Source organism: Phormidesmis sp. 146-12 (assembly GCF_052939495.1).
The window spans coordinates 57,672-107,700 of the sequence record NZ_JBJPHS010000012.1 but is presented as its reverse complement, the minus strand read 5'-3'; the positions used below and the strand labels follow the sequence as shown (position 1 = coordinate 107,700).

Genomic DNA, 50,029 nt, shown 5'->3' with positions numbered 1-50,029 from the left:
AAAGGCTTGCCGGCTCTGCCCCCTGCCATTTTTTAGTCCATCGAACTCACGTTAAAGGTACGTCAGTTCGACAACTTTTTTCGCTTCGATGTTCTGCGCTTCTGCCCCCAATCTCACCGAATTCACGTTAAAGCAAAGCTAGGTGCGATTGCGGTAGATGCGGCGGCGGGTGAGAAAGTCTGGAAGGTCAATTTTGTCTGGATTTGACGGCTCAGTTTTGAAGGTTCGCCCCGCTTCCATCGTTTGAAGGGCGGCAAAGAGGTCTGCGACTTCCGGTGGGAGGTTGGGAATCTGATCCAACACGTCTTTGAGCCGCGTCACCTTTTCTTGAGCATTGTAAAAGCGATCTTTCCAGTGCTGTACGGCGGCCTCATACTCGCTGGCCTGCTGGGCCTGACTGAGAATTTGCTCTTGCATTTCGGCAGATTGTCGCTCTAGCTCGGCAATGCGCGTTTGACTGAGTTCTCGATCGGCTTCCAATTCCTGACAAGCTTGCTGAAGGAGGACTTGATTGGCCATCTGTTTGGCGATCTGCGCTTCGAGTTCTTCGACTCTGGGTGGCAGGCTGACTTCTGAGACGGGGGGAGAGTCCATCCCTTGCGCGTAACTCGAAGCAATTGTTTCTGGGGCAAAATCTCCTTCTAGTCGCGCTTCTAGCTCGTTGATTGCAGTGTGACGATCGCTCAACTCTCGATAGAGCCGCATGATTTGTTTTTGTGCGTCACCCAACTGCGCTTCTAGACTGGCGATCTGCGATCGAGCCGCTTCTAACTCTGAACCAGATTGCTGCTCTAGAGAGGACTGTAACGCTTCGATCTGACGCTGCTGGATCTCGGAGCGATCGGACAGGGCCCGTAGCTGCTCTAACTCGCACTGTTGGCTCTGTAGAGACGCTTCTGCGGCTTCTAATAAGGCTTGATAGTGACGTTCTCGCTCTCTAGAGGCGTGGATTTCTTGCTCTAATGAGGCTTGTTTTTTGGCAAATAGCAGCTTGAGCTGGTGGATAGCCTGCTGCTGGACGTTGGCGATTTCTTCGGTCGAGGCGAGTTGATGCTCTAAAAACTGCTGGTCAGTAATCTGCGATCGCAGTTCATTAAGATTAGCGATCGACTGATCCAGCGCTTGCTCTAGATTTTGAATCCGTTCCGTCTGGTTACGAAGTCGCTGTTGTAGCTGGTCTAGCGCTGCCGCCGTTGAAGTGTCCACTGTAAAACTAACGGAGTCCTGATCCGCCCATTCAGAACCATGAGAAGAGTTCGGCTCGACCACCTGGAACCTCCCAAAAATCGCTCCCAAAATTCAGCTACCCGCGCAGCCAAAAAGGGTCTTGAGCGATCATAAATATTGCGATATAGCTTACACGGATTGGCCGTTTCCTGCCTCCGTAACCGATTAAGTTTTGCGATGGGCTGCGGCAATCTCTAAACTTTTGGCTCCTGTGGCAAGATAGCGGCTTCTAGGGGAGGCGCTTCGACTCGGTTGAGTGACCAGCGATATTCGATCGGTAGCTTGAGGCGATCGCACTCAGACTCTAGCTGTTTCTGTTGAGAAAGCGCCTTGCGAAGCGTAATGATCAACTGCTGAACCTGTTCGCGCTGTTTCCCTTTGTAGCCGACTGCAAACATCGTCTGACGCTCTAAGAGTTGCAGCAGTAATTCGTAGTGAATGTGCGAAGGAAGAGGAATTGGCTCCATGTAACGCTAACCTACTGCGGGTAAATAAGATTGAGCAGAAAAAACCAGACAGATGTAGAATCCTGGATTTTAGACGCATGAATGTACTCAAGTTCAAATGTCTAAAGTTCATTCGTCTAAAGTCTAGCCCCAACGAGTTGCGCGAGGGCTTGACCAGGATCAGGCTGCTTGATTAACGATTCGCCAATCAGGACAGCTTTAGCACCTGCTTGTGACACCAGGCTCAGATCGTCGGAGGTGTGGAGTCCCGATTCGCTCACGACCAGAATATTCCGATCGAGAAGCTGGCTTCGTCGCTCAGACAGCAAATGAGTCGTGGTGTGCAGGTCAACCGAGAAATCTTTGAGATTCCGATTGTTGATGCCCACCATCGTCACGCCCTCTAGCGACAGAACGCGATCAAGTTCTTCTAGAGTATGCACCTCGATCAGAGCAGTCATGCCCAATGTTTTGACAATCTTCAGGAAATACTGCAAATCTTTGTCAGAGAGGATCGCAGCAATCAGCAAAACGGCATCTGCGCCCTGCGATCGGGCCCAATACATTTGATAGGGATAAATGATGAAGTCTTTACACAATAGCGGTAGATCCACTGCTTGGCGAATGGCTGCCAGGTTTTCAAAGCTCCCCTGAAAGAACTTCTGATCCGTCAGCACCGACAGGCAAGTTGCGCCCCCCGTTTCGTAAGACTGAGCGATCGTCACTGGGTCAAAATCTTCGCGAATCACCCCCTTACTTGGAGAGGCCTTTTTTACCTCTGCAATCACAGCCGGGGTCGTTTTGCCGTTTTGCAGCGCTGCCAAAAAGTCACGAGGAGCCGGAGTCGTCAGCACTTTTTTCTGCAATTCAATCAAAGGCACCCGATCGCGCTTTTGGTCAACTTCGACTTCTTTGTGCCAGACGATTTCCTCCAAAATATGACGCGGTTCAGAGCCGGGAATCGTAGACAGATAGCGTAATTCCTGCACAGACACCCCAGGATTGGGCGAACGACGGCGAATCTCCATTGGGCTAGTCACAAATAGCAAAACTTGACATGGCGCGACTGCAAGAGGGGCGGGCCTCCAGCAGAATCTCATTAGTAGCGTAACGCAATTCGGGGAAGGGATGAAGGAGGGAGTAGGGATGGGGGAGGAGGGAGGAGGGAAGAGGGAAGAGGGAGGAGGGAGGAAAAAGGGAGGAGATGTGAGGTGTGAGATTGAGAAAACACAGGTCAGGCTTTCAAATCAGGTGCGACTCAAATCAGTACAACTTACTTTTCATCCCTCCTCCCTCTTCCCTCATCCCTCATCCCTCAATGCGTTGCCGCCCGTTTGTAGGCTTCGTCTAAAATCTCGGACAGCGTGGGATGGGTGTGGACGAGGAAGGCCAGCGAGTGGACAGATTGACGGTTGGCGATCGCGTTGGCGGCTTCTTGAATCAAATCTGCGGCGTGGAGTCCGATAATGTGGGCCCCCAAAACTTCGCCCGTGTCGGAGCGGTAGATTAGTTTGGCGATGCCTTCAGATTCTCCTTCCGCGATCGCTTTGGCGTTGCCTTTAAAGTAAGTTCGGACAGCAGATACTTCAAACCCTTCAGTCTTGCCCAATTCTTTGGCCGCAGGTTCGGTCATGCCCACAAAGCTGATTTCGGGATGGGTAAAGGCGGCTGCGGGAATGCTGCGATAGTCGATTTCGCGGGGACGAGCGCAAATGTTCTCAATGGCCACGACTCCTTGAGCGGCCGCCGTATGAGCCAGCATCATTTTGCCCGTCGAGTCACCGATCGCCCACAGATGAGGCACCGACTCACCATCTGACAGGACTTCCATACGATCGTTGACGGGAATGTAACCCCGGCGATCGAGTTCGACGCTGACGGTTTCGAGTCCCATGTCTTTGGCGACCGGAATCCGACCTGTGGCGATCAAGCAGGCATCGACTTCTAAAACTTCGACAATCTCTTTGGTCTTAGCGTCTGCAAGCTCAATCACGACGGGCGATCCCGGTGTCACCTTCATCGCTAACATGCCGACTTTAGTTTCAATGTCGCGAGGCGTGATCAGAATGCGTTGGGCCAGCTTGGCAATGTCGGGGTCAAACCCTGGCATCAGTTGATCCAGCGCTTCGATCATCGTCACTTCACAACCTAGAGCCGTGTAAACATCTGCAAATTCTAGACCGATGTAGCCGCTGCCGACGATCGCGATCCAGGGGGGCAGGCTTTCTAGCTTGATCGCATCGTCACTGGTGAAGACGGTCTTACCATCAATCTGCGCTCCCGGCGGCACAAACGGGATAGAGCCGGGTGCCAGAATAATGTCTTTCGCCCGAATAATTTTCTCGCCCGCGTCGGTCGTGACGGAGACTTTTTGCGACCCGGCGACCCGTCCCCAGCCCTGAATTACGTCTACACCGATGCGCTTTAAGCTACCAATTAAGCCTTCTCGCTGCTTGGTGACAATCCCGCTGGCATGATCGGCGATCGCTTGACGATCAAACGCCACATCTCCAACTTGAATACCCAATGACTTCAAATGGTGTGCATCACGCAACTCACGAACTCGCCCAGCGGCCGCCAACAAAGCTTTGGAGGGAATGCAGCCTCGATTAACACAGGTGCCGCCCATATCTGCTGCTTCGATGATGGCAGTCTTTAGCCCACAATCGACCGCGTGAAGAGCCGCACCATGCCCCCCAACGCCTGCGCCAATAATGACCAAATCATAATCAAATTCGCTCGTCACGTCGTCCTCCCGGTGCAGTTTCTCTTCTTTATTCTCATCTGTGTAGGGCGCATCAGACAACTGTTCTCTGGTGAGTGAGGCCTATGATACGATTTCGGCGGGTTGAATATTCGATCGGGAATGGGCATCTTAGTGAGGGTAGAAATCTGTGAAAACTGGATCAACCCGCTTTACGCCGATGGTTAAGTGTCGCTCTCTGAGTGATTTTTTGAGAGGTTGCCGACCCGATTTTCTGACGGGCACTCGGTTTCAAGCCACAGCCGTTCGGCGTTTTGATCCTTGAATTTGGAGTCAAGCACTATGGATTCGCATCAGCAAGAACTGCGACGTGCCGCAACAGAAGCCTTTTTTGAGTCGCTCGACAAGCTCCAAGAAACGTTAGGTGTTGATGGGCAACCTGTGCCAGTTTCTCCCCAAGAAGCGGCTCCCAACCAAGAAGACAGCGAACCTGAAATGAGTCTGGCGAGTCTAGAGCAGGCTGTAGCAGATATTGAGCAATTTATGCAGGCGAGAGAAGAAAAATAGCTTTCGCCCCCTGAATCCGATGAATCCTTTACTTCGGTTGCTGACCTTGAAGGCTTTCTAAACGTCTCCTTAAGCCAGATTTGTCGAATCTTCAGAGGCGCTCTGTCTTTTTGCTTCATACAACAGTAGGGCGGCGGCGATCGCCACATTTAACGACTCCACCCCTGGACTTAAGGGAATCGTCACCTGACAATCTGCCAGCGCTCTCAAGTCTTCAGACAGTCCCGCCCCTTCATTACCCAACAAAATCAGGCTGGGCCGACAAAAATCCACTTGCCAATAAGTCTGCGTTGCGGTCGGAACGGTGGCCACAATCTGCATTCCTGCCGCCTTGCAGTTGAGAATTTCTGTCCTCAAATCCGCACTCACCGCCATCGGCAATCGAAACCACTGACCTGCGGACGATCGCAACACCTTCGGATTATCCAGATCTACGCTGTCGTGACTCAGCCACAGTCCATCTGCCCCTGCCGCCGCCGCCGTGCGAATCATCGTCCCCAAATTGCCCGGATCTTGGATGGTTTGCAGCATCAGTCCGAGTTGAGGGAGATGAATCGAATTGGTATGAATCCGTTCAATAGTGGCAACGATGCCGTCTGGTTCGACGGTGGTGACGATCGCTTTGAGGACTTCAGGGGCGACAAGGAGCGATCGTTGAGCCGTTTCAATGGCTTTCTGCCCCAGATTAGGGTGCTGACTCAACCAGGTTTCTGTGTAGCAAACGGTGACAAAGGGCACTTGAGCGAGACAGGCTTCTTCGATTAAATGCGTTCCTTCGATCAAAAAAAGCTGCTGCTCTCGACGGTCTTTGGCGCGATGCAATTTGCGTAGCTGCTTGACAAGCGGATTTTGCAGGCTGGTTAACATTGCAAGGCAGTACTGAACTTTAGGAGTCGCAGAATGATTAAACTTTCGTTACAAACACACGATCGCTCGTAAGCAAATTCACGGCGTAACCAAAGGCTCTTCACAAACAAAAGACCCCGCTCAAAACTTTTTAGTCTAGTGCAGAGTCTTTTTGTCAAAGATGCGGAACCCGGGACTTGAACCCGGAAGTCCTTGCGAACACTAGAACCTGAATCTAGCGCGTCTACCAATTCCGCCAGTCCCGCATGAACTGTTTTAGCGTCACGATCTCCTATACTGCTGCATGAGTTCATAGTTTGTCAAGCGTGACCTTAAAAGAATTTTGTTGATACCAGAAGCGACTCACACGGTTGTTTTTAGCGACTGTCAGATGAAAGGCTGGACATCTACGAAGTTTCCGGTAGAATCGAAACCAAATTTGACGTTGTAAAAATATTAACCCAGGAGGACAAACCCATTACTTCCGCTCTCAACCTGTCTAATTCTTATTCTTCCCCCGAAGAAAGTAACTCGGTACTTCAAATCTGGGGCAAAACGCCTCTAAGTGGTCATGTCAACATCAGTGGGGCTAAAAATGCGGCTCTGGTGGTGATTGCAGGAGCGTTGCTGTGTTCTCAAGACTGCCGGATTCGCAATGTTCCGCTGCTGGCGGATGTGACTCGCATGGGTGAGCTTCTATCAGCGCTGGGCGTGAAATTTCGGCAGCACGGAGATGTTCTGGATATTGACGCAACCCAGATCAGTCATTCAAAAGCGCCTTATGAGTTGGTGAGTCAGCTTCGGGCCAGCTTTTTTGTGATTGGGCCGCTGTTGGCGAGATTGGGGGTGGCGCGGGTGCCGTTACCGGGGGGCTGCTCGATCGGGGCCCGTCCCGTTGATCTTCATGTGCGTGGCTTGCAGGCAATGGGCGCAAATGTACAAATCGAGCATGGAATCGTTCACGCCCATGTGACAGGAACCAGCAAGCGGCTAAAAGGGGCCAAAATTTATCTCGACTATCCCAGTGTGGGCGCGACGGAAACCTTGATGATGGCGGCGACGCTGGCAGACGGTGAGACGACGATCGAGAACGCCGCTCAAGAACCAGAAGTTGCAGATCTGGCCAATTTTTGTCGAGCGATGGGAGCCAAAATCCGAGGAGCCGGGACGAATACGATCGTCATTTCTGGCGTACCCCATCTGCACACAACTGACTACAGCATCATTCCCGATCGCATTGAAGCGGCGACGTTTTTGATGGCGGGGGCGATCACGCGATCAGAAATCACCCTGTCTCCTATCATTCCTGACCACATCACGGCGATCCTGGCCAAAATGCAGGAAATCGGCATCAGAACCGTGATGGACAGTCCGAATCGGATGCGAATTTTGCCCAAACAGCGTTATCGATCGACCGACATCGAAACCCTGCCTTACCCTGGTTTTCCCACAGATGTGCAGGCTCCGTTTGTGTCTCTATTGACCCTGGCGGAGGGTGACAGTGTGATTAGCGAAACGGTGTTTGAAAATCGCCTGGGACACGTCCCCGAATTAAACCGAATGGGGGCAGACATTCGCGTCAAAGGCAATCACGCCATTATTCGCGGCGTTTCGATGCTGTCGGGTGCGCCTGTAGTGGGGACTGACTTGAGAGCCTCTGCGGCCCTAGTGGTGGCAGCTTTGGCAGCCGAAGGCAAGACCACGCTTCAGGGATTACAGCACCTCGATCGCGGCTACGAACACCTGGAACTCAAACTTCAAAAGCTCGGAGCCAAACTTCAGCGCGTCCAGGAAGACACCATCACGGAGCCGATGCTAACCCCTGTCGATTCTCCCGTTTCGTCAACCTAACTCCAGCGATGACCTGATGAACGATGAATGGCACTCGATCGACCTTCATCCTTCATCCCTCATCCCTCCTCCCTGTTCGCTCATCCCTCCTCCCTGTTCGCTATACTGACTTTGAGAGTCCTTTCTAGCTCCCCACATGTCTTTCTCAAAGTCTCTTTTGATTGGATTAAAGGCTGATCAATTCCGCCACCCTCTGGATTTGGAAGCCACCAATGCCCTCAAGCAGCTTCCCGGATTGGATATGGTGATCCGTAATCTGCTGGGCCCCGTGGCAGAACAGTTTTTTTATCTAGAAAATATCGCCTCCAGCATTCTGGTCAGTGAGCAACAGCTTCCTCACCTTCACGGTTTGTTAATTGAAGCCTGCCGCGTGTTGGACATTGAGCCGCCTCAACTGTATGTCCGTCAACACCCGGTGCCCAATGCTTACACCTTTGCGATGCGTGGCAAACAGCCCTTCGTCGTCATGCACACGTCGCTGATTGAGTTGCTGACTCCCGAAGAAATTCAGGCGGTCATTGCTCACGAGTTGGGACATCTCAAATGTGATCACGGGGTTTATCTGACGCTGGCCAACATTATGGTTTTGGCGGCGGGCCAGCTTCCTCTGGGAGAATTTTTGACGCAGGGATTGCAGAGCCAAATTTTAGCCTGGGTGAGATGTGCAGAATTTACGTGCGATCGTGCTGCCCTGCTCGCTACTCAAGACCCCAGAACAATTATGTCGGTGATGATGAAACTGTCGGGAGGCTCGCCCTCGCTGTCGAGCCAACTAAATCTAGATGCCTTCATCGCTCAAGCGAGAGCCTATGACGACGTTAGCAAAAACGAGCTAGGCGAGATGTTGAAGCAGTTGCAGACGGCACAGCTAACTCATCCGGTTCCGGTTTTGCGGGCGCGAGAAATCGATCGCTGGGCCAGTAGCCAAACTTATGAATCCTTGTTGCAAGATCGAAAAGTAAGCTACAATGGTGAAGCGAAAACGGGCGGATGGCGAAACTGGTAGACGCACCACACTCAAAATGTGGCACCGAAAGGTATGGGAGTTCGATTCTCCCTCCGCCCATCAAACTTAAGACAGCATTGTTCAACAGTCCCAGGCAACGACTAGGCTTACCGCCGCGCGAACAACCTTTGCAAATCAGACAACTATTTTGAGACGCAGCGACTTGTTTTGTTAAGGTGCGGTGATAGGTGGAATAAGAATTACTCGTGGACTGCCTTCTTGGATTTAATCATCTCAATTACATTATTGTGCCCCGCTCGATCGCATTGTTAGACTGTGCCTCATCGATAGGCTTCTAACCAGGATCACAAAGTTTCAATTCTGACGCTTCCACCCTCAACAGCATCAACCTGCAATCGATGATCGTAAAGTAGTGCCATCCCCAGCAGGGGTTCTGTTTCTGATTCTGCAATATAAATTTCGCGGTACTGCCCATCCCGGTAGTCAGGGCAAACGCATAAAAAAATTGGGTGACTGCCCTGCAAGGCTTCCAGACCTCATGGGCAGAAATGCTTAGAGGCTGAAATCCTTAATCTGAAAGGATCAACAATTTTCATGCGTTTGCCCTGGTACACAGCCCATGTTAAGGCAATCTCCGCCCATTAAATGTTTTTCGATCAGTGCCACCTTCAATCCTAGCCCTAATCCTGCGACCCCTGCGGCAACAACCAATCCAGCAGTTCCGGCTCCAATCACGACGAGATCGTAACAATTGGCAGGTTGAGGATTCACCCAGTCCATTGGATGCACATGCGAAATCAGGCGTTGATTATGAATATCAAGTGGAGCAGTAATCAATTCTTCTAGCATCGTGAAAACCTATTTGCAAAGTCTGAACGTTATCGTGAATTGACGCTTTTCTGAAGAGCGCTGCGGGCAATGCGGGTGATATAGAGCGTCACTGCGACAGTTGCAATCAAGCCAACGATGCGGATGACCCATTGCACTCTCTGGGCTTCCGGACTTTGACCTGAGTTCTGAATGGTCGCCAGACTACCTGCCAAAGAACCAATGTACACATACATCATGGTTCCAGGAATCATGCCTACACAGCCGAGAACATAGTCCCGCAAAGACACTTGCGTGATGCCCAGAGCATAGTTCAAAAGGACAAAGGGAAAAACGGGGGATAAGCGCGTGAGCAAAACAATCTTTAGCCCTTCGCGTGCGATCGCAGCATCGATCGCGCTGAATTTATCATGACTAGCGATTCGCTTAGCCACCCAGCCTCGCGCCAGATATCGTCCGATGAGAAATGCCAATGTCGCACCGATCGTTGCTCCGATAAACACATAAATCGTTCCTAGAGCAACACCAAAAACCACACCTGCTCCTAATGTTAGAATCGAACCTGGAATAAACAAAACAGTTGCTAAAATATACAGCCCGATGAATACAACTGCGCTAACAGTGCCTAAATTCTGAATCCAAATTAGCGTTTCGTATAGTGCATTTTGAAGGTTCAATGGTTCTACTCCTTTCACTTCATCCTATGAATTGTTGAGTGAGCGAGACTGAAATTGCAAAAAGAATGCAGTACCAGTGCCCCAAGCGGCATTCAGGATCAAACCCAAGAAAATTCCGTTCGGCGTAACCGGAACTCCTTGCAGCGGGAACACCACAAAAATTGAAACTAGCGTAGGAGCAAGCATCCCAAATAGGAATGCTACGCCCCAGTAGAAAAAACGCTGTAGAATTCGATTGAGCACAACAGCCAGACCCATTCCCCAAACTCCTCCCCAAAAGGCTAAAGACCAGAAGAAGGGAATTCCAAACGGTCTAGTTGGGGCACTTGGATAAGGGGCAATGGGTGTGAAAGCGATCGCATGTAAAAAAGCCAGCATTCCTTGATGAAATACCAGCGTGGACATAAATCCAGCCACGAAAGCAATCAGAAATCGCAATAATTTACGCTGAAACATAATTAGATCGAAATATTGCTCAAGTCGGACAATTAGCTAAAGATACCTGCTGCGATAAAACAAATAAACGTAAACTCATGAACGACTCTCATGCGGAAGTTGCACGAATCCTCCTTCCTTGAGGTAAGATTTTAGGTAGGGAAATCGTGGATTAGCAGGTTATGTGAACCCTTTAACAATGGATATATCAGTACTGCAACTCTTCGTGGAAGTTTTCAGGCAAGGTAGTTTTGCCGCTGTTGCCCGCGATCGCAATCTCGATCCTTCTTCGGTTTCACGGGCGATCGCAGGTCTAGAAGCAGAAATAGGAATCCGATTATTCCAGCGCACCACGCGGCAATTATCCCCGACCGAAGCCGGGATGACCTATTTTGAGCGTGTCGAGTCACTGGTTGAAGAACTCCATCAAGCCACTGCCATCGCGACAGATGTTTCCAGCCAACCCAAAGGAAAACTTCGCGTCACAGCTTCCGTTTCTTTTGGTCTCAAGTGCATTGTGCCGCTATTGACCGAGTTTAATCGACTGTACCCCGATCTCACAGTCGATATACTGCTGTCCGACACCATTGTTGATTTGTTCGCCGAACGAATCGATCTGGCGATTCGACTTGGACTTCTTCCAGACTCAGCCCTTATTGCCCAACAACTGATGCCGACTCACTACTTTGTTTGTGCCAGTTCAGATTATCTCAAGCGATCGGAACAACTTAAAAACCCCGTCGATTTAGCGCAGCATAACTGTCTACTATTTCCGTTCGCAGGGTTTCGATCTAGATGGATCTTCAAGGATCAGAAGGGAGAACTGAGCGAAGTTCCAGTTTTTGGACGCACGTTAATTTCTAGCGCAATCGCTCTTCAGCACTGCGCGATCGCAGGGATGGGTTTAGCTCTGCTTCCGAACTGGCTGATTGGCGAGGATCTACAAGCTGGGATACTCATCAACGTGTTTCCAGATTACGAAGTGACGGCAGCAGATTTTAGCACCGCTGCTTGGCTTGTTTATCCTTCGCGTGCTTATATTCCACTTAAAGTTCGAGTCTTCATTGATTTTCTTAAGAATTTTATTTCGAGCTATGTTTGCTAAGATTCATCTGTCATTGCCGCAGGCTAACAAGTCGATGAAGCGGACGGTCAAAATATCTTGGTAGAGTCGTCAAGGCTATCTGCCGCCGCTTATCTTAGTCGTTATGCCGCTCACGTTTCGGCTGGTGGCAGTGGTTTGAAGTCATTGGTCAGGAGGCTTATCGTGTCGGTACTTGACCATTTTGAGCAAATGTACTAGATCTGTCTCAGTCGTTTTTAAGAGGCAAACATGGACACGATAGACATACAATCTGCACTTGAATCTGTCGGCAAGCTCGAAATTACAGAGCAAACCGCAAGTAATGATGCCAGCGCAGCAATGAAAGTACTTGGTAATTTCAATCAATGCATGATGGGGATGGTCTGCTTCTCAGGCTCAACGCCCTGGGAGCGTCACCCCGATGATGAGCTTCTTCACATCTTGGCAGGTAATGTAGATGTCACAGTTTTGAGTGATGGTTATGTGAAGGAAGTTTCTCTGCATACAGGGAGCATTTTTATCGTTCCATGTGGCTTGTGGCACAAACAGCATTCACGCGAAGGTGTAAAACTGCTTTTTGTTACATCGCAAGAAGGCAATGAAGCGTCAGACGCAGAAGATCCTAGCGACATTTAGAGGGTGTGGTTTGGCAATGATTAAGGTCGGTTGGAGAAGTGCTAGGCTGATGGAATGATGACTAGGAGACTCTGATATGGCACCCACTGCTCAACAAGTTTATAACGAGGTCATTCGAGCTTTATCGCCGACAGAACGCTTGCGGTTGGCAACGCTAATTCTGAATGAGTTAGTTCAGCAAGATTCGCCTATGATTGACCAAAGTGATGCTTGGACTGAGCAGGATCAGATGGATGTTGTTAATTTCTCGTTGCAATATTCAGCTTCCCTGTTCCTCGATGAGGAGGCTGTTTAGTGTCATTTAATCCTGGTGATTTGGTGAGCGTTGATTTTCCGGGTGCAACCGGAATGAAACGTCGTCCCGCTGTTGTTTTGTCATCTGCAACGTAATTATGCGATTCGTCCAGATCTTATTGTCGGTCTGATTACTTCTCAAATGAAAGGATTAGGCGCGACGGATTACGTGCTTCAAGATTGGGCAGCATCCGGGCTAAGAGTTGAATCCGTGTTTCGGAGTTTCATTGTTACGCTACCAACTTCTACCAATATTGTGCAAATTGGTCAGTTGTCAGAACGAGATTGGAAAGGTGTTCGTAGCTCTGTAAAAATGGCTTTTGCCGAGTTGGATAATCCGTTGAACAATCAGTCAACCTCGCCGTAGAGATCGCGGCACAACAAGTCGCTGCACCAGAACAATGAGATTAGTCGGTTGAGTTTGAGAAGTTGCCTGTGTCCGGTGAGCGCGGACGTTATGCGGCTCAATTTGTCGGTGAGGGAACAAGCTAAAGCTATTTATCGTTTAGCATTGAGTGCAATCTCGTTGAATCAACGTTAGCAACGTTAAATGATGAGCCTACAACTTTCTTTTCAATCTCTATTGATCGGCACAGAGCGTGAGTTATTAGCAGATTGGTTGTCGAGCGATCGCTGGATGTATCACAGAGATCCTCAACTGAGCCGAGAAAAAGTGCTGGAATGGGTTGACCAGGGCGAATTTACTGGAACTAATTGTCAGACCTTTTGGATTGTTGCTAACTCCGATCAACGAGTTGGATTGATTCGATTGTTCGATCTCGATGACATCGATGATGGTTCTCCTATGTTCGATTTACGCATTCAATCTGAGTATCGAGGACAAGGCATTGGTAAGAGAGCACTTCAATGGTTGACGGCTTATTTGTTTGAAACATGGTCTGAACTTGAACGCATTGAGGGCAGTACTTGTGTTGATAACCTCGCGATGCGGAAAGTTTTTTTACAGTGCAATTATGTAAAAGAGGGGCACTTCCGAAAAGCTTGGGTGACTGTCGATGGCAAACGGTTAGATTCAATTTGCTATGGAATTCTGCGGGAAGACTGGATAAATCAGACGATTACGCCTATAAATTGGAATGACGAGATGTAAACTTACGGTCTGTTTTGTTTTGTAGCTTATGGCGATCGCTGCATAACCACCCGGTTGGAGCGGACTGGCAGAGATGCTTGGTGTTGTGGCAAACGTTACTGGCAGCCGCTCACTTTAGCCGTTAGCTGGCTTGGGTTATTGGAGGAACGTTCATAGACACTGTTGGCGAGAGCAGATTGATTGAGAGGTGTTTGGTTGTGAGTAGTTGGATTGTTACTGTGAGGCAGTTTTAGTAGAAAAGCTTATTCATAACAGCTTCAATCTTGACCGGACTTGGGACATACAAAAATTCCTCGAAAATGTTTCTGAAGGAGTTCTTGATGCTTACAACTATTGTGGCGGAGAAGATAGTGATTCTTAGCCGAGATTTTGCCCATTTGAAGTCCAAGGACAAAACACTCACGCTGTTAATTTAACGTGGCAAGGTGGAGATGGCTGAATGGCATTCTTGACTATCAAAGACAACTGCTAAGAGCCGCACAAGTAGCTTGCGAGGGAGATATGAACAGTGTCAAATGGTACGATTCTTTTAGTACTCAGAGTGAATCCATGTTGTCGCGATTCGTTCCTCTAACCAATCCACCTAAGCCTTCCTCAGCAGAACGCAAGCTCAAGTCTATGGAGTCACAAGTTTCCTAAAAAGAACGCAAGCTCAGGTCTATGGAACCATCAACCTCCCCAGGAGACCTTAAACTCAAGTTGGTGCCACGACAAGCTTCCTTAGAATCGCGAATTAAATAAGATCGTTTATTGCCAAGCGACTTCGCCCCCTAAATTCCCCATTCTGGGGGACTTTGAGATCAAAAAATTCTGGAATTCAAAACGGGTTTGAGCTTCAAAGTTTCCCAAATTTGAGAGATTTAGGGGCTGCAACCCATTAAAACGAAGCCAAAATCAACTGACCAAGCATATTTAGAGAATTTCAGGCTAATAAACTCGCGTTCCTTAGAAGAACTCAAGCGCAAGTCTATGGAATGGGTTCTCTCCGTACAAAGCCCCACCAAAACTCAGGTTGACTCGAACTTCACCAAACCAGCCTGGCTTCTTCCCAAAGTGAGCGATCAGGCAGACGTTGAAAGGGTGAATAGCAATCCCAACAAATCGCTGCACTCATCCTTCTCTAGTTCTCTTGTCTGGCGATCGACTCGCCTTGGGGTGGATGAGCTGCGTCGTTGGCAGGTTCTAAAAACAAAAGCGAGAAATCGGACAATTCCACATCTGGTGAACCCGCATTCAATCCCATTCCTCGCTCAACCGATTAGAGGCGGTAGCCCACACTGAAAAAGAACCCCTTGTCTTGAGCATTGTTGCCTTCGTCGGTCAGTCTGACAAACGGGATGGCATAGTCGAGACGCACCACAAACCGGGGAGCAGGTTCCCAGATGAGTCCAAGCCCGGCGGCGGCCAAGAAAGTTTCGTTGGTTAGCTTATTAGGATTGCTCGATTTGTTCCAGACTGAGCCAGCTTCGATAAAGGGCGCAAGCTGCAAGGTTGGCACCCCAGACGCATCGCGCAAAATGGCAATTCGATCTTCGAGAGACAGCCGGAAACCATTGTCACCCGATCGCGCATTTTGCCGATAGCCCCGCAGAGATTGTCCGCCCCCAATTACAAACTGCTGAGACGGTAACAAACTGTCTGGAGTCAATTGCACATCCGCTTGAGCGATTAATAAGTGATTGTTGCCAAGACGCTGAACGCGCTGAATCTGACCCAACCAGCTAAAAAAGCGACCATCAGGAACCGGATCATTATTGGTCGTAGCATCGAACACATCCAGACCGAGACTAAACTGCGATCGTAGCGCCCAAGCTCCTTGAGGGTCTCGTCTTACATAATCTTGACCAAACTTCAGTACACGAGTCTGGCTATTGCCATCTGCGTCGGGGCCAATTCCAAATGGGAAAGGGGTGTCGTTAAAAAGAAAGGTTTGCCCGTCTTGAAAAGCAAAGCCTAGAGAAAGCGCTAATTCTTCGCGGGGCGTGCGGATAATCGGCTGACGATAGCTGACTTCATAAAGCGTCGTATTACTCCGAATGTCAAAGGCTGCAAAATCAGAGGCAATAATTCTACTCTTACTAGGAGACACGCGAAGCTGAACTGTGCCATTCATCGCATTCACAGGCACCCGATAGTTAAAGTCAAACACATTCGAGCCACCCTGGAGCGATCGAAAGTAGGAGACACTCACTTCATCCCCTAGTCCGGTCGGGTTGCGGTAGCTCAAAACGGCACCCAGTCGCTCAGATCCGACGCTCGGTGGCGAGAAGTTATCCACCCCGATGTAGCCGTTCACGGCTTGAGATTCTTTGACTCGCAGGGTGAGAATGCTTTGTCCGAGTCCAGTTCCGGGGCGTAGACTGGCTTCTACATTGTCAAACAGCGGGTCAGATTTGAGCAGTCTTAGCTGATCTTCTAGGCGGTCTTTGTTCAACGGAACGCCCGCCCCAAGTTGAACGCGACTGCGAACGTAGGACGGCTTCAATCGCTGAGTGCCCTCGATATCAATTCTTTCAAGTGACCCTTCAACCACCCGAATTTGCACCACGCCCTCGACGATCGCCTGATCCACCAAAACGGCTCTCGACGTGATGAAACCCCGGTTTAAGTAAAGCTGAGTAATCGCGTCTGCAACCGTTCTCAATTCTTCGAGGCTGACAGAGCGACCTTCGATCGGCGTAGTAATCGGCGTGATGTCACCTGGCTTGAGAATCGTGCTGCCCGTCACTTCGATTTTGCGAACGGGAATGGTAACTGGGGCAGTGAGTTCGGGAGCGGTCGGAGTGGGTGTGGGTGTGGGCAACGTCGGTTGCTGGTCGCTGGGCGGGAGGGGCTGAGGACTGGGAATCGGCTGCGGAAAGCGATCGAGGCTGGGATTGGGAAGCGTGGTGGGGTCGGATTGAGCGATCGTCGGGGCAGACATCGCAAAGACCGCCAGAATGACTGGAAAGGCAACTCCACAACTCACCACAAAAGACCTTAAAGACATCGGACTAGTACCCTTGGTTAAACGGCTGAGACTGAAAATTTAATCTGAGAAGGTTGAACGCTGGAGAATGACGGCTTCAGGTCTTTGATAACCGCAAGACACGGTAACACAGATCACACACCAGCGAATGAGATTTTGAATTACTGAGACTTGGATGATGACTTAATCGATCGCGGATTGACGACGACTTCTCGCACACATTCACGAACGCCTTGATAGTCATCTAAACTCGATTCGGGCTTTGTCTTAACAGCACAGAGAATCGAATTGGGTGTGTCAGGCGTAACAGCAGGCGATGGAGGAGCAGCTTGCTTGAGATCTCGTCCCAGTCGGGTTTCTTCGTCCAGTTTGAAGACGGAATCATTGGTCAACCTAAAGCGGGTGATGGTATCGACTCCCTCGGTTGCTGCCGTGCCTGTAAAGCTGCCTTTTTTGTCGTTGGCGACGATCGTCACTCTGGCAATTCCCGCAGCGTCGGTGGCCGATGAGTGCGTGGTGAAGTTGCCGTTAAAGCGACCTGTCGGCCCTTGAGTTGGCACCTGGAAGGTTACCGTTATGCTGGGGATGGGATTGCCAAATCGATCGCTGACCTTTGCCTGTAAGGGATTGGAGAAGGCTTGCCGAATGGTGGCATTTTGGGGCGTTCCTCCAGAAGCGGTAACCGAAGCGGGACGATCGGGCTGATTGATGAGGCTAAAGTTAGCGGGAGTGATGCCCGAAACGGTGGCAGTGGCGGTGAAGCTTCCAGCGATCGTGTTGGCTTGTATGGGAATGCGAACCTGACCCGTTTCGTCAGTGCGCGTGGTCAGCGTTGTGACTTCTCCTGTTAGACGGCCGCTGGCTCCAACTGTCGGCAAACTTAATGTCACCGCAACATCATTCACCGGATTGCCAAACTCATCTCGCACGATCGCTTGTAGCGCATTGTTGAAAGGCGTGTTGACGATCGTTTGTTGCAGGGTGCCGTTTGTTCCAGCGATTTGTGCAGGATTGCCTGTGTTGTTGAATAAGGTGTAGTTGGCAGTGGTTGAAACTCCATTCACACTAGCGTTTCCGGTATAGCTTCCAAAGATGGTATTGGCTGCGATCGTGACGGTTGCGGTTCCAGTTGCGTCTGTGTTGGCGTTAATCGTGGTGACTTCTCCGGTAAAGCGGCCACTGGGGCCGAGTGTTGGCACGCTAAACGTCACAGTGCTGTTGGGAATCGGGTTGCCAAACTGGTCGGTGACGAGCGCTTGTAGCGGGTTTGTAAAGGCCGTATTGACTCGTGCAGTTTGCCCCGATCCGTTTGTGGGCGTGATGCTAGAAGGTGCGTCGGGTAGGTTTCTCAGGTCAAAGTTGGCGGGAATGGCTGCGCCTGCACTCCCGATCGTGGTGAAATTTCCGGCGATCGTGTTGGCTCGAATGGGAATCGAAACCGTCCCGTTGGCATCAGTGACCAGCGTTGTACTTCCGGTAAAAATGCTACTCGCACCGCTTTCGGGAGATTGAAATACAACGTTCACATTCGGAATCACATTGTTGTAAATATCGTATACCGTTGCTTGTAGATTGGCCGCAAAAGCTGTGTTGACGGTTGTACTTTGGGCTTGTCCACCTGTTGCACCGATGAAGTAGGGGGCTGCTGGATTGACGATAATTCCGGTTTGGCTTCCAGTGATTGTCGAAGTTGTCGTATCCATTGCTGTCAGCGATCGCGTTCCCGCAGTTGTCAGCGTTCCAGTGAATGATCCGACTCCGTTTGTTAACGTTGACGTACCTGGCAAAGTTGCATTCGTATCATCGCTGCTAAATGCGATCGTGCCACCATACGCTGTAACAATGTTGTCGAATAGATCAAATGCAGTGACGGTGAATCCCTGTGAGATTCCGGCAACCGTTGGTGACGCAAATCCTGCGACATTAAAGCGACTAGCTGCCCCCGGATCATTCGTCAAATTAAAACTAATCGGGGTTGCAATTCCACTTGTATTTGCGCTGACGGTGTAGCTTCCAGCTTTGGTATTTGCGGTTGCAATTGTGCTGGCTTGACCCAAAGCATCGATCGTCGCCGGACTGGTTACCGTCGCACTTGCCCCCGTCGTTGGAGCCGTAAAGTTAACAATGCCGCCTGCCACAGGTTCGATCGCATCATTCGCATTAACCGTTACACTCAGCGGATTGGCAAAAGCCGTGTTGACCGTTGTGTTTTGGGGCGTTCCACTGGTTGCCGAGAGGGTAAATCCTTTTGACTCAAATGCGCCAATATCGGGATTTCCGACTCGTGCCACACCTCTTTGATCGGTTGGAATGGCGCTATTTCCAGCATCGATCGCACGACTACCTGGCAGTAAAGCATGAGTTTGAGTCGGCCCGCCATAGTTTCCAAGTGGAGCCAGCAAAGGATCGACGGGAGCGGCGATCGTGCCCACCACACTGCCATTCACCCCATTGGTAAAGCCTATACTGCCGTCACTTTTACCGATTAGATTGTTGCCTTGATCAATGAATGAGCCAGAAACATCTGGGCTTGTTGCATCACTGTTGTTGGCGATAATTGAATTGCTAATGTTGACGGTATCGTGACTTCCCAATCCGCCGCCTTCTCCTGGATCGGTGGAGGTATTGTTAGCGATCGTGCTATTTCTGATGGTTAGATTGCCATCATTGTGAACGCCAGCAGAGTATCGACCCTGGTTGCCAGAAATGGTGCTGTTGGTAATGGTTCCAGTGCCACTGATTACCCAAACGCCTGCCCCATAATCTGTGTCAGTGTTGTTGCTGACGGTGCTGTTAGTGAGATTAAGAGCGTTGGTCGAATAGATGCCTGCCCCACCATTAGCCGAGTTGTTGCGGATGATGCTGTTGGCAACCGCTAGCGCACCCTCGTTATAGATTCCACCGCCTTGACTGCTGGCTCTACCGTTTGCGATCGTCAACCCATTGAGATTCACCGTTGTACCAGAATTGATCGCGAAGACTCCAGAGGTATTTCCACCGCTGACGATCGTATTGCCTGCGCCTGCACCATTCAGCGTTTGAGATTTGGCGATCGTCACCGATTCGGTATAAGTGCCTGCTGCTGCGTTGACCGTTCCGCCTGGAGCGACAATATCAACCCCATTTTGAATTCTGGCGGTGTTGGCAACATTCACAATGTTTGCGGTACTGCCTGTAACCGTGTTGGCGACGATCGGCGCTTGCAAATTGACCGTTCTCGTGGTGCCAGTGTTTTCAACTGTGACAGTGTTGCCTTGAATGTTTTGCAGCGTGACATCGCCGCCTGTGTCAAAGGTTCCGACTGCAATATTGACGTTGCCTGTCCCGGCATTGATGCTAGTTCCTGGAGCCATTGTGATCACGGCGGCACCGGGATCTCGTTGAGCGGCGATCGCGCCTACATCGTTGGCAGACAGCGTGAGATTGCCGTTATCTGTCGTGACGTTGGCGTTCACCAAAATGCTGCGACCTGCTTGTAGCGTTAAGTTGCCACCATTCCCGGTTGGATTATTGCTCGTAACCGCGTTCTTGATCGTAATGTCGTTATTGGCTTGCAAAACTACATTCGTCCCGGCGTTGGTCAGCGTTGTGATTTGACCGGGTGAAATTCTTACAGAAGCGGTGGGATTGTCTGTAAACAGCGCACTTGAGAGGCTGCTCTCACCACTGGTATAGGAAATGATGTTCGATCGTAAGTTCTGAGCATTCGGCTGCGGATTGTGAAAGTTTGCTGTAGTCAGCCCCCCAAATAACACCAATCCCTGATCTACGAACTGTTCACCTAGAACGATCTTGGTCGGGTTAGGAACATCCCGGACTAAAGGAGCCAAGCCTGCCCCTGAAACGGTTGCATGAGCAAAAGAGCCACCAGAGAAGCTAGTCCCGGTTGGTGTAAAGGGCCCATTAAAAATTGGATGTGCAGGATTGACCGCAGCCACACTGCCGGAAGAATTAGGATAGTTGAGGGTGACACCAAACCCCATTGAGAAGCTTCCGCCCTGGTTGGGTGCAGCATTCAAAAAGAGCCGTCCGCCTTGCCTTACCCAAGTGTCGATCGCCGTCGAATTGGATGCTAGATAAGCATTGAGGCGATTGGCTCGTCCGTCGCTGCCATCCAAATAGATGAAGGTGTAGTCATTGCCAGTCCCCACTGCAAACGGAGAACCCGTCGCCGTCGCCAGCGAGATGTTGTCCCAATTACCTGTCCCAAATACTGAATTCATCGCACTGGTATTTGAATTGGTGCCAGTACTTCCCCAGATCGGATCACTGATGTAGGCAGCCCGTTGATTGGCGATCGTAATATTCTTAGGGTCGAGCAGCAGTGTGCCATTCAGTCCATTCACCGCAGTAGCGTAGACCATCCCCTGAAAATTGAGATTGTTTTTGCCCGAAACCTCAACAAAGCCACCGTCTCCGCGAATCGTTCCACCTTCAGCGTTGATCGTGCCAAAAAATCGAGTTGCCTGATCTGACCAGACAATCACCCGACCACCCTGACCGATTTCTCCAGCGTTAGCGCTGATTACAGAATCGTTGGTGACAGTCGTGCGTGAGGCATTGGGCGCAGTTCCTTTACCCTGAAAGTCGCCGCCAATCAACACGGTGCCCCCATCTTTTGCGCTAGAAGCATCGAGTTTGGCGTTGACCAGTCCCACTTTGTCGCCCAAAACTTGAATGATTCCAGGAGACGCGCCAGCCGCAGAAACTTGACCGCTGACAATATTCGTCCCGGCATCAGAGGGAATCGGGGTGTCTGTGCGAGTCAGTTTGATCACGCCATTTTCAACCGTCACTCCGGTTGCATTTGCGAGTTGCTGACCTGTCAGTAAATCAGGAAGTGACAAAGGACTATTGGTGGAATTAATCACGGACTTATCGGCGATCGGCAGATCCAAACTCAAGACACTGTCCGCTTGATTAACGCGAACCAGTTTCTCTCCGGGGATGGCGGCGATCGTAATGTTGCCTCCGGGCGCAGAAAGGGTGCCTGTATTGATCACCGTTCCACCCAGCAGTGTGAGGCTCTGACCCTGACCTACAGACAGATTGCCAGCATTGAGCAAACTTCCTGACGTGATAAAAGCAAAGCTGTTAGGAGCGCCAATTAAATCAGCATAGTTGTTCGTTCCGACCGCGTTGAACCAGGAATTTGCACCAAACTCGATCGCATTTGCAGTCGTCGCTGTGAATGATGCAGGAACATTCAAACTTGCGCTATTGCCAAAAATAATTCCCGCTGGATTTACCAGGTAGAGATTAGAATTTCCACCGCTAACTTGAATCAATCCGTTAATCACAGACGCATCGCCACCGACCACGCGACCGAGAATATTTTGGATGTTGGGATTAGAAATGAAATTGGCAATCTGATTCTGATTTAAGCCAAACTGTTGAAAGCTCTGGAATAGATTGGCTCCAGATTGAGTTCCTCCGGTGATGTCAAATTGATTGTTGTTGGGTGTGACGATCGTTCCCGTTCCGTCTGTGGCAGGTGCAATCTGGGCGTGGAGTCCCTTAGTGCCAAAGCAGGTCAGGAGTGTCAGAAAAATGAATAGAGCTTGAGCTTGTTTGACAATTTGACGCTTCACCGAAATTTCTCCAGGGGTTTTTTACAAACTTAAGAAGGGCAGCCATCATTTAGGCTCTACTTACGATGGGTAAAGTCCGTAAGAATACTGAGCTATTTGGACTTAAAATGGTAGTTCTTACCTACGTTCGTCAATTTGCCCAAGTTTGCGCCGCAACTAACGGACAAAAAGGCTTTCTTTTGCGTAAAATACGAATGCTTTAGTCATGACTGCGTATCCTCGGTAGGATGAAGAAGACGTTGCGATCGCCCCTTCTCGTTTTGACTTCTACCGACTCTGAAAAACAGCCCAATCCCCTACTGACGCTTAATTACGAGCCAGCCCTCGAACATCTGGGCGACGATTTCTTCGATCGCGTCTCTGCCGCTCAGTTTCCCCAACAGATCCTCAGATTTCGCAATAACGACGTTCTGCAACAGATCGGGCTTGACCCACGATCGGTTACGGATGCGGATTTCACGGAGGCGTTTGGCGAATTTCACGGACGCGAACCCTTTTTAGCGCTGCGCTATCACGGCTACCAGTTTGGCGGATACAATCCTTTTTTGGGTGACGGACGCGGCTTTTTGTATGGACAAGTCCGAGGAATTGACGGCGAACTGTACGATTTTGGCACCAAAGGGTCAGGAACTACGCCCTATTCGCGAGGCGGCGATGGCAGACTAACGCTCAAAGGCGGCGTGAGAGAAGTGCTGGCGGCAGAAATGCTGCATCGATTGGGAGTCAGAACTTCTCGCTGTCTAAGTCTGGTCGAGACGGGAGAATCTCTTTATCGGGGCGATGAGCCGTCCCCTACCCGATCGTCGGTGATGATTCGCTTTAGTCGATCGCACATTCGCTTTGGCACGTTTGAGCGATTGGCTTATCTCGATCGCAAAGATTTGATCTCAATCTTGTTAGACCATGTGGTCGAAGTTTACTATCCACATTTGATTGAGAAACCTGACCGCTACGCGCTTTTCTATGCAGAACTGGTGCAAAAAGTAGCCGATCTAGCGGCACAATGGATGGCTTCTGGATTTTGTCACGCTGTTTTGAATACCGATAATATGTCGGTCACGGGAGAAAGTTTTGATTACGGGCCATTTGCCTTTATCGAAACCTATAATCCCAAGTTTACAGCCGCTTATTTTGACTATGGTGGACGCTACAGCTACGGCAATCAACCGGGGATGTGTCTGTGGAATTTAGAGAAGCTTCAGGCTCCGCTGCAAAAAGTGGTTGCGATCGCCGATCTCGAATCTGCTGCATCCAATTTTGAGGCTGATTATCAAAAAGCCTATCAACAAAGAATGCTTTATCGGTTAGGATTCGATCAGTCAGAAATGGCGCAAGAGTTGGTGTATCAAACCGTTCGATTTCTCAATGATTCTCAAGCTGACTATCAGGACTTTTTCTCACAACTAACCCATCAATTTTCTAGAGATTGGCGAGAGCGTCCCGCATCGATTTTCAAAAATGTAGTGATGCCTGATGAAGCGTTAGTTGGTTTGCTCGATCGCTGGCGACAAACCTATCATCAAGCCTTAAATCAGTTTCCTGAAGATCAGATGTCAGAAATTGTAAATCGATTGGTTCACTACAATTCTGAAGTCTCCTTGATCAGACCGACGATCGAATCCGTTTGGAAGTCCATTACTGAAGAAGATAATTGGGTTCCTTTTAATCAATTGGTTGATCAAATTCAGGCTAAAAACTTTAGATCTCCATAAAAAGAATGGGTCAGGGATGATGATTGATCCTCCTGTGTTTTCAACGTCAAGGCTGATTGTCCGGCTGCTTTCACAACGAGATATTCCTGCTGTGATCAACTACTACAGCGACAATCGAGCGTTTTTAGAGCCATTTGAGCCGCTCAGACCTAGAAACTTTTACACTCGTGAGTTTTGGTCACAGCAGATTGATAAAAGTATTATTGAGTTTAGCTACGATCACTCACTCAGACTGTTTTTATTTAAGCGATCGCAGCCTGATCAGATCATTGGTTCCGCTAATTTTACTCAAATGACTCATGGTGTTTCCTACACTTGTTTTTTGGGTTATAGTTTGGCGCAATCTGAACAAAGTAAAGGCTATATGACAGAAGCTCTACAAACGGTAATTCAATATGTTTTTCGTGACATAAATATGCATCGAATTATGGCAAATTATATGCCCCACAATCGACGTAGCGGCAGCGTTTTGAGACGGCTTGGTTTTGTGGTCGAAGGATATGCTAGAGACTACCTACTGATTAATGGCAAGTGGGAAGATCACGTTTTGACCAGTTTGATTAATTCTAATTGGCAAGAATGAGCATGATGGGAGAAACAATTGTCGCGATCGCCACAGCCATTATTCCTGAACAAGGAAGTGTGGGAATTGTGCGAATGTCGGGGGAAAAATCGGTAACGATCGCTAAAATTCTCTTTCATTCTCCAGGTTCTCAAACGTGGGAAAGTCACCGAATTCTCTACGGCTATGTGCGCGATCCTAACACTCAGAAAACGGTCGATGAAGCCTTACTTTTATTGATGTTTGCGCCTCGTTCTTACACGCGGGAAGATGTCATTGAGTTTCACTGTCATGGTGGAATTATGGCTGTTCAACAAGTGTTGCAATTGTGTCTCGAACAAGGCGCAAAGTTAGCGCAACCGGGAGAATTTACGCTACGAGCTTTTCTCAACGGGCGACTCGATTTAACGCAGGCCGAGAGCATTTCTGATCTGGTCGGTGCCCGATCGCCGCAGGCTGCTCAATTTGCGATCGCCGGACTCCAGGGCAAACTCGCTCATCCCCTTCGTCAACTGCGCCTCACCTGTCTGGATATTCTCGCCGAAGTCGAAGCCAGAATTGACTTTGAGGAAGATTTGCCGCCTCTCAATCAAGCTGAAATTCAGACCCAATTGGCCCAAGTTCTCATCAATGTCACTCAGATTCTCAACACCGCCGACCAGGGCGAACTGCTGCGATCGGGCTTAAAAGTGGCGATCGTCGGCCGTCCCAATGTGGGCAAGTCCAGTTTGCTGAATGCCTGGAGTCGCAGCGATCGCGCCATTGTCACCGATTTGCCAGGGACGACTCGCGATGTGGTGGAGTCTCAGCTAGTGGTGGGCGGCATTCCGATTCAGGTACTCGATACGGCGGGAATTCGAGAAACGGAGGATCGGGTGGAAAAGATTGGCGTAGAACGATCGCGCCTGGCCGCTCAGTCTGCGGATCTGGTTTTGTTGACGATCGACGCTCAAATTGGATGGACAGAAGCCGATCAAGAAATCTATCGACAGGTCAAAGATCGTCCTGTGATTTTAATTCTTAACAAGATTGATCTAGGGGGAGCGATCGATGATTTGCGATTCCCTTTAGTTGCAAAAATTGTAAGAACTGCGGCCGCTTTTAATCAAGGCATTCCTGACTTAGAAGCAGCGATTTTAGAAACAGTTCAATCCGGAAAGATTCAGGCGGCTAATCTTGATTTAGCGATCAATCAACGTCAAGCGGCTGCCCTGACGCGGGCAAAGTCTGCACTTCAACAAGTGAGTGAAACGATCGCAAATCAGCTTCCTCTTGACTTTTGGACGATCGACTTGAGAAGCGCCATTCAATCGCTCGGCGAAATTTTGGGAGAAGATGTCACCGAATCTGTACTGGATCGCATCTTCAGCCGATTCTGCATCGGGAAATAAAATTTACTTGACTCGGCCCGTCGATCCGTGTATTCTTCCACATTAAGCTAATTCATCGGAGCAGTCCGAACCCGTTGGCCTACCTACATCACTAGTCGCCGCTCAAAGCTGAGGCAACAGCAATGAGCAGCTAACCCCCTATCTGACCATGAGCAGTCAGGGGGCTAAAAGGTAATCTTATCATTCCTTTTAGCCGCCCCATTTTTATTAACTGTGCAGGGTGGCTAGTTTTTTGGGTTCTACTCGACCTCAAATCCACAAGGAGTCATGATGACACCCGATTTTTCCATTCAAAAAATTTACCAACGGCTACTGTCTAACTCGATTCAGTTTCAAGAAAATGCGGGTGACTTTCTCGATCGCCTCGACCACATTGGTGTACTCATTCAGTTGAGAGAATCGGAGCCTGCGCTGGGTGAAGATATTCATAAACTGATCATTTCTGGACTCGAAAAAATCAAAGATCTGTCAGCCCATCTCAGAGAATTGATCCACAAAAATTCTTACGATGGCGACGAGCTAAATCTGCTGAGAACCGTGTTAGAAAATCAGGACAAAATGCACCTGATCAATGAGTATCGCTATGTCGTTGGCTACGAGTGGCTGATTCGTCCTTACAACGTTGAAAAGAAGATCATTGAAACGCATCGAGGCGACCTGATTTTGATGAATGAGGCTTACAACTTTCTGGTGATTGAACTGAAATTCTTTAAGAATACTGGAGAATTTTGGCGCAATGTAGCTAGAAAAAATCGCAGACTCAAGCATGTGTTTCAGCAAGCCAAAAAGTTTGAGGATTTCTTTGCTCAACAGTTTCCCTGGACTTACACTCAAAGTTTAGCCATCACCAATCTAGGCATGTATAACCCCAGAACCAAAAAACTACTGCAAAGAATTGAATATGAGGACTAGTCATCGGACGAGTTATCTCGCTTAATCGATTGACAGACTATCCGAAAATTAAGCGGGATGTGGTTGAGCAATACAAAAATTAACAGCATTTTTGAAGTTAAGTTTTGTACCTCAGCCCCTTCTCAAATCACTGTCCCAGGATCGTTAGAAAAGCTGAACGTTGCAACAGCAGATCTCCGTCCGATCGCCCAATCGCTTTAAGATGAAAAGTTGTCGATCGTTGGAGCAGTCGGTATGCGGATTCTCATCATGGGCGGGACTCGATTCATCGGGGTCTATCTGACTCGAATATTGTTGGAGCAAGGGCACGAAGTCACGCTGTTTAATCGAGGCAATAAGCCCGTTCCCGCTGCGGTAGAGCAAATTTTGGGCGATCGTACCAATCCGGCTGACCTCAAAGAAAAGCTGACGGGCAAAGAATTCGACGCAGTTTTTGACAACAATGGACGCGAACTGAGCGACACCCAGCCGTTAGCCGAGATTTTTCAAGGACGAATTGAGCATTTTGTTTACATGAGTTCGGCGGGCGTGTACCTCAAATCAGACCAAATGCCTCATTTTGAGAGCGATCCCGTCGATCCCAAAAGTCGGCACAAGGGCAAACATGACACCGAAACCTATCTGGCTGCCCAAAAACTGCCCTTCACATCCATCCGTCCTACTTATATATATGGCCCGCAGAACTACAACGATCTAGAAGCCTGGTTTTTTGACCGAATTGTTCGCGATCGTCCCGTTCCCATTCCCAGTCACGGTCAGCATTTCACCCAATTTGGGCATGTGCAAGATCTGGCGCAAGCGATGGCAAATGTCCTAGGAAACGCGCCAGCGATCGGGCAAATCTATAACGTCTCAGGCGATCGTTTTGTCACCTTTGACGGATTGGCGCGTACGTGTGCCGCCGCTGCTGGAAAAGATCCCGCTGCCCTCAAAATTGTCCACTACGACGCAAAACAATTTGATTTTGGCAAGCGTAAAGCCTTCCCGATGCGGACTCAGCACTTCTTCGCAGACATTCACAAAGCGATGCAAGATCTCAACTGGCAACCTCAATATGATCTGCTGTCGGGCTTAAAAGACTCTTTTGAGAACGATTATTTGGCTTCTGGACGCGATCAGGCGACGATCGATTTCTCTACGGATGACGAAGTTCTCAGCCAACAGTGAGGAGTGAGGAGTCAGGAGTGAGGGGTGAGGAGGATAGAATCCAAAACTCTCTTGCCCGATCGCTGCATTGTTGCCACACTACTCTAGACTTTGTGAAAGAGTTATTCAGATCAGAGATTGTGGGAACTATCGACGTTTTAATCGGCATCATCGTGGGTGCGATCGGGCTAATTGCGCTGATTCTGGTTGCCCTCGACCTTCAATATCGAAATCGGGCAGGCAATAAGCTGGAATTAACCTCTGGTAAGTGGGAATTTGAGGTTTATGAGCCGCAGCAGTATGTGATCGTCGGAGAATTAGAATTCCGTAATCTCACACAGCGATTAGAAGTGATGGTGCCCGAACTGCGGGTTGAGGTTCGCTTGCTCTCGTCTGCCAGTCTAGAAGGCATTACTACCCAAACCCAAGTCACTCCTCGCTTCCGAGATGCACGAGCCGACGGATATTGGGAAGGGCACATCGTCAAAATTGGCAAACCAGACCCGATCGGGATCACGATCGACCTGCAAGGAGCCGACCTGACTCACCTCAAAGTCGCCTGGATTCAAGTTCACTATGTCACCTATGGGCCACAAGGTCGGATTCCCAAAACGCGCCATGTAATTGTGCCCTTGACCTTTCCCAATGTCGAAGACTCCAAACGCTGGCGACCTGCGGCTAGTGCCGACGTGTTGCCGATTCGTACCCATTTACTCACTGAGTTAGACAATCCCGTTGCGATCGTTCGTCGCTATGTCACGCCCCACGCCCAATCGGGAGATATTGTCACCATTGGCGAAACGCCGATCGCCATCATGCAAGGCCGCTTTCATCACCCCAGTACCGTCAAACCCGGATGGCTGGCAAAACGGTTGTGCTATTTGTTCATGCCAACTTCCAGTTTGGCCACAGCCTGCGGGCTTCAAACTCTCATCGATCTGGTCGGTGCAGAACGGGTTTTTATCGCCTTTTTAGCGGGCGCGATCGGCAAGGTTTTTGGTCAACCAGGCTTCTTCTATCGACTCGCTGGAGAACAGGCCCGTCTGATTGATGATGTCACGGGCACGCTGCCGCCTTACGATCAGTTCATTGTATTAGGGCCCCAAAATCCCCAAGCGATCGTCGATGAAATTCAGCGAGAAACCGGACTCTCTGCGGCGATCGTAGACGTGAACGACTTAAAAGCAGTTAAGATATTGGCAGCGACTTCTGATTTGTCAACCAACCTGCTCAGACAAGCCCTGATCACCAACCCCGCCGGGAACGCCGATGAGCAAACCCCTGTGGTGCTGATCCGCCCTACTGAGTCGCTGCTAAACAGCTCCAGCAAACCGGATTCGATCAGTTCTTTCTAGAATCCTTCTGGCTCAATCCGAATCTTTCTCAAGACTGACCCAGTTCGATCGCCAAACTCCTAACCTGAGAGGGTGAATAGCCGCTTTACCACCATGATTCGAGCGTTTTCTCAAACCCCAAATGTCGTGATTCGTCCACTTCAGTATCGTGACCTGGAGGCCGTCGATCGGCTCAGTATAGAAGCTGTAGAAGCAGAAAGCCCTAATTGCTCGATGGTGCGAGAAAAGCCCGTCTCAATTCGCCGCTGGTATGGCATTCTCAAGTTTCTCAGCCTGTTCCCCAATCCCCTACAGGATGCCGTCTCAGTCAACGTTGCCGAACTGAACCAAAAAATTCAGGGCATGATTCAGGTGTCCCCGTTTAATCGGACTCGCAGCACCTGGAGAGTCGATCGCGTGGCCGTCGATGCCGTGATGCTAAATGCGCCCAGCCAAACCGATGAATCTGAAGAAACGCCCCAATCAACCACGCTGCTGACGACGAGTGACGTGGGTTCCCTGCTGCTGCGCTACTGCCTCGAAACCATCTGGCAAGCCCGCACCTGGATTTTAGAAATCGATGTCAGCGACAAATCAGGGCTGGCCCTTTACCGCAAAAATGGGTTCCAATCGCTGGCCCAGATGACCTACTGGGAGATTTCCCCCAAACTGCTGCAAGATTTGTCTGAGCGAGAACCCGATCTGCCTAATCTGCTGCCTGTTAGTAATGCAGACGCTCAGTTGCTTTATCAGCTTGACACAATGGCCATGCCACCTCTCGTGCGCCAGGTTTACGATCGCCACACTCAAGACTTTAAAACCAGCTTGTTTGGCTCTCTGACCGAATGGGCCAAACAGTGGCTCACCCAATCTGAATCCGTCAGTGGGTATGTTTTTGAGCCTCAGCGCAAAGCGGCGATCGGTTACTTTCAAATTCGTCTTTGCCGCGACGGGTCTCAGCCCCACACCGCCCAACTGACCGTCAACCCCGCTTACACCTGGCTCTATCCTGAGCTGATGTCTCAGATGGCCCGCATTACCCAAGAAGTGCCCGCTCAATCTCTGCACCTCGCCTCCTCAGACTACCAGCCAGAACGAGAAGAATATCTGGAGCGGATTGGAGCCGATCGCATCGCCCACACGTTGGTGATGTCGCGATCGGTCTGGCACAAACTTCGAGAAGCCAAACCAGGCGCTTTAGAAGGATTGCAGCTTGCCGACGTGCTTCAAGGACTACAGCCTTCTCGTAAGCCCGTTCCGGGACGAATTTCAATCCTCAACTCCACCAAGCAGACTCCGCCAGACCTCAAGCCAGACAACTCGCCCAAAGTCTCTGCGCCAGATACCCCCAACAGTACCGTTCAAGATTTGGTCAATCTCGCCTCTCAAAGCGAACCTCAACGAGAAGACCCCTGCTGTTAATTCATCTGTTTGAGGGATAGACCATGCCGTTCGTTTCCGCTCTGGGTCTAGATTTAGGTCGGAAGCGCATCGGTGTGGCTGGCTGTGATGGAACAGGCTTGATCGCCACGGGGCTGATGACGATCGAGCGCAAATCCTTTGATCAAGTGGTTGCCGAGCTAAAATGTCTGATTCAAGAACGGCGCGTGCAAATTCTCGTGATTGGCTTGCCCTACTCAATGGACGGCTCGATCGGCTTTCAGGCAAAACAAACCCAAAAATTTGCCAGAGCACTCTCCAGAGCGCTAGAGCTACCCATAGAATACGTCGATGAGCGATTGACCAGCTACCAAGCAGAACAGCTTCTTCACGCCCAAAATATTTCACCTTCTCGCAATAAGGGGCTAATCGATCGCAAAGCAGCGTCCCTTATTTTGCAACAATGGTTAGATGAGCGCAGACTTCAGGAAGGAACAAGGGATGAGGGATGAGGGATGAGGGATGAGGGATGAGGAATGAAGGATAAGATCTCACACCCCACACCCCACACCCAAAACCCCACACCCCAAAACCAACTCCCCTTTCGCGAAGGTACCCGTTCTGAGAGATACTTTTCAGAGAGCCATGTGCGCGCTGAGGAGTTTCACGAAATGCCCGAATCGAACCGAGATAGAGAGAGTCCAATGGATGAAGACAGCATTGATATGGATGCTCCCACAGTCACTTTGACAGACGAGGCGGGGCTGACCCTCACTTGCTACATTGAGCATTCCCTGGAAGTCGAAGAACAGGAGTATGTCCTGTTGCTCCCCGTTGATTCCCCGGTCGAAATCTTTGCCTGGCAGGAAGACGGGGAAGAAGACGAAGCCGTTTTGGTCGAAGATGACGAAGAACTTAACCTCGTTTTCTCGACCGCAAAAGCCGTCTTAGAAGAGCAAAATCTCACCCTCAAGCGGACTGCCGTCGTGTTGACCGTAGAGGGCGACCTTCCCGAATTTGTGGAAGACGAAGAAGAGTGGGCCGGGGTCGAGTCAGACTCCCAGGATGAGCAGGAAGAGTTGCAGCTATTGGCGAGCTTCTACCATGAGGAGCAGGAGTACGCTATCTATGCGCCACTTGACCCGTTTTTCATTTTGGCGAGGATGGACGACGCAGGTCAGCCCCATTTGCTCTCACCAGAGGAGCTAAAGAAAATCGAGCCAATGCTGCCGATGATCGAAGACCAACTGTTTGATGAGTTGGAGTAGGGAGAGGCTGAATGATGGATGATGAATTGATACCGATTCACCGTTCATCATTCTTAGTCCATCTCTCTGATAAAAACTTTTAATCAATCTTGACTAAAGACGAGAGAGCCTTATCATTTGTTCTGGCTGACGCGATTTTTTGTGGGTTAACTTGAAGCGACCCCTTGCGGGTATCTCGAAGAGATCGTTTTGCAGCCCAGCACTACTCTCAACCCAAACTATCAGATGAAAGCTGTTCAACGAATTGCCAGGTGGTCGTTTTATCTACTTTTGATTGGCTCGGCTCTGGGTGTCTCAGCGTGGCGGGCGCAGGCCTGGTGGGATTGGGCAAGTGCGCCGATCGAGAAACCAGCCGATGCCAAAAAGCAGGTCGTGATTCAAATCCCGCAGGGCACCTCAGCGCAGCAGATTGGGCAGGAGCTAGAGGCGGCGGGGCTGATCAAGTCTGCCAAGGCCTGGGAGATCTGGGCGCGCTGGCTAATGTTTAGAAATCCAGACGGTGGGTTTCAGGCAGGAAACTATCAACTCTCGACGACGGAGCCTTTGCAGCAGATTGCGGACAAAATTTGGATGGGTGAGGTGGCCCAGCGTAGTTTTACGATTCCAGAAGGCTGGTCAATCCGACAAATGGCCGCTTATTTTGAACGGCAGGGCTTCTTTAAGGCGGAGGATTTTGTCAACGCGGCGAGTCAGGTGCCGACAGGAAAGTATCCGTGGTTGCCGACTAATCTTCCTCATCTGGAGGGGTTTCTCTATCCCGATACCTACCAGATTTCTGTCGGATCTGCGGTCACGCCAGAAGAGATTGTTGGGCAGATGCTCGATCGCTTTGAGCAAGTCGCCCTCCCGGTCTACAATCAGCATCAGGGCAAAACTCAACTTTCTCTGGCGCAGTGGGTGACTCTGGGCAGCATCGTCGAAAAAGAAGCCGTCGTCGCCTCAGAGCGATCACGCATTGCTGGCGTGTTTACCAATCGGCTCAAAAAAGGCATGACGTTGGGATCTGATCCAACCGTCGAATATGGATTAGGCATTCAGCAAACCAAAGAAAATCCGCTCACCCTGAACCAAGTCAAAACGCCATCGCCCTACAACACTTACATCAATGTCGGATTGCCGCCCACGCCGATCGCCAGCCCAGGTGTAGCCAGCCTCAAAGCCACGTTAGACCCCGAAGCCACCGACTATCTCTATTTTGTGGCCCGCTACGATGGCACCCACGTTTTTAGCCGCACCCTCGCAGAACATGAATCGGCTCAAGGCAACATCCGCGATCGAGTCGAGGCAGAGCAAGCCCAAAAACCCAAGCCCGAAGCCGCCAAGTCTGCAAATTGATACGCGCTCCTGCTGACTCATGGCTTGAAGAACTGGGCAATCTAGCTGAAATAACGCAACTGGTTGCCTGAATCTAACGTAAATTCGGTGAAATTTATCGCTTCGGTTTCAGAGTCTGGCTGCTCTCCACATTCCCATCCGAGAGGAACTTTGAACCGGAAATCGTGCTTTAAAGTCCCCAGAATTGGCACCTTGAAGGGCAGAAGCGCTCTCAATCGAAGCGAAAAAACTTCGTCGAATTCACGTAAATTTAGGGGCGGGAGTAGAGACGATCGCTTTACACCCCGAACCATTACTTTCTCCAAGCGGCTGTTTTTGCGACTCCACCAACCGCTAAACTTGAGAAACTGCGTTTTGTTCCAGATTTAGAGTTTCTTGCCAAACCTGATGGTAAAACTTTAAAGCTCAGGGACTGCACGCCATCCAAATTTCGATTTAGTGTCTCTACCGTTTGACCTTTATTCCTCTATTAATTTGTGCTTTATGTCCTGGGGCAAACTTTTACAACCTGACTTGATTTTGGAAAGCTCGATTTTGAGCCTGACACCCGACATTATTCAGCAGCATCAACTCAAAGGTCTGGTGCTGGATGTTGATGAAACTCTCGTGCCGATTACGTCAGCCAAAGCCTGTGCAGAATTGTCACCCTGGCTCGAATCCATTCAGCAGGTCGCAACGCTCTGGCTCGTCAGCAACAACATCAGCGAAAATCGGATTAAGCGAATTGCCGCCCCCTTTAACCTGCCCTACATCATCGGAGCCGGGAAGCCTTCTCGCCGCAAGCTAAGACGCGCTGTAACGGCGATGGGTCTGCCTCCCGAACAGGTGGGTATGGTGGGCGATCGTCTCTTTACTGACGTGTTAGCGGGCAACCGTTTGGGCATGTTTACTGTTTTGGTCAAGCCGATGGTAGACCCCACCGAAGCCGCCCGTCGCTATCCCGTTCACTCGTTTGAAGTCTGGCTCTCTCAAGCCTTGGGCGCTTCTCTGACTCCCGGAAAGCCCTAGCACAGGGTAAAAGCAGCTTGTCTTCTCGATTTGCCAAACGGTGCATCTATCACCCCAAATGCTCAATATATAACTTCATCTTTTCTCACAATTCGCAAGAGGCACGAAATATAAAGAAAACATTATGTCCTTCAAAATTGTGATGAAATCCTGGCATTCTAAGTACAGATTAAATGGAGCCATCTCATTTAAAGGCTCTAACCTTAAATCTCTATGAATACTTAGGTAAAGCGTCAGCCCTCAGCAAAAGGGGATTGGCGCTTTATCTATTGGGGCGAGACCTATTGGAGCAAGATCTATTGGAGCAAGCTTTAATAAAGCGAAATCTATGGAGCGGAACTTTTAAATAGTTGTCGTTTCAACAGTAGTCGTTAAGTATGGGAGCTTTGCATAGAAGGGCATAGATAGACGAAGGGCATAGATAGACCTACTTGAGTTTCGGCTTCAGCTAATGAATTTTGCTGGCCATAAGAAAATCTGAATCTATGCTAGATTAGCAAGTATCTTTAGAGTGAATGTGATATTTACTGCATACCAGAAGTAGATTAATAAAAATCCTGATCAACTTCTCTTCTAAAATTTTGGAACTTGCAGTGTGGACAATAGGGTTTCGGGAAGTCATTAGTTTCTTAATGAAGTTTAGACCTCTGGTATAAACAAGACACAAAAAGACATCTGTACTGACATCAAAAAATTAGTGTTGAAGGGTTGCTCGTTTCTGGATAGGAAAACCAGATAGTATTAGTCATTAATAACGTGTTTGACCAGGGTGCGAGTTGATGTCTTGACTAAACCTAGTCAGGGGCAAAAGAATTTTGTGATCTTTTGTGACCCACCTAAAAACCTGTTTTGCGCCGAATACCTTTTTTGGCAGCGTTGTATAGCCAGGGTGACTGGGTTGTAAGAGGACGGCGGCTAACTTTGCTGTCGATCGCTCCCCTATTTGTCATGCCTCAACCTGTTCATAATCTGCCTTTCTGTAAACCGTTTTGATTGTCCTTCCGTTGTTCGTAGTCTCCATCTCGTGCTCGATCGTGTTTCACACCACTCTTCTCCTCTTTTTGGGAATGTACTCCTTGCCCCAGTCTTTGTCTTTCTCCAGATCGCCAGAACTGCTAAATCAGGAAAGTGAGGCGATCAAATGAGGATACTCGTGATCGAAGATGAAAAAGACGTTCGGTTAAATATTGTTGAAATATTAGCCTCTGGTGGTTTCGACTCGATTAATGCTGAAAATGGATTTGTCGGCATTCAGATGGCTAAAGAAACGTCTCCCGATCTGATCATTTGTGATATCAAGATGCCAGATTTTGACGGCTACGGCGTATTAGAAGAACTGCGTCAAGACCCCTCAACGTCAATGATTCCGTTTATCTTTCTAACCGCTAGAGCCGATCGCGCGGAAATTCGTCAGGGCATGAATCTGGGAGCTGATGACTATCTGACCAAACCGTTTCGGCGGATGGACTTGTTAGAAACGATCGCCGCTCGACTCAAGCGTCACAGTGCCCAATCTCAAATTCAAAAAAAAGTCCTGGAGCTTCAAGAACTCAACCACCAAAAAGACGATCTTGTCAGCACCATCACTCACGATATGCGGGCCCCTTTGACGACCATTAAAGTCGCTTTGCAGCTAATCGAATCGGTGCCAGACAACCGCAAACAATATACCGAAATTGCCCTATCAGCCTGTGACCAATGTGATGCGCTCATTCAAAATCTTTTAGATCTCTATCAGCTCGAATCCGGAGAAGCGCTGGCTACCCCAGAACCGATCGACCTGCGAGAACAGCTTAACAAAATCATTCAGTCGTTTCAGATTCGCACTCGCGATCGCCAGCAAACCTTTAAGGTAGACCTGCCTGTCCACTTGCCGACGATTCTGTATGACAGCGTAGGCCTCCAACGCATCTTTATCGAGCTTCTCAACAATGCCTGTAAGTACACACCCAGTAGCGGTGAAATTTTGTTTAAGGTGTGCGAGTCTAACCTTCATAGTCGATGTGCGATGCTGCGGTTTTTGGTCGTCAATCAGGCGGAGATTCCTCAAGCAGATCTGCCCCGAATTTTTGACAAATTTTATCGAGGAGTCGGGTGCGATCGCTGGCCTCAAGGCGGTACAGGTCTGGGGTTGGCACTGGTCAAAAAGCTGATCGATCAACTCCAGGGGACGATCGATGTCAAAAGTAGAGACGGTTGGACAACGTTTGTCGTGGAGCTTCCTTATCGGAGGATGAGGGATGAGGGATCGAAGGATGAGGGGTGAGGGATGAGGGATGAGCGGAAATGCAGACTTGTTTGAGCAAACAATCAACCTAGAACGTAACTCACTCACCATGCGGGAAGAAGAGCAAATCAGGTTACGGCGACGCAATGCTGAATTAGAAGATCTGGTAAGAGCGCTTCAGGCACAGTTGCAGGAGAGAGACGATGCCTTGCCTAAAGTAGCCCCTTTTCCGCTCAATGGTAAGCCTTGCCAGCCAAAAACACCTTCTGATTTGCAGTTAGTGCTGCACCTGAGTCAAGCGCGGTATGCAGCGATCGTCGAAGACCAGGCTGATGTCGTCTGCCGCTTTCTTCCAAATGGCACGCTGGTTGATATGAATGAAGCCTGCTGTCGCTATTTTGGTCGGTGTCGATCGTCCCTTTTGGGGGATAACTTTTTCAATTTGGTCGCTCAAACGGATTGTCAATCTCAGCGCAGCGTTGTTGTGACGGGGGAGGCGATCGACGGCTATGAGCAGTGTCAGATGATGGATGGGCAAACCCGTTGGCACCGATGGACAAGTCGCGCGATTCGAGATTTGCAGGGGAATGTGGTTGAGTTTCAGGCGATCGGACGAGACCTGACTGACCTCAAGCTAGCCGCCTGTCGTGAAGGTTGTTCGCCCCTGGTGCAGCTTACCCGACCAGAAAGCGCGACTGCTTCGAGTTACCCGCAAGGGGGTGCCCAACTTCAAGCCGAAGTGATGCGTCGCAAATGGGCCCAGGAGTCCTTTCGCGCTAGTGAAGAATGCTATCGATCGATTGTGGCCGCGATGCATGAGGGGGTGATGGTGCTCAATGCAGATGGCACGATTCAAACCTGTAACGCCAGCGCTGAGAGGATTTTGCAGCGATCGTCCAGCGAGTTGTATCAGCGTAATGTGTTGGATATTGACTGGCAAGCCGTTCACGAAGATCTGTCGCCCTTTGCCAGTGAAAGCTTTCCCGGAATGATCACCGCCCGGACGGGAGTTGCCTGCTCAGAAGTGGTGATGGGGCTGTGCAAAAGTGGTCAAGTGACGTGGATTTCGGTCAACTCACAGCCGTTGTTTCGTCCGAGTGACAGGGTATCCTATGCCGTGGTGGTCTCCTTTTCAGACATTACGCTCCGCAAATGGGTCGAAGCAGAACGCGCCCAACTGCTCACACGAGAACAAGCCGCCCGCGCCGAAGCAGAACTGGCCAGAGAGCAGATTTCTCAAATTTTGCAGAGTATTACCGATGGATTTGTGGCGCTCGATCGCGACTCCCGCTTTACCTATATCAACCCTGAAGCCGCTCGCACCTTGGGCAAATCTGCCGAAGATCTGATTGGCGAAGTCATTTGGAAGGAGTTTCCTACGTTTGGCGAGACGAGTTTTGGGCGGCTCTATCGTCGCGCTCTATCGGAGGGCGTTCCGCTGGAATTGACTGACTACTATGCGCCCTGTGCTCAGTGGTATTCTGTGCGGGCTTACCCATCCAAGGGCGGAGTCTCGCTTTATTTTCGCAATATGACTGATTCGGTGCAGACGATTCACGAGCGCGATCAGGCTCAAGAAGCCCTGCGAGAAGCCATGCAGCGTCTGACCTTTCATGTAGCCAACTCTCCGCTGGCCGTGGTCGAGTGGGATCGTAGCCTCAAAGTCACGCGCTGGTCACGAGAAGCCGAAACGCTCTTTGGCTGGGAGGTCGAAGAAGTACTGGGTCGGCAGTTTGGCAGTTGGAGCTTTGTCGTTCCTGAAGATATGGAGACGGTGGATCAGACGATCGCCGCCCTGCTCAACGGAGAAGCCACGCGCAATGTCAGCTATCATCGCAACTTTACTCAAACGGGAGCGATCGTGCATTGTGAATGGTATAACTCGGTGTTGTTTGACGAGTCAGGCGAATTGATTTCCATTCTCTCACTGGTGCAAAACATCACTCAGCGCACTCAGGCAGAAGAGGAACTGCGGGAAAGTGAAGAACGCTTTCGTCAACTGGCAGAAAATATCCAGCAGATTTTTTGGATGTATGCAGTCGAAGATCAAAAGCTGATTTACATTAGTCCCGCGTGTGAGCAGGTGTTGGGCTATGGCAGCAAGGGGTGTTATCACAAATCGCCTGACTTTTGGCTGAGTCGAGTTCATTTAGCTGACTTGCATTCAGTCCTCAAAACCAGTCGGAAAGTGCTGCGCGGTAAGCCTGCGGAGGTGATGTATCGCTTTACGAGAGCAGATGGCGCAGAGCGGTGGCTATTGGCGAGAGCCTTTCCGGTGAGAAATCAGCAGGGCAAAGTGTATCGGATTGCGGGAATTGCTGAAGATATTACCGATCGCAAACAACAAGAACAGCGCCTGCGACTGTTGGAATCGGTGATCGTCAATGCCAACGACGCGATCGTCATTACCGAAGCCGAACCCGTCGAACTGCCCGGCCCCAAAATTATTTACGTCAATCAGGCCTTTACCCGAATGATGGGCTACGCGCCAGATCAAGTGGTGGGCAAAACGCCGCGCATCTTACAAGGGGCAAACACCGATTGGGGCATTCTCCAGCAGATTCGGACTGCCCTCAAAAAGTGGGAGCCGAGTCTCGTCGAACTGGTTAACTATCACAAAGACGGCTCTGAGGTGTGGGTGGAGTTGAGCATGTTTCCGGTGACCGATCAAATCGGGCAGTACACCTACTGGGTCGGCTTGCAGCGAGATGTCACTCAGCGCAAAAAGACCGAAGAAGCACTTCAGCGTCAAAACCTGCGATCGCAACTCTTTGCGGATGTAACCCTCAAAATTCGGCAATCTCTGCATTTAGAAGAAATTCTTCAAACGACGGTTACTGAGGTGAGAAATCTGCTGCAAGCCGATCGTGTGCTGATCAATCGTCTCTCACCCGACGGGACGGGCACCGTCACTCACGAAGCCGTCAGCCCTGGCTGGCATTCTCTAATCGGCGGCACTTATAAGACTGAACTTTTACTACCCGGACATCCTCAAACCGACTACCGTAGCGTGGTGCAAGCGGTAGAAGACATTGAGCAAGAAGCGTCGCCGACCTCAGATTTTTTGCGATCGGTCAAGGTGAGAGCCAGATTAGTCGTGCCGATCGTGCAGCAAGATTCGATTTGGGGGCTGTTGGTGGCTCATCAGGGCAGTCCGCGTCAGTGGTCGAGTTTTGAGATCGAATTGTTGCAGCAGTTGTCTAATCAGGTCGAGATTGCTCTAACTCAAAGTCAATTGCTGCAAGCCCTGCGCGAAAGTGAAGAACGGTTTCGGACGATGGCAAATAGCGCTCCCGTGTTGCTTTGGATGATTGACTCTACGGGAGAATTTGTGTTTTGCAATGAGAGTTTGTTGGAGTTTATGGGGCACACGCGCCACCCCGAAGACGGGAGTTTCTTTGATGCCGTTCATCCAATCGATCGCCCCTATTGTGAGTCCACCTATCAGGAAGCGTCGAAGCATCGCACCAGTTTTGAAATCGAATATCGACTGCGACGGGCCGATGGAGACTATCGCTGGGTGATTGACCGGGGTGTTCCTCGATTTATGCCGGATGGCAGTTTTGGCGGACACATTGGCTCTTGTATTGACATTACCGATCGCAAGCAGGCCGAGGTCGAAATCTGCAAAGCCTTGGAAACCGAACGAGAACTGAGCGAATTAAAATCGCGCTTTGTCTCAACCGCCTCCCACGAATTTCGCACGCCTCTGAGTACGATTCTCTCGTCAGCCGATCTGCTGGAATTTTATGCAGGCGACTGGACACCCGACAAACAGATCGAACATATCCAACGCATTCAAAATGCCGCACTGAATATGAACAATCTGCTGAGTGACATTCTCGTGATCGAACGCGCCGAAGCTAAAAAGCTAAACTTTGAACCTGCCCCGATCGACCTTCTTGCCTTCTGTCAGCGCTTGCTTGATGAGATGCAGCTTAATGATCAACAAGACCACAAATTGATTTTGGAGGTGCAGTCCTCTGGCAAACTAGACGACGCTATCAAACTAAACGCTATCCCTGCCCACATGGACGAAAAGCTGCTGCGACAAATTTTTAGCAATCTGCTCTCCAATGCCATCAAATACTCGCCCTCTGGCTCCTCGATCGTCTGTCGCTTAACCTGTGAATCTAATCAGGCAATTTTTGAAGTGCAAGACCAGGGGATCGGCATTTCAGTAGAGGATCAGGCTAGATTGTTTGAGCCGTTTCATCGCGGTATGAATGTGGGCACCATTTCGGGCAATGGTCTGGGGTTGGCGATCGTCAAGCAGTCGATCGAGGTGCATAGAGGACTAATTTCGGTCTCTAGTCAGGAAGGCGTTGGAACCACAATTCGAGTCAGTTTGCCTCTGCATTCGGTTGCAGAAAGGGAAGGCACTGGCCCTGTCGCTTAATGGAATGCTACGAGCTTGCCTACTTCCCAACCAGCACTTGCGATTTTCTTTGCTTGACAAGCTGTTGATGCTCACGATCGAGCACCTGAGAGGCTAAATCAGGCATTTCTTGCCAACAGTGGGTACAAAACCAATACACTCCACCTTGTCGAACATGGCGTAATAATTTCTCAGCGCAGCAAGGACATTCAGCCATGATTTTTAACCTAACTTTTGTTAAAGAATGAATCGGACAATACACTTTGTAAAACCGTCTTTCAGTCCTCACATTCACCTTAGCCGAGTCCGGGGATCAGCAACAAGCGGGAATTCCCCCATCTTTTGGGTGGTAAACTAATCAATTTTGTAAAGTAGGTCACAAAGCGTAGAAGTTTTGGATTTGCGACCCTAAAAAGTTGAGTTGACGAGAAACTTCTTGATTAGCAATCTATTAGAAACTTGTGAGTTTCTTGTGAGGATTCCTGATAGCTTGCTCTAGCCTTTTAACCTCACCTCTGTCTTTAGAAAGATAACGGGTCTGTCTTGAGAAAGATGACGAGTAACCTACCTTGTTTAAGCGGCCCCTTATAATGCAATTCCTTTTGAATGTTCCACAAGTTGAGTGAAAACGATCGATGGCTTCTTATCTAATTCGTTCTGATGACTGGCAAACGATTCTTTTGCGACTGGGATTGGCGCTGCTTTTGGGCGGAGCGATCGGCTGGAACCGTCAACGAAATCGCAAATCGGCTGGACTCCGAACTCACATGCTCGTCAGTCTAGGAGCGGCGCTGTTTACGTTGATTCCGGCGGGGTTTTCGATGTCGGCAGATGGGGTGAGCCGCGTCATTCAGGGGGTCGCGACGGGGGTTGGCTTTTTGGGTGCAGGCGAAATTTTGCATCTGTCTCGGCAAGATCGCTCCAGTCCCACGGTTAAGGGGCTGACTTCGGCCGCTTCGATCTGGGTGACGGCTGCTCTGGGTATCGTGTCGGGCTGTGGCTGGTGGCAGCTTGCAATCAGTGGAACGGTTCTCACCCTACTGACGCTCGGCGGGGTCAAAAAGTTAGAGGAAGCCTCCTTTATTCGAGCCGATGAGGACAACGACCAGTAACGGTTTTTCACTTTTATCTCGGCAGACTGATTGAGTTCTGAATGTGCTGATAGAGGCTGGACGTGGATAATAGAAAGTTGGAAGCGCACAGGTAAAGAATGACCGGGCTGAGCGATCGCTCATCTGCCCCCTGACAGCCGATTTTGTAAATAGATCAACTAGATCAACCGTAGTCCTGGGTTGTTAGGAGTGGAGCATGGGTCACGAAATTTCGACAAATCGCCAATTTGGAATGGGAACTCCTCGATTTGACTCCTGGATCGATCGCGGCTGGCTGATTGGGCTATTTGTGGCGGCGGTGGTGCTGTTTGGGGTCAGTTTGGGAAATTTGCCCTTGCGCGATTGGGACGAAGGCATTGTGGCTCAAGTGGCACGAGAAATGGCTCGATCGCCCTTTGGCTCCGAAAATTGGATCTATCCCAAAGAACTGACGGGCAATCCCTATTTCAACAAACCGCCTCTAGTCCATTGGCTGATGGCGCTGCTCTACTCGATCGCGGGCGTAAATGAATGGACTTCTCGACTGCCGGGAGCCATGCTGACTGCTTGTTCTGTGCCATTGATGTATTGGATGGGGCGAGAACTGTTTTTTCAGCGATCGGCGGCTGTCTTTACGGCTCTGGTTTACCTGACTTCGCTGCCTGTGGTGCGTCACGGGCGGTTGGCAATGTTGGATGGGGCAGTGCTGTGTTTCTTTGTGTGGCTGATGGCCTGTCTGCTGCGATCGCGGCGAGATTTGCGCTGGGGATTAGGGGTGGGGGTCGGCTTTGGGCTGCTGTTCTTGACTAAAGGCATCTTGGCCATTTTGCTGGGGGCGATCGCGCTGATTTTTCTCATTTGGGACACGCCTCGCCTGATCACGTCTCGCTATCTCTGGTGTGGCATTTTACTAGGGGTGGCTCCGGTTGCGCTCTGGTATTACGCCCAATGGGAGCAATATCGCCAAATTTTTGTAGACGCGCACTTGTTAAATCAGTCTGCCAAGCGAGTCTGGGAAACGGTTGGCCCCAATCGCGGGCCAGTGTGGTACTACCTGGTCGAGTTGCTTAAATGGGTGCCCTGGCTGGTCTTTTTGCCGTCAGGATTTCGGCTGGCCTGGGACAATCGCACGCTGAGTTGGGCAAAGTTGGCGCTGCTGTGGAGTGTGATTTATTTTGTGACCATCTCAGTCATGAAAACCAAGCTGCCCTGGTATGTGTTGCCGATGTATCCTGCGCTGTCGCTAGTGGTAGGTGCCCAACTGAGCCGCCTGTGGCATCCTTTGACGACGGAGATTTTTCAAGTTCGCCCGATCGCTCAGTCCCGGTTATGGTGTGGTGTGTTTGTGCTGTTGGCGGGGGTAGCGGGGGTGGGTAGCGCTTACTATTTCAAGGTTGATTTTCAGCCTGATTTGCAACTGGTGTTTTTGACGCTGGCTTTGACGCTGGCAATTACGGCGATTTTGATCAGTCGCCAGGATACGCAGTTTATCTCAGTGCTGCTGTGGGGAACTTATCTAACGCTGCTGGTGTTGATGATGTCTGAGCATTGGGTCTGGGAGTTGTCAGAAGCTTATCCGGTGCGGCCCGTAGCCGATATGATTCGCAAAGCAACTCCACCGGGGCAGGTTGTCTATACGTCTTATGCTTTCAATCGTCCGTCATTGAATTTTTATAGCGATCGGGCGGTGATTCCCGCTTCTCCTCAAGAGCTTCAGCAGCATTGGAAAACTGACCCTCATCCTTACCAACTGCGACAACGGTCTGAGGTGACGTTATCTCCCCAAACTCAAGCCTGGATGGTGGAAGACTGGGTTTTGATCACGCGCAATCCGACGGCTCGATCGAAGGTCAAAACTAAGACGCTCCCGAAGTAACGTGAATTCGATGAATCTTTTTCGCTGCGTTGTTTGGTTCAAAATCCTTGACCTGTGGGAATCTAGGGAGCCGATCTATGCAGGGCAAACAGTTTCATCAAATTTACATCAAGGTCGCAAAAATATTTAATTGAGTTCCTCACTTTTTAAGGAGTTAGGGACGATCGCCAGGTATCTAGTACCGCAATTAAAAATTTGCAAGCAGCCTTTTATTTCTTCTACACAAAGCGTCGATCGCAAGCCTCAAATCGCGCATTCAAACTTATAGGTAAAGCAATGACGTTTCGTTGGAAAGCCTTCAGACTTTGGACTTTGATTGCTTTGGGTCTGATTGTTGTCGGACTGGCCTTAATGGGAATTCCTGGGCTTTTGATCTCTACAGTTTGGGCAATATTGTTGAACACGATCTTACAGCGTCAAGCCATCCCAATTAGCAATGGCAATCTGTGGATTATGGGAATTTATTTATCAGTAATTGTGCCTGTGGGTTTGCCGTTGAGTTATGTGTTGACCAGTCGATTACACGGGTTACAAAATCTGAGCGCTCCTTTTAATCGACGAACCGTTCAAGTTATCTTGGCGACCATTGTGTGGTGGCTTTTGTGGTCAAGCATTCTAACCTGGCTTTTCTTTAGCTTTTGAGGAGTCGATCGCGTTATGAATCGTCCTTTCATTGTTTGGGTTACACAGGCTCTGATGCTGATGATGTTGTTCATTATTCTGGTGAGTCTGGTTAAAAGCTTTTCTGCTTGCTCTCATCTAGAAGGTCACTGCTGGACTCTCAACTTTGGGCTTGAGGTGGCACTGGTTGCTGGAATTTTTAGCGCGATCGCCCTTGGCTTTTGGGGATTGCAGCACAGAAAACTTTATGGCAGATGGATTGGTGTACTGGTTTTAGCAGGATTTACGGCCATTATTCTCAGCACTGACAGCTCAAAAATGGCTTATCATTTCATCCTTCATGGAAGCAAAGATCTGCCCAAACTGTATCCAAAATCTTACTACAAAGATTTCCCTTTTAATCGGTGGTTTCCCACTCCAAAAAGTCTGATCGTAGATGTTTCCACAACGATTTTTCTGAACATTTTATCGATTGTAGCGACGCTCTATCTGGCTTTTTCTAAATCAATCAAAGCATTTTTTGTCTCTAAATAATGTTGTGGCTAAATGGCTGAATCTCGATCGCTGTTTGGTTTATGAAACGTCGCAATCAGTAAACAAACAATTCCCACATTGATGAAAATATCTGCCCAATTAAAAATCGGAAAATTGATTAAACGGAAATCTAGAAAATCGACCACATGACCCAAGACGAAGCGATCGATGCCATTGCCCAACGCGCCACTCAAAATAAAACCGTAGCCCAACTGCTCCCATCGAATCATCCGCGGCCCAAACCACGCCAGCGCCATCAGCCCAATACTCACCGCCAACGACAGCCACCGCAGCCACAGACTGCCCTGAAATAAGCTAAACGCTGCTCCCTTATTGACCACGTAGGTAAAGTGAAAAACACCAGAAATTAAAGGAATTGACTGTCCGAGCGTCATCGTTTTGACAACCCACAATTTGGTCAATCGATCGAGCAACAGACCCACGATCGCAGCAATCCAAAAGAAACGGTTTTTTAGCATCAAAGGCTGAAGAATTTTAAGGATCGAGTGACAAAACAGCTCACTCCCAATCACTAGTAGAACATTAAGCGGCGCATCACAAACGCTAACACGGTCACTGCACAAACGACAGCAAACTGTCCGGGTAGTAAGTTGACCGAGAAATTGAGCAGCGACTTAAAGAAAGGCTGCTTGGCTGCATCGACCCAGTTGAGGGAGTAAGCCAAAATTAAGTAAACAATGCCCGTTAAGTGAACTGTCAGCAACCCACAAAGGCTACTAAAAGCTAACGATTCCAGTCGAGGTGGCGTTTTGAACGCAAAGTAGCCACAAATCCAAGCGCCCGGAATAAAGCCAATTAGATAGCCAAAACTGGGTTCTTTGAGATAGCCCAGGCCGCCCCCCTGAGCAAAGACAGGAAAACCCACCAACCCCAGTGCTAGGTAAGCAATCTGAGAAATCACAGCCGCATTTTTGCCACCCAGACAGCCCACCAGCAAAACCGCCCCAATCTGATAGTTGACACCCAAAAAGTGCAGGGGCACCGTCTGCGAAGTCCACGTCCACGGCAACCCAGTAATCGAGGCTTTGAGAAGTGTGCCGCCGATCGTCAGCAGCAGCCCAATTAAAGCCCACAATAATTCAGTGACGGTAATCACGCGAACAGATCTATTCAAGCGGCGAGGCTGCAATTTTGAGCGAGGAAACCGAGTCATGGTGGTAGGCATTGTATCACTGGAGAGAGATCAGAATTTCTGCATTATTCGATCGGCGATGTGCTGATAATCTTGATAAACAATGAGCGCCAGTTACAGAACTCCCATTCATCCCTCCTCGCGAATGCGGGGCAACGCCCTCCCTATCCCTCAAAATTTCCTGCCATGATGACCTCGATCGACTCCATCGCCAAAATTTATCACCAGTCGCTGCCAGATCTGCTGTTTGAGGCGCAAAAGACGCATCGAGCGCATCATGATCCACGCGCCATTCAGATGTGTACGTTGGGCAATATCAAGACGGGAGCGTGTCCCGAAGATTGTGGCTACTGTTCGCAGAGCGTGCATCATCAGACGGATTTGCAGCCAGAACCGTTGATGGAGATTGAGGCAGTCGTGACTGAGGCAAAAATGGCCAAAGCTGCCGGATCGACTCGCTTTTGTATGGGAGCGGCCTGGCGAGAAGTGCGAGATGGGGCCCCGTTCGATCGCGTGTTAGAAATGGTGCGTCAGGTCGCTGCGCTAGAAATGGAGGTTTGCTGTACGTTGGGAATGCTCAAACCCCATCAGGCAAAGCAGCTTAAAGAAGCGGGTCTGACAGCCTACAATCACAATTTGGACACGTCGCCCAGCTATTACAGCAAGGTGATCACGACGCGCACTTATCAAGATCGGTTAGAAACGATTCGCACCGTCAGCGAGGCAGGAATCTCGGTCTGCTGTGGTGGCATTTTGGGCATGGGTGAATCGACGCAAGATCGGTTAGATTTTCTCGAAGCCCTGTGTAATCTTGACCCCGTTCCCGAATCGATTCCGATTAACTGTCTGATTCCCATTCCCGGAACGCCCTTAGAGAATGCGCCGCCTGTTGATCCGATCGACCTAGTGCGCGTCATTGCTACCACTCGAATTCTCTTTCCTAACTCAATGGTGCGGCTGACTGCGGGGCGAACCCAAATGAGCGATGAACTGCAAGCTTTGTGTTTTATGGCGGGTGCCAACTCGATTTTTACGGGGTCTGTGTTGTTGACGGCTCCCAATCCAGAGCGATCGCAGGATGAAGCGCTGCTCGATCGTCTGGGTATGAGTCCTAAACCGCTTTAGAGGGTCAACTTTTCCGTTCTAGCAAAATCACCAATCTGGAAACGCTTTCGGCGAGCGATCGGGCGGTATCTGCCTGCTGCTGGCTAACTCGCTTGAGGTCGTCAAATCCGGTTTCGACCAGTTCTCTGAGACTGTCCAAATTTCGGCTGTTGCGCTCGAAGCCTTGCTCGATGTTTTGGTTGGTGCGCTCGAAGCCTTGCTCAATGTTTTGAGCCGTACGATCGAAGCCTTGATCGATTCTTTCTGCTAATTCGGTAACAGCCTGCGCCATCATCCGAAGCTGGTATTGATTATTGATATCGGGTTCTTGAGTCATCATCATTCGCGAAATCACTGGCGCAATATTAACATTGAAGGTGGACTTTGGACTTTGAACAAAAAAATGTTTAATTTTCACGTCTTTAGTCTTTGGTGGCTCGACGGAGAGCTTGGCGTAGTATTGTCGGGCTGCTATGGTGATGCCGATAAACGTCCATAGCACCATGCCAAAAGAACTGAGCATCACATTGTTGAGGCTGATTTGAGAAAACGTGGCGATCGCGATCGCTCTAGCAGTACTGGCAAATGCATCAAACTTCGCTTCCTGACTTTGAACTAGCGTTGCAATCAAGAGCAGCAAACCACCTAAATAGGGCAACGTTCCTAGCCAGCCCAGGGTCAAGAGCATCGTCAGAATGCCGCTATCATTGCTGCCAATTACAGAACTTTGGATCGTGAAGCCCATGCCTTCTCCTGAGACGTTGGTGAGTGCCTGAGTGAGAAACTTGCTGTAGCCTTCTGCACGATCGGCATAACTGACATCTTCTTTACCTGCAAATAGCGTTTGTACCCGTGAGCCGATTACAGTTGAGAACGGCTCGATGAACGTCAAAGGTAATACAAAAACCATCATGGCTAAAATAGTTACAATCAAACGCATCTGTAGTTTTGGTTTTAGCGAAGGCAAAAAGACAACAATGCCAACGACCCAACTGAGCCACGCCGATCGTGCCAGTGACAATAAAAAAGACAAATACCCCACCGCAGAGGCAGGGAATCGAATCGGACTGCGGCTGGCAAATAGAATAAACAACCCTGCAACCATCACAGCGGCGAATGGCTGGGGCGAGTGCATCGTACTAAACGTTCTGATTCCTAAAGGGTTAGGCGTTCCAAATACCTGAGTCGTTTGATTTTGCAGCCAGAAGCGATCCCACGGAGGCGCGACCAAAAACTGCACCACACCATAGGCACCCATCACAAACGTTCCCCAGACAAAAATGCGCTGAATCGTTTGCCGAATTTCTGGGTAGCTGCGCCAGTTGGCGTATAAGTGAAACCCAAATACGACAGGAGTCAACCAGTTTAATAAAGGCACAATTACGGCGGTTGGTGAGTTATTAATCACGCCTACTAGACACCCATAAATTACGCCCACCACACAAAGCACAAAAGGCAACCCACTGCCCCGAATCGCTTTTGGAAGCTGCTTGGCAAATGTCAAGAGAGAGACGATCGTCACAAAAAACGGAGCCAACAACACTGGATTTGGGTCAACCCATCCCGCCTGCTGATCGACCAAACGCCGCACAAACGCTGCCAAAAACCAAACCCACCAGGTAAAGCCAAGATACAAAAGGGGATAGCGCAAATAGAGAAAGAGTCCGACTAATAAAGCCCCTAGTGGAAACGCCAGCCGCAACACTCCGCCAACGCGAATCAGAATGCAAAGAGCAGAGAACAGAGAAAAGCCAAGAATTGCCAGCCAAGCGGGGGCAGGTTTTAGAAGGGAAGGCATGGGGTTTGGGGGGGTGTTAATTCATTCGATCGTAGACCTGATATTCAATACACAATACAACTAATGTTTATTAATGTTTATATAGATAGGAGCAGTAGATTCAAGAGATCACAGATAGAGAGTTTTAGTAGATCACTCGCGGATGATTCCCCTAGCTTCCCTGAAAAAGGGGAACCGAATTTTAAGTGAGTTTCTCGCGATCTTAGATTTTAATCCTCCCCATATCGCTAACTTCACCAATCCTTGCGATCGCTTCCTTGTAATAGCGCAGATTGTCTTGAGCAATTCGTGACCAACTGTAGTGTTGAGCCGTGTTGTAAGCATTGCGGCGTAGGCGATCCAGCAATGAGCGATCTTGAATTAACTGTTCCAAAGATTGCTCTAGCGCTTGACTGTCTCGACCAGGAACGACGATCGCATCTTTGCCATCCTGCACGATTTCTAATGGGCCGGGAGCAGCAGCGGTAATGGGGGCGAGTCCACAAGCCATCGCTTCGACAAGCGCAACGCCAAATCCTTCAGAAATGGTCGGAAAAAGTTTGATGTGATGTCCTTTGAGTAGTGCTGGCAGCATGTTGTTTTGGTAAGAAGGAATGACCTTGACGCGATCGCGCACACCCGGATCAAAATCTGCATACACTTCATCGGCAGGGCATTCGGTGCCTAACATGCTGACCTCGACGGTGGGATGACGGTTGAGAATCGCATTGAGAGCAGGCGTGCCATACTGGATGCCTTTGCGGATGATGTAGCTGCTTACTTGGGCAATCCGAATGGGCTGATCAGGGGGAGGAGTCGGTTCAAATGGGAGCCGTAGATAATCATCAGGAATGCCATTTGCAACGACGTGGGCCCGATCGGGATCAACGCCTAATTGATCAAGCACATAGTGGCGATCGCGCTCGTTTAACAACAACACAACATCCGCACAGCGCATTGAAGTCGCGGCTTCCCAGAGTCGAATGCT

Annotated in this window: 43 protein-coding genes and 2 tRNA genes (1 of these 45 running past the window's edge); 29 read left to right on the top strand and 16 right to left on the bottom strand. The window is 49.7% G+C overall.

Annotated features, from left to right (window positions below; genetic code table 11):
- Nucleotides 1–138: 138 nt before the first annotated feature.
- The 4 genes from ACKFKF_RS08165 to lpdA all read right to left on the bottom strand — a co-directional run bounded on the left by ACKFKF_RS08165 (nucleotide 139) and on the right by lpdA (nucleotide 4,479).
- Complete coding sequence (locus tag ACKFKF_RS08165; RefSeq protein WP_446867286.1) at nucleotides 139–1,269, bottom strand: hypothetical protein; 1,131 nt, start codon at nucleotides 1,267–1,269, stop codon at nucleotides 139–141.
- A 152-nt stretch (nucleotides 1,270–1,421) separates the two neighbouring features.
- Nucleotides 1,422–1,694, bottom strand: coding sequence for a DUF5340 domain-containing protein (locus ACKFKF_RS08160; protein WP_446857632.1), 273 nt, complete (start codon nucleotides 1,692–1,694; stop codon nucleotides 1,422–1,424).
- 116 nt (nucleotides 1,695–1,810) lie between these two features.
- Nucleotides 1,811–2,701 (bottom strand): indole-3-glycerol phosphate synthase TrpC, encoded by an 891-nt coding sequence (trpC, locus tag ACKFKF_RS08155; RefSeq protein WP_446857633.1) that lies wholly within the window; start codon nucleotides 2,699–2,701, stop codon nucleotides 1,811–1,813.
- 287 nt (nucleotides 2,702–2,988) lie between these two features.
- Nucleotides 2,989–4,479, bottom strand: a complete 1,491-nt coding sequence (gene lpdA, locus ACKFKF_RS08150) for a dihydrolipoyl dehydrogenase (protein ID WP_446867285.1) — start codon at nucleotides 4,477–4,479, stop codon at nucleotides 2,989–2,991.
- A gap of 88 nt (nucleotides 4,480–4,567) precedes the next feature.
- On the opposite strand from lpdA, the gene ACKFKF_RS08145 reads away from it, so the two are divergent.
- The gene (locus tag ACKFKF_RS08145) at nucleotides 4,568–4,702 is read left to right on the top strand and encodes a hypothetical protein (protein WP_446867284.1); all 135 of its coding nucleotides are present in this window, start codon (nucleotides 4,568–4,570) and stop codon (nucleotides 4,700–4,702) included.
- A 17-nt stretch (nucleotides 4,703–4,719) separates the two neighbouring features.
- On the top strand, nucleotides 4,720–4,944 hold the full coding sequence (locus ACKFKF_RS08140) for a hypothetical protein (protein WP_446857635.1): 225 nt from the start codon (nucleotides 4,720–4,722) through the stop codon (nucleotides 4,942–4,944).
- A gap of 69 nt (nucleotides 4,945–5,013) precedes the next feature.
- Here ACKFKF_RS08140 and ACKFKF_RS08135 read toward each other — a convergent pair whose 3' ends face one another.
- Both ACKFKF_RS08135 and ACKFKF_RS08130 read right to left on the bottom strand, forming a co-directional pair.
- A complete protein-coding gene (locus tag ACKFKF_RS08135) occupies nucleotides 5,014–5,811 on the bottom strand; it encodes a TrmH family RNA methyltransferase (protein ID WP_446867283.1) in 798 nt (265 codons plus the stop codon).
- A 161-nt stretch (nucleotides 5,812–5,972) separates the two neighbouring features.
- A tRNA-Leu gene (locus tag ACKFKF_RS08130) sits at nucleotides 5,973–6,056 on the bottom strand.
- A gap of 133 nt (nucleotides 6,057–6,189) precedes the next feature.
- On the opposite strand from ACKFKF_RS08130, the gene murA reads away from it, so the two are divergent.
- The 3 genes from murA (at nucleotide 6,190) to ACKFKF_RS08115 (ending at nucleotide 8,707) form a co-directional block, all read left to right on the top strand.
- On the top strand, nucleotides 6,190–7,641 hold the full coding sequence (murA, locus tag ACKFKF_RS08125; protein ID WP_446867287.1) for a UDP-N-acetylglucosamine 1-carboxyvinyltransferase: 1,452 nt from the start codon (nucleotides 6,190–6,192) through the stop codon (nucleotides 7,639–7,641).
- 136 nt (nucleotides 7,642–7,777) lie between these two features.
- Nucleotides 7,778–8,647, top strand: a complete 870-nt coding sequence (locus ACKFKF_RS08120; protein WP_446857637.1) for a M48 family metallopeptidase — start codon at nucleotides 7,778–7,780, stop codon at nucleotides 8,645–8,647.
- Nucleotides 8,626–8,707 (top strand) — tRNA-Leu (locus ACKFKF_RS08115). The genes ACKFKF_RS08120 and ACKFKF_RS08115 overlap by 22 nt, the downstream gene beginning before the upstream one ends.
- A 483-nt stretch (nucleotides 8,708–9,190) precedes the next feature.
- Here ACKFKF_RS08115 and ACKFKF_RS08110 read toward each other — a convergent pair.
- From ACKFKF_RS08110 to ACKFKF_RS08100, 3 genes are read right to left on the bottom strand one after another with little or no spacing between them, the layout of a single operon-like run.
- On the bottom strand, nucleotides 9,191–9,457 hold the full coding sequence (locus tag ACKFKF_RS08110; RefSeq protein WP_446867282.1) for an FAD-dependent oxidoreductase: 267 nt from the start codon (nucleotides 9,455–9,457) through the stop codon (nucleotides 9,191–9,193).
- A 29-nt stretch (nucleotides 9,458–9,486) separates the two neighbouring features.
- On the bottom strand, nucleotides 9,487–10,113 hold the full coding sequence (locus tag ACKFKF_RS08105) for a TVP38/TMEM64 family protein (protein WP_446867281.1): 627 nt from the start codon (nucleotides 10,111–10,113) through the stop codon (nucleotides 9,487–9,489).
- Nucleotides 10,114–10,137: 24 nt separating this feature from the next.
- A complete protein-coding gene (locus ACKFKF_RS08100; protein WP_446867280.1) occupies nucleotides 10,138–10,569 on the bottom strand; it encodes a hypothetical protein in 432 nt (143 codons plus the stop codon).
- 178 nt (nucleotides 10,570–10,747) lie between these two features.
- On the opposite strand from ACKFKF_RS08100, the gene ACKFKF_RS08095 reads away from it, so the two are divergent.
- The 6 genes from ACKFKF_RS08095 to ACKFKF_RS08070 all read left to right on the top strand — a co-directional run bounded on the left by ACKFKF_RS08095 (nucleotide 10,748) and on the right by ACKFKF_RS08070 (nucleotide 14,954).
- Complete coding sequence (locus ACKFKF_RS08095) at nucleotides 10,748–11,653, top strand: LysR substrate-binding domain-containing protein (protein WP_446867279.1); 906 nt, start codon at nucleotides 10,748–10,750, stop codon at nucleotides 11,651–11,653.
- 228 nt (nucleotides 11,654–11,881) lie between these two features.
- Entirely contained in the window at nucleotides 11,882–12,268 is a 387-nt protein-coding gene (locus ACKFKF_RS08090; protein WP_446867278.1) for a cupin domain-containing protein, read from the top strand.
- Between the two features lie 76 nt (nucleotides 12,269–12,344).
- On the top strand, nucleotides 12,345–12,563 hold the full coding sequence (locus ACKFKF_RS08085) for a hypothetical protein (protein WP_446867277.1): 219 nt from the start codon (nucleotides 12,345–12,347) through the stop codon (nucleotides 12,561–12,563).
- 141 nt (nucleotides 12,564–12,704) lie between these two features.
- Nucleotides 12,705–12,929, top strand: coding sequence for a hypothetical protein (locus ACKFKF_RS08080; RefSeq protein WP_446867276.1), 225 nt, complete (start codon nucleotides 12,705–12,707; stop codon nucleotides 12,927–12,929).
- Nucleotides 12,930–13,115: 186 nt separating this feature from the next.
- Nucleotides 13,116–13,673 carry a GNAT family N-acetyltransferase gene (locus tag ACKFKF_RS08075; RefSeq protein WP_446867275.1) on the top strand — a complete coding sequence of 186 codons (558 nt, stop codon included), beginning with the start codon at nucleotides 13,116–13,118 and terminating at the stop codon, nucleotides 13,671–13,673.
- Nucleotides 13,674–14,642: 969 nt separating this feature from the next.
- Nucleotides 14,643–14,954 (top strand): hypothetical protein, encoded by a 312-nt coding sequence (locus ACKFKF_RS08070; RefSeq protein WP_446867274.1) that lies wholly within the window; start codon nucleotides 14,643–14,645, stop codon nucleotides 14,952–14,954.
- Here the strand turns inward: ACKFKF_RS08070 and ACKFKF_RS08065 are convergent.
- A complete protein-coding gene (locus ACKFKF_RS08065) occupies nucleotides 14,932–16,662 on the bottom strand; it encodes a ShlB/FhaC/HecB family hemolysin secretion/activation protein (RefSeq protein WP_446867273.1) in 1,731 nt (576 codons plus the stop codon). The genes ACKFKF_RS08070 and ACKFKF_RS08065 overlap by 23 nt on opposite strands.
- A gap of 140 nt (nucleotides 16,663–16,802) precedes the next feature.
- Nucleotides 16,803–22,232, bottom strand: coding sequence for a beta strand repeat-containing protein (locus ACKFKF_RS08060; protein WP_446867272.1), 5,430 nt, complete (start codon nucleotides 22,230–22,232; stop codon nucleotides 16,803–16,805).
- Nucleotides 22,233–22,459: 227 nt separating this feature from the next.
- Between ACKFKF_RS08060 and ACKFKF_RS08055 the strand changes: the two genes are divergently transcribed.
- The 13 genes from ACKFKF_RS08055 to ACKFKF_RS07995 all read left to right on the top strand — a co-directional run bounded on the left by ACKFKF_RS08055 (nucleotide 22,460) and on the right by ACKFKF_RS07995 (nucleotide 40,906).
- Nucleotides 22,460–23,944 (top strand): protein adenylyltransferase SelO, encoded by a 1,485-nt coding sequence (locus ACKFKF_RS08055; RefSeq protein ID WP_446867271.1) that lies wholly within the window; start codon nucleotides 22,460–22,462, stop codon nucleotides 23,942–23,944.
- A 16-nt stretch (nucleotides 23,945–23,960) separates the two neighbouring features.
- Complete coding sequence (rimJ, locus tag ACKFKF_RS08050; RefSeq protein ID WP_446867269.1) at nucleotides 23,961–24,527, top strand: ribosomal protein S5-alanine N-acetyltransferase; 567 nt, start codon at nucleotides 23,961–23,963, stop codon at nucleotides 24,525–24,527.
- 2 nt (nucleotides 24,528–24,529) lie between these two features.
- Complete coding sequence (mnmE, locus tag ACKFKF_RS08045) at nucleotides 24,530–25,897, top strand: tRNA uridine-5-carboxymethylaminomethyl(34) synthesis GTPase MnmE (protein ID WP_446867267.1); 1,368 nt, start codon at nucleotides 24,530–24,532, stop codon at nucleotides 25,895–25,897.
- A 270-nt stretch (nucleotides 25,898–26,167) separates the two neighbouring features.
- On the top strand, nucleotides 26,168–26,809 hold the full coding sequence (locus ACKFKF_RS08040) for a hypothetical protein (RefSeq protein WP_446857657.1): 642 nt from the start codon (nucleotides 26,168–26,170) through the stop codon (nucleotides 26,807–26,809).
- Nucleotides 26,810–27,043: 234 nt separating this feature from the next.
- A complete protein-coding gene (locus ACKFKF_RS08035; RefSeq protein WP_446867265.1) occupies nucleotides 27,044–27,976 on the top strand; it encodes an NAD-dependent epimerase/dehydratase family protein in 933 nt (310 codons plus the stop codon).
- A gap of 119 nt (nucleotides 27,977–28,095) precedes the next feature.
- Complete coding sequence (locus ACKFKF_RS08030; protein ID WP_446867263.1) at nucleotides 28,096–29,310, top strand: F420-0:Gamma-glutamyl ligase; 1,215 nt, start codon at nucleotides 28,096–28,098, stop codon at nucleotides 29,308–29,310.
- Nucleotides 29,311–29,382: 72 nt separating this feature from the next.
- On the top strand, nucleotides 29,383–30,711 hold the full coding sequence (locus tag ACKFKF_RS08025) for a GNAT family N-acetyltransferase (protein WP_446867261.1): 1,329 nt from the start codon (nucleotides 29,383–29,385) through the stop codon (nucleotides 30,709–30,711).
- Between the two features lie 23 nt (nucleotides 30,712–30,734).
- Complete coding sequence (gene ruvX / locus ACKFKF_RS08020; protein ID WP_446867259.1) at nucleotides 30,735–31,181, top strand: Holliday junction resolvase RuvX; 447 nt, start codon at nucleotides 30,735–30,737, stop codon at nucleotides 31,179–31,181.
- A 24-nt stretch (nucleotides 31,182–31,205) separates the two neighbouring features.
- A complete protein-coding gene (locus ACKFKF_RS08015; RefSeq protein ID WP_446867257.1) occupies nucleotides 31,206–31,937 on the top strand; it encodes a DUF3727 domain-containing protein in 732 nt (243 codons plus the stop codon).
- A gap of 225 nt (nucleotides 31,938–32,162) precedes the next feature.
- On the top strand, nucleotides 32,163–33,272 hold the full coding sequence (gene mltG / locus ACKFKF_RS08010) for an endolytic transglycosylase MltG (RefSeq protein ID WP_446867255.1): 1,110 nt from the start codon (nucleotides 32,163–32,165) through the stop codon (nucleotides 33,270–33,272).
- A 483-nt stretch (nucleotides 33,273–33,755) separates the two neighbouring features.
- The gene (locus ACKFKF_RS08005; protein ID WP_446857664.1) at nucleotides 33,756–34,280 is read left to right on the top strand and encodes a YqeG family HAD IIIA-type phosphatase; all 525 of its coding nucleotides are present in this window, start codon (nucleotides 33,756–33,758) and stop codon (nucleotides 34,278–34,280) included.
- 1,141 nt (nucleotides 34,281–35,421) lie between these two features.
- The gene (locus ACKFKF_RS08000) at nucleotides 35,422–36,546 is read left to right on the top strand and encodes a hybrid sensor histidine kinase/response regulator (protein WP_446867253.1); all 1,125 of its coding nucleotides are present in this window, start codon (nucleotides 35,422–35,424) and stop codon (nucleotides 36,544–36,546) included.
- 10 nt (nucleotides 36,547–36,556) lie between these two features.
- On the top strand, nucleotides 36,557–40,906 hold the full coding sequence (locus ACKFKF_RS07995; protein WP_446867252.1) for a PAS domain S-box protein: 4,350 nt from the start codon (nucleotides 36,557–36,559) through the stop codon (nucleotides 40,904–40,906).
- Between the two features lie 19 nt (nucleotides 40,907–40,925).
- On the opposite strand, the gene ACKFKF_RS07990 is transcribed toward ACKFKF_RS07995, so the two are convergent.
- A complete protein-coding gene (locus ACKFKF_RS07990) occupies nucleotides 40,926–41,102 on the bottom strand; it encodes a hypothetical protein (protein WP_446857667.1) in 177 nt (58 codons plus the stop codon).
- Between the two features lie 418 nt (nucleotides 41,103–41,520).
- On the opposite strand from ACKFKF_RS07990, the gene ACKFKF_RS07985 reads away from it, so the two are divergent.
- The 4 genes from ACKFKF_RS07985 to ACKFKF_RS07970 all read left to right on the top strand — a co-directional run bounded on the left by ACKFKF_RS07985 (nucleotide 41,521) and on the right by ACKFKF_RS07970 (nucleotide 45,007).
- Nucleotides 41,521–41,997, top strand: coding sequence for an MgtC/SapB family protein (locus ACKFKF_RS07985; RefSeq protein ID WP_446867251.1), 477 nt, complete (start codon nucleotides 41,521–41,523; stop codon nucleotides 41,995–41,997).
- 196 nt (nucleotides 41,998–42,193) lie between these two features.
- Nucleotides 42,194–43,852 (top strand): ArnT family glycosyltransferase, encoded by a 1,659-nt coding sequence (locus ACKFKF_RS07980; protein WP_446867250.1) that lies wholly within the window; start codon nucleotides 42,194–42,196, stop codon nucleotides 43,850–43,852.
- Between the two features lie 276 nt (nucleotides 43,853–44,128).
- Nucleotides 44,129–44,494 (top strand): hypothetical protein, encoded by a 366-nt coding sequence (locus ACKFKF_RS07975; protein WP_446867248.1) that lies wholly within the window; start codon nucleotides 44,129–44,131, stop codon nucleotides 44,492–44,494.
- 15 nt (nucleotides 44,495–44,509) lie between these two features.
- The gene (locus ACKFKF_RS07970) at nucleotides 44,510–45,007 is read left to right on the top strand and encodes a hypothetical protein (protein ID WP_446867247.1); all 498 of its coding nucleotides are present in this window, start codon (nucleotides 44,510–44,512) and stop codon (nucleotides 45,005–45,007) included.
- A gap of 8 nt (nucleotides 45,008–45,015) precedes the next feature.
- Here the strand turns inward: ACKFKF_RS07970 and lspA are convergent, their stop codons facing one another.
- Both lspA and ACKFKF_RS07960 read right to left on the bottom strand, forming a co-directional pair.
- A complete protein-coding gene (gene lspA / locus ACKFKF_RS07965) occupies nucleotides 45,016–45,486 on the bottom strand; it encodes a signal peptidase II (RefSeq protein ID WP_446857672.1) in 471 nt (156 codons plus the stop codon).
- 53 nt (nucleotides 45,487–45,539) lie between these two features.
- The gene (locus ACKFKF_RS07960; protein WP_446857673.1) at nucleotides 45,540–46,181 is read right to left on the bottom strand and encodes a biotin transporter BioY; all 642 of its coding nucleotides are present in this window, start codon (nucleotides 46,179–46,181) and stop codon (nucleotides 45,540–45,542) included.
- A gap of 165 nt (nucleotides 46,182–46,346) precedes the next feature.
- Between ACKFKF_RS07960 and bioB the strand changes: the two genes are divergently transcribed.
- Nucleotides 46,347–47,285, top strand: coding sequence for a biotin synthase BioB (bioB, locus tag ACKFKF_RS07955; protein ID WP_446867246.1), 939 nt, complete (start codon nucleotides 46,347–46,349; stop codon nucleotides 47,283–47,285).
- Between the two features lie 4 nt (nucleotides 47,286–47,289).
- Here bioB and ACKFKF_RS07950 read toward each other — a convergent pair whose 3' ends face one another.
- On the bottom strand, nucleotides 47,290–49,062 hold the full coding sequence (locus tag ACKFKF_RS07950; protein ID WP_446867244.1) for an O-antigen ligase domain-containing protein: 1,773 nt from the start codon (nucleotides 49,060–49,062) through the stop codon (nucleotides 47,290–47,292).
- Nucleotides 49,063–49,264: 202 nt separating this feature from the next.
- A protein-coding gene (locus ACKFKF_RS07945; protein ID WP_446867242.1) for a glycosyltransferase family 4 protein crosses the window boundary here: on the bottom strand, nucleotides 49,265–50,029 show its 3' portion. It continues 399 nt past the right edge of the window; the window shows 765 of its 1,164 coding nt (coding positions 400–1,164); its start codon lies beyond the right edge, outside the window — the gene reads right to left on this strand; the stop codon is at nucleotides 49,265–49,267.

Bases quoted from the DNA above. Each gene is read 5' to 3' on its own strand.
- ACKFKF_RS08160 (WP_446857632.1), bottom strand. From the start codon at position 1,694: ATGGAGCCAATTCCTCTTCCTTCGCACATTCACTACGAATTACTGCTG.
- trpC (WP_446857633.1), bottom strand. From the start codon at position 2,701: ATGGAGATTCGCCGTCGTTCGCCCAATCCTGGGGTGTCTGTGCAGGAA.
- ACKFKF_RS08140 (WP_446857635.1), top strand. From the start codon at position 4,720: ATGGATTCGCATCAGCAAGAACTGCGACGTGCCGCAACAGAAGCCTTT.
- ACKFKF_RS08135 (WP_446867283.1), bottom strand. From the start codon at position 5,811: ATGTTAACCAGCCTGCAAAATCCGCTTGTCAAGCAGCTACGCAAATTG.
- ACKFKF_RS08120 (WP_446857637.1), top strand. From the start codon at position 7,778: ATGTCTTTCTCAAAGTCTCTTTTGATTGGATTAAAGGCTGATCAATTC.
- ACKFKF_RS08110 (WP_446867282.1), bottom strand. From the start codon at position 9,457: ATGCTAGAAGAATTGATTACTGCTCCACTTGATATTCATAATCAACGC.
- ACKFKF_RS08100 (WP_446867280.1), bottom strand. From the start codon at position 10,569: ATGTTTCAGCGTAAATTATTGCGATTTCTGATTGCTTTCGTGGCTGGA.
- ACKFKF_RS08095 (WP_446867279.1), top strand. From the start codon at position 10,748: ATGGATATATCAGTACTGCAACTCTTCGTGGAAGTTTTCAGGCAAGGT.
- ACKFKF_RS08090 (WP_446867278.1), top strand. From the start codon at position 11,882: ATGGACACGATAGACATACAATCTGCACTTGAATCTGTCGGCAAGCTC.
- ACKFKF_RS08085 (WP_446867277.1), top strand. From the start codon at position 12,345: ATGGCACCCACTGCTCAACAAGTTTATAACGAGGTCATTCGAGCTTTA.
- ACKFKF_RS08080 (WP_446867276.1), top strand. From the start codon at position 12,705: ATGAAAGGATTAGGCGCGACGGATTACGTGCTTCAAGATTGGGCAGCA.
- ACKFKF_RS08075 (WP_446867275.1), top strand. From the start codon at position 13,116: ATGAGCCTACAACTTTCTTTTCAATCTCTATTGATCGGCACAGAGCGT.
- ACKFKF_RS08070 (WP_446867274.1), top strand. From the start codon at position 14,643: ATGGAATGGGTTCTCTCCGTACAAAGCCCCACCAAAACTCAGGTTGAC.
- ACKFKF_RS08065 (WP_446867273.1), bottom strand. From the start codon at position 16,662: ATGTCTTTAAGGTCTTTTGTGGTGAGTTGTGGAGTTGCCTTTCCAGTC.
- ACKFKF_RS08055 (WP_446867271.1), top strand. From the start codon at position 22,460: ATGAAGAAGACGTTGCGATCGCCCCTTCTCGTTTTGACTTCTACCGAC.
- rimJ (WP_446867269.1), top strand. From the start codon at position 23,961: ATGATGATTGATCCTCCTGTGTTTTCAACGTCAAGGCTGATTGTCCGG.
- mnmE (WP_446867267.1), top strand. From the start codon at position 24,530: ATGATGGGAGAAACAATTGTCGCGATCGCCACAGCCATTATTCCTGAA.
- ACKFKF_RS08040 (WP_446857657.1), top strand. From the start codon at position 26,168: ATGACACCCGATTTTTCCATTCAAAAAATTTACCAACGGCTACTGTCT.
- ACKFKF_RS08035 (WP_446867265.1), top strand. From the start codon at position 27,044: ATGCGGATTCTCATCATGGGCGGGACTCGATTCATCGGGGTCTATCTG.
- ruvX (WP_446867259.1), top strand. From the start codon at position 30,735: ATGCCGTTCGTTTCCGCTCTGGGTCTAGATTTAGGTCGGAAGCGCATC.
- ACKFKF_RS08015 (WP_446867257.1), top strand. From the start codon at position 31,206: ATGAAGGATAAGATCTCACACCCCACACCCCACACCCAAAACCCCACA.
- mltG (WP_446867255.1), top strand. From the start codon at position 32,163: ATGAAAGCTGTTCAACGAATTGCCAGGTGGTCGTTTTATCTACTTTTG.
- ACKFKF_RS08005 (WP_446857664.1), top strand. From the start codon at position 33,756: ATGTCCTGGGGCAAACTTTTACAACCTGACTTGATTTTGGAAAGCTCG.
- ACKFKF_RS08000 (WP_446867253.1), top strand. From the start codon at position 35,422: ATGAGGATACTCGTGATCGAAGATGAAAAAGACGTTCGGTTAAATATT.
- ACKFKF_RS07995 (WP_446867252.1), top strand. From the start codon at position 36,557: ATGAGCGGAAATGCAGACTTGTTTGAGCAAACAATCAACCTAGAACGT.
- ACKFKF_RS07990 (WP_446857667.1), bottom strand. From the start codon at position 41,102: ATGGCTGAATGTCCTTGCTGCGCTGAGAAATTATTACGCCATGTTCGA.
- ACKFKF_RS07985 (WP_446867251.1), top strand. From the start codon at position 41,521: ATGGCTTCTTATCTAATTCGTTCTGATGACTGGCAAACGATTCTTTTG.
- ACKFKF_RS07980 (WP_446867250.1), top strand. From the start codon at position 42,194: ATGGGTCACGAAATTTCGACAAATCGCCAATTTGGAATGGGAACTCCT.
- ACKFKF_RS07975 (WP_446867248.1), top strand. From the start codon at position 44,129: ATGACGTTTCGTTGGAAAGCCTTCAGACTTTGGACTTTGATTGCTTTG.
- ACKFKF_RS07970 (WP_446867247.1), top strand. From the start codon at position 44,510: ATGAATCGTCCTTTCATTGTTTGGGTTACACAGGCTCTGATGCTGATG.
- lspA (WP_446857672.1), bottom strand. From the start codon at position 45,486: ATGCTAAAAAACCGTTTCTTTTGGATTGCTGCGATCGTGGGTCTGTTG.
- ACKFKF_RS07960 (WP_446857673.1), bottom strand. From the start codon at position 46,181: ATGACTCGGTTTCCTCGCTCAAAATTGCAGCCTCGCCGCTTGAATAGA.
- bioB (WP_446867246.1), top strand. From the start codon at position 46,347: ATGATGACCTCGATCGACTCCATCGCCAAAATTTATCACCAGTCGCTG.
- ACKFKF_RS07950 (WP_446867244.1), bottom strand. From the start codon at position 49,062: ATGCCTTCCCTTCTAAAACCTGCCCCCGCTTGGCTGGCAATTCTTGGC.